Origin of the sequence: Streptomyces sp. NPDC047000, from assembly GCF_040644295.1 — a bacterium.
Taxonomy (GTDB): Bacteria; Actinomycetota; Actinomycetes; order Streptomycetales; family Streptomycetaceae; genus Streptomyces.
The window spans coordinates 1-47,223 of the sequence record NZ_JBEYWE010000045.1; the positions used below are offsets into that span (position 1 = coordinate 1).

The following is a 47,223-nucleotide window of genomic DNA, read 5'->3' on the forward strand; positions in this document are numbered from 1 at the left end:
CGCTGATGCAGACGCTGGTCATCCCGATCGTCCCCGAACTGCCCCGGTACCTGGACGCGTCGGCGGCCACCCGGCCTGGTGACACCCTCCCTGGTGTCACCGGCTGGGGGTCATCTCCCGGATGTCAACGGGAGTCGCTCTTGCCGGTCCCGTCCTCCAGGGCGGCCCGGCCGGCCTCGAGGCGCGCCGCCGGGATACGGAACGGCGAGCAGGAGACGTAGTCGAGGCCCGCCTTGTGGAAGAAGTGGATGGACTCGGGGTCGCCGCCGTGCTCGCCGCAGACGCCGGTGTGGAAGCCGGGCTTGACGGTGCGCGCGGCCTTGACGGCCATCTCGACCAGCTGGCCCACACCCTCCTGGTCGAGGGACTCGAACGGCGAGACCGAGAAGATCCCGTGGTCCATGTAGAGCGGGAAGAAGGATCCCTCGGCGTCGTCGCGGGACAGGCCCCACGTGGTCTGGGTGAGGTCGTTGGTGCCGAAGGAGAAGAAGTCCGCGGCCTGGACGATCTTGCCCGCGGTGAGCGCGGCGCGCGGCAGCTCGATCATGGTGCCGATCGGGCAGTCGAGCGTCCGGCCGGTCTCCTCGGTGACCTCGGCGAGGACACGTTCGGCCTCGGCGCGGGCCAGCTTCAGCTCCTCGACCGTCCCGACCAGCGGGATCATGATCTCGGCGCGCGGGGTGCCGCCGTCGGCCAGCCGCTGGGCGACGGCCTCGGCGATGGCGCGGCACTGCATGGCCATCAGGCCGGGCACGGCCAGGCCGAGCCGCACACCGCGCAGCCCGAGCATCGGGTTCATCTCGTGCATGCGCTCGACCGCGGTGAGCAGTTCGCGGTCGCGCGGGTCCGGGTTCTCGGTGCGGGCCAGGCGGACGGACAGTTCCACCAGGTCGGGCAGGAACTCGTGCAGCGGCGGGTCGATGAGACGGATCGTCACCGGGAGGCCGTCCATCGCGGTCAGGATGCCGACGAAGTCCTCGCGCTGCATCGGCAGCAGGGCGTCCAGCGCCTCCTTGCGCGCCTCGTCGTCGCGGGCCAGGATCATGGCCTCGACGAGTTCCCGGCGCTCGCCGAGGAACATGTGCTCGGTGCGGCACAGACCGATGCCCTGGGCGCCGAGCGCACGGGCGCGTACGGCGTCCTCGGGGGTGTCGGCGTTGGCCCGCACCTCCAGGCGGCGCACCTGGTCGGCCTCGGTGAGCGCTTCGAGCACGGCGTCGGTGAGCCGGCCGGACGACGTGCCGGACTCCAGGGCCTCGCCGACGATGGACGCGGTCAGCGGGAGCGAGCCGAGGTGGACGGTGCCGGCGGTGCCGTCGACGGAGACGACGTCGCCCTCGGAGACGACCACGCCCTCGGCGGTGGTGAACTTCCTGCCCTCGATGTCCACGGTAAGCGCCTCGGCGCCGCAGACGCAGACCTTGCCCATGCCGCGCGCGACGACGGCGGCGTGGCTGGTCTTGCCGCCGCGGCTGGTCAGCACGGCCTCGGCGGCGATCATGCCGGGCAGGTCGTCGGGGGTGGTCTCGCGGCGCACCAGGATGACGTGCTTGCCCTCGCCGGCCTGCTTGACGGCCTCGGCGGAGGAGAAGACGACGGCGCCCACGGCCGCGCCGGGCGAGGCGGCCACGCCGTGCGCCAGCGGTACGTCGGAGTTGGTGTCGAAGCGGGGGAACATCAGGCGGGTCAGCGCGGTGCCGTCGACCCGGTTGAGGGCCTCGGCCGCGTTGATCATGCCCTCGTCGCGCAGGTCGCGCGCCACGCAGAAGGCCGCCTCTGCGGTGCGCTTGCCGATCCGGGTCTGCAGGATCCACAGCTTGCCGCGCTCGACGGTGAACTCCACGTCGCACATGTCGCGGTAGTGGTCCTCGAGCTTGTGCAGCGTGCTCATCAGCTCGTCGTACGCCTGCTTGTCGAGCTTCTCCAGCTCGATCAGCGGCAGCGCGTCGCGGACGCCCGCGACGACGTCCTCGCCCTGCGCGTCGGGCAGGTAGTCGCCGTACACGCCCTTGTCGCCGGTGGCGGGGTTGCGGGTGAAGGCGACACCGGTGCCGGAGTCGTCGCCCTTGTTGCCGAAGACCATCACCTGGACGTTGACGGCGGTGCCGAGGTCCTCGGAGATGTGCTCGCGCATGCGGTAGATGTGGGCGCGCTCGCCGTTCCAGGAGTTGAAGACCGCCATGATGGCGCGGTGCATCTGCACCTTCGGGTCCTGCGGGAACTCCTCGCCGGTCTCCCGGAGGACGATCTGCTTGAACTCCTCGGTGAGGGCGACGAAGTCCTCGGTGTCGAGGTCGTGGTCGGTGGCCACGCCCTTCTGCTCCTTGTGGGCGGCGATGGCCTCCTCGAAGTGGTCGCCGTCGACCCCCATCACGGTACGGCCGAACATCTGCACGAGACGGCGGTAGGAGTCCCAGGCGAACCGCTCGTTCCCGGACGCCTTGGCGATCCCGGTGACGGAGTGGTCGTTGAGGCCGATGTCGAGAATGGTCTCCATCATGCCCGGCATGGAGAACTTGGCGCCGGAGCGGACGGACACCAGCAGGGGGTCGCCGGCCTCGCCCAGGTGACGGCCCATGACGTCCTCGAGACGGGTCAGCGCGGCGGCGACCTCGCCCTCAAGCTCGGGCGGCTCCTGGCCGGTCCTCAGGTAGGTCCGGCACGCCTCGGTGGTCACGGTGAAGCCGGGAGGCACGGGCAGTCCCATGCGCGTCATCTCGGCGAGACCGGCCCCCTTGCCGCCCAGCAGGTCGGCCATGTCCCGGCTGCCCTCGGCGAATCCGTACACGTACTTGATCGGTGCGCTCATCAGGGCTCGGACCTCTCATTCGTGGGACACGACGGCCACGGGGCAGCCGGCGTGATGGATTACGGAATGCGCGACGGGTCCGGTGCGCGGACCCGTGGGTCGTGCGGTGCTGCGGCGGCCGACGACGACGAGACCCGCCCCCGTGGCCGCCCGGATCAGTGCGGACTGGGCGCTCCCCTCGGTCACGGCCGTGACGGCCTCGACCTCGGGGTACTTGTCCCGCCACGGCTGGAGGACGGCCGTCAGGAAGCCCTCCCATTCGTCGCCCCGCCGCGGTCCCTCGACGAGCCCGATGTCACCGGGGCCGAGGGAGATCGGGGCGGGCGGCTGCCAGGCGTGCACCACCTTCAGGCGGGCCCGCCGGACGCGGGCGGCCTCGAAGGCGAACTCGGTCACCTCGTCGCACGGACGGGTCAGATCGACGCCGAGGACGACGTCGCGGTAGCCCGTGCGGGTGGAGGGGGTTCCGTCGTCGGCGGGCAGATGCTCGTCGGCGGCATCCTCGCCGGCCCGGACGAGGACGACGGGCAGTCCGGCCCGCGCCACGACGCCCAGGGCGACGGATCCGACCAGGAAGCCCGTGAAGCCGCTGAGGCCGCGCGAGCCGAGGACCAGCAGATCGGCACCCCGGGACACCTGGAGCAGGGCGGCCGTCGCGGGCCCCTCGACCTGCTCGTCGTGGACGGTGAGGCCGGGGCAGAGCCGGCCGACGCGGTCCTCCGCGTCACGCAGCACACGCCGGGCGAGATGCCGGGCGGCGGCGGAGGCGGGTTCGGTGTCCTGGTGGGGGTGCCAGTTCCAGGCGTGCACGAGGCGCAGCGGACGTTCGCGGCGTACGGCTTCGCGGGCGGCCCACTCGGCAGCGGCAAGGCTCTCGGCCGAACCGTCCACCGCGGCGATCACGGGCGGAAGCATGTGCGTACCTCCTGGCGCTCGGACTGCTCCGGCTGCACGTGCCTGCTCCAGCATCTTTGCTGGTCCTTTGCCAGCGTCGTGCCGGGCTCGGTATCCAGATAGGGGCCGCCAGGGGTTCCGCCCGGGTCCGTTCGGCCCCCTTCGGCGACCCCGTACGGACGATCAAGGTGGGACCGTTCGTCACCCTCCGGTGCCGGCGTCCGTGCCGCGGGTGACGGGTGGCCGCCCGCGGTACGGACGGTCCGGTGCCGTCCGGGCGTCACCCGGCCGGGCCGCCGGCGGGCACCACGGCACCGGCCGCCCCTGCGGACGGCAGGAGGGATTTTCGATACTCCGCCCGCATTGTCCCGCACCCCGGCGGGCGGTGCATCCGGAGCCCGGCTGACCGCGCCGCGGCCGAACTGTCCTGGGCTCGGGCGACGTTGGCGGTCCCCGGCGGACGGGGTGCGGGTGCGGTCGGCGCGGTGGGCGCGCAGCCGCCCCGATCACGCCGAACCGCTGGTCGGCGGGCGGTTCCGGGAGGGCGGCGGCGCCGGGAGGAGGGGCGTCCGCGGCACCGCGGCGCGCGCCGGTCCGGCGGTGCCGACGCCGGTCGCGCCCGCGCCCCGGGCGGTCCGGACGGCCCGGGCGGATCGGCACGGTGATCGCCGCCGCGACCGCCGAGGCACCGTCCGGCAGCACGCCCGGGACCGTCCCCCGGGCCGCCCGACGGCTCCCCGGACCCCCTCCCGAAACGTATGCGGCTGCAAAGCGACGAGGGCCCTCGCAAGCGGCCGACCGGCCCCCTCACGGCCCCGATGGGACCCCCGGCCGCCCCGCCGGACACGGATGCCGCCCCTACCCGACGCGCCGCGACCAGGCACCTCCCGCGCACCCGCCCGGCACGGAGAACGCCAAGCGCACCGGCTCGGGGCGAAGGGCATCCGGCGTGGCCGGAGGAGGCGTCCGGTGCGCCTGGCACGGCCGCCCCGTCGCTCGGGCGCGCGGAGCGGGTGGGGGCGGCCGTACCGTGAGAAGGGTCGCGAGACGACGTGGTGCGCGGTGCCGTGCGCGGGGTGCCGGAAGGCATGCCGCGGGCGCGCCGCGAGGAGTGTCGGCCCCGCTCATGGGTCCTTCGGCCCCTGTGGGGCCACGGCGCGGAAAGGCCACGGTAAGAGGCATGAGGACGAGTTCGACGTGCACACGGATCGCGGTGGTCGGTGTCGGGAACGAGTTCCGGCGCGACGACGGGGTGGGCTGGGCCGTGGCGGCCCGGCTGCGGGAGCGGACGCTGCCGCCCGACACGGTGGTCGCCACCTGCGACGGTGACCCGGGACGGCTGATCGGTCTCTGGGAGGACGCCGCCCTCGCCATCGTCGTCGACGCGGCCCACGCCCACCCGGGCACCCCCGGCCGGGTGCACCGCCTCGAACTCGACTCCGGACATCTCGCCCCGCCGTCGGCCACCAGCACGCACGGGCTGGGTCTGGGCGAGGCCGTGGAGCTCGCCGGAGTCCTCGGAATGCTGCCGGAACGGCTCGTGGTGTACGCGGTGGAGGGCGCCGACGACGACTTCGGCACCGGCCTCACCCCGGCCGTCCAGGCGGCGGTGGAACCACTGGCGGGAGCCGTCGAGGAGGAGATCGTGCGGTACCGGGACACGGTGTCCAGGGGGCCCGCATGAGCGTGCGCCGCTTCCGGGTCGACGGCATCGTCCAGGGTGTGGGCTTCAGGCCGTTCGTGTACCGCACGGCCGCCGAGCTGGGTCTCGACGGCTGGGTGGCGAACGTCAACGGGCATGTGGAGGGTGAGGTCGCCGGACCCGCCCGGGTGATCGAGGAGTTCGCGGGCCGGCTGCGCGCCAACGCGCCCGCGCTCGCCCGGGTGCGCGGGGTGCGGCTGACCGACGGGCTGCCGCGCCAGATGTGCGGGCCCGGTTTCCAGGTCCGGCACAGCGCGCCGGGGCCGGGCGGCACGGCGGTGCGCGAGGTGCCGCCCGACGCGGCGATCTGCGACGCCTGTCTGCGCGAGCTGCGCGACCCGGGCGACCGCCGCTACCGCTACCCGTTCGTCAACTGCACGGACTGCGGTCCCCGCGCCACGATCATCGAGGACCTCCCCTACGACCGGGTCCGCACCACCATGCGCGGCTTCGCGATGTGCTCCGACTGCGAGGACGAGTACACGAACCCCGGCGACCGGCGCTTCCACGCCGAGCCGGTCGCCTGCCCGGTGTGCGGGCCGCGGCTGTCCTGGGACGGGCTGCTCGGCGAGGCCGCGCTCGGCGCCGCCGTCGAGACGGTCGACGCGGGCGGCGTCGTCGCCGTGAAGGGCATCGGCGGCTACCAGCTGGTGTGCGACGCGACCGACCAGGGCGCGGTGGCCGAGCTGCGGCGCCGCAAGGGGCGTCCGGCCAAGCCGTTCGCCGTGATGGTCCCCGACGTGCCGTCCGCGGGACGGCTCGCCCGGATCGGCGCCACCGAACTCGCCGCCCTGACCGCGCCGGAGCGCCCCGTGGTGCTGCTGGCCCGTTACCCCTGGCACGGCACCCCGCCGCTGGCCCCCGGTGTCCACCCCGGACTGAGCCGCGTCGGCCTGTTCCTGCCCACCACCGGGCTGCACCACCTCCTCCTCGACTCGCTGGCCCGCCCGCTCGTGGTCACCAGCGGCAACCTGAGCGACGAGCCCATCGCCTGCGACGACACCGAGGCCCGCGAGTCGCTCGGCGCGGTCGCGGACGGCTTCCTCACCCACGACCGGCCCATCCGCTCCCGCTACGACGACTCGGTGGTGACGTTCGCCGGCCGCACCCGCATCACCGTCCGCCGGGCGCGCGGCCTCGCCCCGGCACCGCTGCCGCTGGTCTCCCGCGAACCGGTCGCCGGGGCCGGCGCGCAGCTGAAGCACACCTTCACCCTGGCCGGCGGCGGCCACGCGCACCTCGGCCCGCACACCGGGGACCTGGCCGACCTCGCGGCCTACGAGGCGTTCCAGACGTCGTACGACCGGCTCTCCCGGCTGACCGGCATCGTGCCGAGCGTGATCGCGCACGACCTGCACCCCGGGTATCTGTCCACGCAGTGGGCCCAGGCGCAGCAGGTGCGCCGCATCCCGGTGCAGCACCACCACGCCCACGTGGCGGCGTGCGCGGCCGAGCACGGGGTGCGCGGCACGTTCATCGGCGTCGCCTACGACGGGCTCGGCCTCGGTGACGACGGCACGCTGTGGGGCGGCGAGATCCTCGTCGGCGACCTGGCCGGCTACCGCCGGGTGGGCCGCTTCGCGACGGCCCCGCTGCCGGGCGGCGACGCGGCGGTACGGCATCCGCACCGGGCCGCGCTGGGGCATCTGCTGGCCGGCGAGGCGCTGGGCGCCGCCCCCGCCGACCCGCGCCTCGTACAGCGGTTCACGGACCGGCTCGACCGGCCCGAGACGGCCGCCGTACGGGCCATGCTCGAACGGGGGGTCAACTCCCCGCGCGCCTCCAGCGCCGGCCGGCTCTTCGACACGGTGGCCGCGCTGCTCGGCCTGGTCGGCGGACGGGTGAGCTACGAGGGCGAGGCGGCCGTCCTGCTGGAGGCCGCGGCGGGCGACACGCACGCCGTACCGCTCGCGCACCGGCTGCTGCCGGTGGACGGCATGTGGGTCTACGACTCCGCGCCCACCCTCGCCGACCTGCTGGCCCGCAAGGCCGACGGGGAGCCGGTGCCCCGGCTGGCCGCGGCCTTCCATCTCACGCTGGGCATCGTCACCGCGGGACTGGTCGCCCGCGCCGTCGCCGACGGGGCGCCGCGCACGGTGTGCCTGGGCGGCGGCTGCTTCGTCAACCGGCGGCTGCTGACCGAGGTCAAGCGGCGGCTGCACGCCGAGGGGCTGCGGGTGCTGGTCGGCGGGCAGGTGCCCGTCGGGGACGGCGGTGTCAGCTACGGCCAGGCGGTCGTCGCGGCCGCGCGGCTCGCCCGGGAGGGGTGAGGGGACATGTGCCTGGGCATTCCGGGGCGGGTCGTGGAGCTCCACGAGGACGCGGGGCTGTCCATGGCCACGGTCGACTTCGGCGGGGTGCGCCGGGAGGCGTGCCTGTCCTGTGTGCCGGAGGCGGTGGTGGGGTCCTACGTGATCGTGCACGTGGGGTTCGCGATCACCCTGGTGGACGAACGGGAGGCGGAGCGCACGCTGGCGGTTCTGCGGGAGATGTCCGACGCGGTCGCCGGGGAGCTGGGCGAGCCGTTGCCGTAGCCCGGCGGTTTGCCTGGCGGCGGCGGGGGCGGGTGCGGGTGCCCTGGTGGGCGGGTGCAGGTTGTCTGTGGCTGGTCGCGCAGTTCCCCGCGCCCCTGGGGAGTTGCAGTTCTGCATGCCGCAGCTCTGCCGCCGGCCGGTCGCGCCCACGCGGCGGAGCCGCACACCGGCACAGCCCCGCGCCCCTGGGGAGTTGCAGTCCCGCACACCGCAGCTCTGCCGCCGGCCGGTCGCGCCCACGCGGCGGAGCCGCACACCGGCACAGCCCCGCGCCCCTGAGGAGTTGCAGTCCCGCACACCGCAGCCCTGCCGCCGGCCGGTCGCGCCCACGCGGCGGAGCCGCACACCGGCACAGCCCCGCGCCCCTGGGCGTGCTCGCATGGGTGTGCTCGTGGGGCGGGGTTCGTCGGGCTGGGGGAGACTGCACGTATCCCGCTCACGGGACCGCAGTCCGCCCCCCAAGGGGCGCGGGGCTGTGCTCGTGTGCGGCTCCGCCGCGTGGGCGCGACCAGCCACAACGCACCCGCACCCGCACAGGGCCGCCTCACCCGCCGGCAGGCGCCCCGCACCCGCTCGCGAAGCCGCCCCACCCGCCGGCAGGCGCCCGGCGAGGGATCCGGTCGGCTCGGGTGGGAGGGACCGTCGGCCCCTGCCCGGGGGACCTGTGGCGGTTCGACGCTGTAAGGGGAGCGAGCCGGAAGCGCCCACCGACGAGGAGGTCCGAGATGGCCGCCACCGCACACCCGGCCGTACTCGATCGCGACGGGCTGGAGGCCCTGGTCGTCGCTCTGCTGGCGCAGGGCAGGACGGTCGTCGGACCCACGGTGCGGGACAGTGCCGTCGTGCTCGCCGAACTGACCTCCGCCGCGCAACTGCCGTACGGCTGGGGCGTCGAGACGGACGCCGGACGGTACCGGCTGGTGCGGCGGGCGGACGGGGCGGCGTTCGCGCACAGTGCCGGGCCGCAGTCCTGGAAGAACTTCCTCCGTCCGGCGCGGGAACGGCTGTGGAGCGCCGACCGGACGCCGGACGGCGGGGTGGTGTTCACCGAGGAGGACGCCGAGCCGCCGTCGTACGCCTTCCTGGGGGTACGGCCCTGCGATCTGCGGGCGATCGCCGTGCAGGACCGGGTGCTGACCGGCGGACGGTTCGAGGACTCCCGGTACGGCCGTCGCCGGCGGGACGTGCTGCTGATCGCCGCCGAGTGCACCGAGCCGGGCGGGACCTGCTTCTGCGTGTCGGCGGGCGGCGGCCCGGAGGCCGACGGCGGCTACGATCTGGCGCTCACCGAGGTGGTCGACGACGCCGGTCACCGGTTCCTGGTACGGGTGGGGAGCGAGGCCGGGGCGCGGCTGCTGGAGCAGGTGCCGCACCGGGCGGCGGACGAAGGGACCGAGGGCGCCGCGCGGGACGCGGTGGACGCCGCCCGGGAGCGGATGGGACGGACGCTGCCCGAGGTCGATCTGCGGGAGCTGCTCACCGGCAGTCCCGGCGCCGCCCGCTGGGACGAGGTCGCCGCGCGTTGTCTGACCTGCGGAAACTGCACCATGGTGTGTCCGACCTGCTTCTGTGTCACCACGGAGGAGGTCACCGATCTGACCGGTGACCACACCGAGCGCCGGCAGCGCTGGGACTCCTGCTTCGACCTCGACTTCTCGTATCTGCACGGCGGGCCGGTCCGTACCTCCGGCCGCAGCCGTTACCGGCAGTGGCTCACCCACAAACTCGCCACCTGGTACGACCAGTTCGGCAGCTCCGGCTGTGTCGGCTGCGGGCGCTGCATCACCTGGTGCCCGGTCGGCATCGACATCACGGAGGAGGTCGCCGCGCTGCACGCCGAGCGGGAGGCGAAAGCCGGGACGGGGACGGCCGGGACAAGGACGGTCGGGACGGGGACGGTCAGGACGGGGACGGAGGTCCGGTGATGAAGCCCTCGACCACGCTGCGCCTGTCGCAGGCCCTGCCCCCGGAGGACCGGGACAGGCTGCTGCGCATCGCGCGTGAGGCCGATTTCCGCGAGGACACCCGGATCTTCGAGGAGGGTGCCGAGGCGGACCGTTTCTGGATCGTCCGCGAGGGCCGGGTCGCCCTCGACATGCACATCCCCGGCCACCGGCCGCCGGTGATCGAGACGCTCGGCGAGGGCGACCTGGTCGGCTGGTCGTGGCTGTTCGAACCGTATGTGTGGCAGCTCGGCGCCCGGGCGCTCACCCCGGTGCGGGCCTACGAGTTCGACGCCGTCGCCGTCCGGCGGATGTGCGACGGCGACCCCGTGTTCGGCCGGGCCGTCGACCGCTGGGTCGGCCGGGTGCTGTCCCACCGGCTGAACGCGGCCCGCGCCCGGCTCGTCGACCTGTACGGCACCTACGAGACGAGGGAAGAGCCATGACCGCCGTGCCGGTGCCCCACCGTGTGGTCCTGCGGCAGCCGGAGACCCCGGACACGGTGACGCTGCGCCTGGAGCCGGTCGGCGCGGCGCTGCCCGGGTTCGCGCCGGGACAGTTCGCGATGGTCCACTGCTTCGGGCGCGGCGAGATCCCCGTGTCGGTGAGTTCCGTGCAGTCCACGGGCGGGCTCGCGCACACCGTCCGCGCGGTGGGCGCCGTCTCCGCCGGGCTGTGCGCGGCCCGGACCGGCGACGTCATCGGGCTGCGCGGGCCGTACGGCACCGCCTGGGAGCTCGAACGGGCGCGCGGCGCGGACCTGGTCGTGGTGGCGGGCGGCATCGGGCTCGCCCCGCTGCGGCCGCTGGTGCTCGCCGTGCTGGCCGGGCGGGAGGCGTACGGCCGGGTGAACCTGCTGGTCGGCGCGCGCACCCCGGCCGATCTGATCGCCCGCGAGGAGGTGACGGGCTGGGACACGTCGTACACCGGGGTGATGGTCGACCGGCCCGACCGGCACTGGCGCGGTGACGTCGGCGTGGTCACCCAGCTGATGGGGCGGGCCCATTTCGACCCCGACCGCACCTGGGCGTTCGTCTGCGGGCCCGAGCCGATGATCCGCGCCGCCGCCCGTGAGCTCGCGCACCGCGGCATCCCGCGGGAGCGGATCCGGGTCTCGCTGGAGCGGAACATGCGCTGCGCCACCGGGCACTGCGGGCACTGCCAGCTCGGCCCGCTGCTGGTGTGCCGGGACGGCCCGGTCGTGGACTGGTCCGACGCCGAACCCCTTTTGTCGGTGAGGGAGTTGTGATGACACCCACACTCGCCGTGTTCAAGCTGGCGTCCTGCGACGGCTGTCAGCTCACCTTGCTGGACTGCGAGGACGAACTCCTCGCCCTCGCCGGGCAGGTGGACGTCGCACACTTCCTGGAGGCGTCCAGCGACGTGCGGCCCGGACCCTACGACCTCGCCCTCGTCGAGGGCTCGGTCACCACCCCGGCGGACGCCGAACGCGTCCATGTGATCCGCGCGGCCGCCCGGCATCTGGTGACGATCGGCGCCTGCGCCACCGCCGGCGGCATCCAGGCGCTGCGCAACCTCACGGACGTCGACGAGTTCCGCCGCACCGTCTACGCGCGCCCCGAGTACATCGAGACGCTGAGCACCTCCACCCCCGTGTCCGCCCATGTGGACGTCGACTTCGAGCTGCGCGGCTGCCCGATCGACAAGGGTCAGCTGCTGGAGGTGATCACCGCGTTCCTCGCCGGGCGCAGACCGGACGTGCCGAACCACAGCGTGTGCTTCGAGTGCAAGCGGCGCGGCACGGTGTGCGTGACCGTCGCGGAGGGCACCCCGTGCCTGGGGCCCGCGACCCATGCCGGGTGCGGGGCGCTGTGCCCGGCCTACCGGCGCGGCTGCTACGGCTGCTTCGGCCCCTCCGGGTCGGTGAACCTGCCCGCGCTGATCCCGCTGCTGCGCCACGACGGACTGGGCGACGACGACGTGGAGCGCTTCCTGCACACCTTCAACACCGCCGCTTTCGACAGGGAACCCAGGAGCTGAGGAGCTGATGACGTGACACACCGCGGATCCCGTGTCCTGCACGTCGGTTCGCTCTCCCGGGTCGAGGGCGAGGGCGCGCTGAGCCTGTACGTCGACGACGCCACCGTCACCCGGGCCGAACTGCGGATCTACGAACCGCCGCGGTTCTTCGAGGCGTTCCTGCGCGGCCGGTCGTACACCGAGCCGCCGGACATCACCGCCCGGGTGTGCGGGATCTGCCCGGTGGCGTACCAGATGAGCGCGTGCGCGGCCGTCGAGGACGCCTGCGGGGTGGAAGTCCCGCCGGAGACAAGGGCGTTGCGTCGGCTGCTGTACTGCGGCGAGTGGATCGAGAGCCACGCCCTGCACATCTACCTGCTGCATGCGCCGGACTTCCTCGGCGGCGCGAGCGCGATCGAGCTGGCCCGCACCCACCGGGCCGAGGTGGAGCGGGGGCTGAGGCTGAAGAAGGCCGGGAACGCCCTGATGGAACTGCTCGGCGGGCGCGCCGTGCATCCGGTCAACGTCCGGCTCGGCGGCTTCCACCGGGTGCCCTCCCGTGACGAACTCCGGCCGGTGGAGGAGCTGTTGCGGCGGGCGCAGGACGACGCCCTGGAGACCGTGCGCTGGGTGGCGGGCTTCGGCTTCCCCGACGCGTACACCGGCGCCGACCTGCTGGCGCTGGCCGAGACGGACACGTACGCCATCGAGGGCGGCACCCCCACGGTGGTGCGCGCGGACGGCGGTCGCGAGACTTTCCCGCTGCGGGACTTCACCGATCGTGTCGCCGAGAGCCATGTCGAGCACTCCACCGCCCTGCACTCGCGCCTCGACGGCCGACTGCATCTCACGGGGCCGCTCGCCCGGTTCGCGGTGAGCGGCCGGCTGCTCCCGCCCGAGGCCCGCGACGCCGCCGTCGCGGCCGGGCTCGGCGATCCGTACGCGGGTGCCGTGTGCCGCAACCCGTACCGGTCGGTCCTGGTGCGGGCGGTGGAGGTGGTGTACGCCGTCGGGGAGGCGCTGCGGCTCATCGCCGCCTACGAGCCGCCCGGCCGCCCGTGCGCCGAGGTGCCGCCGCGTGCCGGGACCGGCCACGGCGCGACCGAGGCGCCGCGCGGGCTGCTCTACCACCGCTACGGCATCGACGCGGACGGCATCGTGACGAGCGCGGTGCTCGTGCCGCCGACCGCCCAGAACCAGGGCGCCATCGAGGACGACCTGCTGCGCCTCGCCCGGCGGGCGGTGGCCGCGCCGGGCCTGGGCGACGACGAGCTGACGGCGCTGTGCGAGCGGGCGATCCGCAACCACGACCCGTGCATCTCGTGCTCCACGCACTTCCTGGACCTCACGATCGTCCGCACCCCGTCAGCGGCCTCGCCGAAGGCCGCCCAGAAGCCCCCCGGAGGCTGTGATGCCTGAATCGCCGTACACCGTGAGCGATGTCATGACCCACACCGTCATCGCCGTCGGGCGGGACGCGCCCTTCAAGGAGATCGTCGAGCTGATCGACCAGTGGAAGGTCAGCGCGCTGCCCGTGCTGGCCGGTGAGGGCCGGGTGATCGGCGTGGTCTCCGAGGCCGACCTGCTGGCCAAGGAGGAGTTCCGGGACACCGACGAGGGCGATCTCAAGGCCCGGGCGAAGGCGGGCGGACTGACCGCGGGCGAGCTGATGACGACACCGGCTGTGACCGTGCACGCGGACGCCGCGCTCGCCGAGGCGGCCCGTGTCATGGCCCGCCGGCACGTCAAGCGGCTGCCGGTGGTGGACTCCGTGGGGCTGTTGCAGGGCGTGGTCAGCCGCAGCGACCTGCTGAAGGTGTTCCTGCGCACGGACGACGAGATCGCCGGGGAGGTCCGGGACGGCGTCCTCGCCCAGCTGCCGGCCGGCGCCGACGGGCTCACCGTCTCCGTGGCGGACGGCGTGGTGACCCTGGGCGGCGCGCTGCCCGACCGGGCGCTGGTGCCGGTGGTGGCCCGCGCGGTGCGCGCCGTGGAGGGGGTCGTGGACATCAGGCTCGATCTGTCCCACCGGTGAGCCCCGTGGGCCGCGGGACGTGACGCCGTGAAGTACCTGGACGAGTACCGCGATCCCGTGCTCGCCCGGCGGCTGCTAGACGAGCTCGGGCGCACCGCGTCCCGGCCCTGGCGGATCATGGAGGTGTGCGGGGGCCAGACCCACACCCTGGTCCGCCAGGGCATCGACGAACTGCTGCCCGCCGGGATGCGGATGATCCACGGGCCGGGCTGCCCGGTCTGTGTGACACCGCTGGAGACCCTGGACCGGGCCATGGCCATCGCCGCGCGGCCCGGTGTGATCCTCACCAGTTTCGGCGACATGCTGCGGGTGCCCGGCACGGACACCGACCTGCTGTCGCTGCGGGCGCGCGGCGCGGACGTACGGGTGGTGTACGCCCCGATGGACGCCGTACGGCTGGCCGCCGCGCACCCCGGCCGCGAGGTGGTGTTCCTCGCCGTCGGCTTCGAGACCACGGCACCCGCCGCCGCCACCGCCGTGCTGCACGCCGCCCGGCTCGGCCTCACCAACTTCTCGATGCTGGTCAGCCATGTGCTGGTGCCGCCGGCGATGACCGCGCTGCTCGACGACCCGGACTGCGAGGTGCAGGCGTTCCTGGCGGCGGGCCATGTGTGCGCGGTGACGGGCTGGCGGGAGTACGAGCCGATCGCCGAGCGCTACCGGGTGCCGGTCGTGGTGACCGGGTTCGAGCCGCTCGACCTGCTGGAGGGCATCCTGATGGCCGTACGGCAGCTGGAGTCGGGTCGTCACACCGTGGAGAACCAGTACGCGCGGGCGGTACGGCGGTCGGGGAACACCGCCGCGCAGGACACCGTCCGCCGGGTCTTCCGGGTCGGCGACCGGGCCTGGCGGGGCCTGGGCCCGCTCCCGGCCAGCGGGCTGGAACTCGCCGGGGAGTACGCCGCCTTCGACGCGGCCCGGCGCTTCGACGTGGACGGTCTCAGCCCGGCCGAGGACCCCGCGTGCATCGCGGGCGCGATCCTCACCGGGGCGAGGCTGCCCACGGACTGCCCGGCCTACGGCACCCGCTGCACGCCCCGGCGTCCGCTCGGTGCGCCGATGGTGTCGGCGGAGGGCACCTGCGCCGCCTTCCACGCGGCCGGACGTGCCGCCACCACCACCGCAGGAGGTGTCCCGTGAACCCCGAGTGTCCCGCGCCGCGTCACGAGGACGAGGTGGTCCTGCTCGGTCACGGCGCCGGCGGGCGGCTGACGGCGGAGCTGCTGGAACGGGTCGTGCTCCCGGCGGTGGGCGGCGCGGGCGGGCCGCTGGAGGACGCGGCGCTACTGCCGGACCGCCCCGACCTGGTGATGAGCACCGACAGTTTCGTGGTGAGCCCGCTGTTCTTCCCCGGCGGGGACATCGGGTCCCTCGCCGTGCACGGCACCGTCAACGACCTCGCCATGCGGGGCGCGCGGCCGCTCGCGCTGTCGGTGTCCCTGATCGTCGAGGAGGGCCTGCCCCTGACGGAACTGCGCGCCGTGGCGGACTCCCTGGGGAAGGCGGCGCAGGACGCCGGGGTGCCGGTGATCACCGGGGACACCAAGGTGGTCGGCCGGGGCGCGGCGGACCGGCTGTTCGTCAACACGACGGGCGTCGGGGTACGGCATCCGGGTCTCGCGCCGTCCGCCGCCGCGGCGCGGCCCGGTGACGCCGTGCTGCTGTCCGGTCCGGTCGGGCTGCACGGCACGACGGTGCTGTCCACCCGCGAGGGCCTCGGCTTCGAGAGCGTCATCGCCTCCGACAGCCGCCCGCTGCACCGGCTGGTCGCCACGCTCGCCCCGCTGGGCGGCGCCGTGCACGCGCTGCGCGACCCGACCCGGGGCGGGCTGGCCGCCGCGCTGAACGAGATCGCCCGCGACTCGTCGGTCGCCGTCGAGATCGAGGAGCGCGCGGTGCCGGTGCCGGAGGCGGTCGGCGCGGCGTGCGACCTGCTCGGCCTGGACCCTCTGACGGTCGCCAACGAGGGGTGCCTGGTCGCCTTCGTCGACGCGGCGGCCGCCCCGGCCGCTCTTGCGGCACTGCGCTCCCGGCCGGAGGGAGGCGCGGCGGTACGGATCGGGGAGGTGCTTGCCGAGGGGGCGCCGGGGCGGGTGACCGCGCGCACGCTGGTCGGTGCCCGGCGGATCGTGGAGATGCCGCTGGGCGAGCTGCTGCCCCGTATCTGCTGACCGCGGCCGGCCCTCCCGGCCGCGGGACGAGGGAACCGCGCGACCCGTCGGCGCCGGGTCGCGCGGCCGCGGGTGAACCGGACCGCCGGTCAGTCCGCCGGTCAGTCCGCGGTGCGGCCCGCGCCGGCCGGGACACGGTTCGGGAGCATCAGGTCGGACATCGGGCGGCGCGGGGTGGCGCAGAACTGGTTGGCGCGGCCGAGCCGCAGGACGACCTGCGGGAAACGGCCGGCGGTGATCCGCGTCCGCACCTCGGCGCGGGACTCGGGCAGTTCGAGGGGCTGGGTGTGGAAGGCGGCCCTGATCTGGTGGCCGGAGGCGTACAGCAGGACCCGCTGGAGGGCCTGTCCGGCGCGCAGCCAGTCGGTGCGGCCGTCGTACGGCGTGGACAGGACGGCGACGGTGCCCGTCCCCTCGTTGCGCTTGCGGCCCGGGACGATGTAGCGGTGGGCGAGGCCGAGATAGTCGCGGCCGGGCAGCAGGGTGCGGTCGGGATGGTGGCGGCAGGCCTCGTGCGGGATCCCGAACGGTCCGATGGCCTTGGACACCTCGGCGGACCGCCAGGGGTCGTTGCGGTGCACGTCCTCCGCCGTGCGCACCAGCTGGGCGAGCAGTTCCAGCTGCTCGGCGCTGTCGATGACCTGGAGCACGCCGCCCTCCGCGGTGGCCTGCTCGCGCAGTTCCTCGACGAGGTCCTCCGGCAGGGCCTCGTGCTCGAACGGCCCCCGGTGGGTGTGCCGGTGGGCCATCGCGCGGGCCATCATGTCCTCCTCGCGCGTCGGCGCCGCGTGCGCGCCGAAGCCCAGGCGGGCCAGATGGTCGAAGTCGCCCGGCTCCGGCAGGACGTCGACGACCGGCCGGAATCCGAGATGGCGCATGGCGATCCGCGCGTTGAACAGGGCCGCCCCGCAGGCGATCACCATCTCCCGGCCGCTCGGGTCGGCGAGCGTGAGCCTGCGGCCGGCGTCGGCGTGCACCTCGAAACCGCGGTCACGGCCCTCCTCCGCGAAGTACCACGGCTGGGTGTTGTGCGGGGAGGGCGCCAGAGATGCAGCGCGGGCCAGGTGCAGGGCCGCGCGCCCCACGCTCTCCTTCGACACGGTCATGATTCTCCGCCCTTCGTGAACCGTCGTTCCCAGCCTCCCCGGCCCCAGGTCCCGGCGACATGGGCCTTCAGTCCCGGGCTCGGGCCTGGGCGTCCCATCCGGCGTATGCTTGGGACGGTTCGGACTCTTATGTGCCTCCTGTACCGAACAGGCCGGGGTTGTCCGGCCGTTCGGCCTCTTGACGGGGCCGGCCGGCCCTGGGGCTCCGGCCCCTCACGCGCTTCGCTGGAAGTGCCGGAGGAGGATGCCATGTCCTCGGAACACCTCGAACCGTCATCTCTGCCGCACGGTCGCAGCACCCGCTCGGCCGCCGTGCTCGCCACCGCTCTCACCCTCCCTCTCGTCGCCCTCGCCGCCTGCGGAACCGGCGGCACGGGCGCCTCGTCGGACGCACCCGCCGCTCCCCGTACAACCGGCACGCCCGGCACGCCCGCGGCCGGTCCGGACGGTCCGGACGGTCCGGCCGGCTCCGGCGGGACCTCTACGGCCCCGTCCGCGTCCGTCGCCCCCGCCCCGCCCGCGGCCACGCCCGCGGTGCCGTCACCGGCCGTCAGAACCCGTACGGCGGCCGTGTACCTCCTGCACGGCGAGCATGTCTCCGCCGCCCCGCGCACGGTGACCGCGCCCGCCACCGCGACCGGGGCGGTCCGTGCCCTGCTGGCCGGGCCGAACCGCTACGAGCGCGCCCACGGCCGCAGCACCGCGATCCCGTCCGGCACCGTGCTGCGCTCCCTGACGCTGCGCCGGAACGTCGCCACCGTCGATCTGTCCGGCCGTTACGACGACGGCGGCGGCAGCCTGTCCATGCGGGCGCGGCTGGCGCAGGTCGTGTTCACGGCGACCCGGTTCCCCGATGTGCACCGGGTGGCCTTCGAGATCGACGGCAAGCCGGTGAAGGCGTTCGGCGGCGAGGGCATCGTCCTGGACAGGCCGGTCGGACGGGCCGACTTCGAGGACCTGTCCCCCGCCGTCCTCGTCGAGTCGCCGATGACCGGCCAGTCGGTGCACAGCCCGGTGCGGGTGTGGGGTTCCGCCAACACCTTCGAGGCGGTGTTCCGGCTGCGGATCACCGACGCCGCCGGGCGCACCGCCGCCGACGTCGGGGTGACCGCGACCTCCGGGACGGGCACGCGCGGCACGTTCGACGTGACCGTCCCGTACCGGGCCGTCCGCGACGGTGCCGGGCTGCTGACGGCGTACTACCTGTCGCCGAAGGACGGCAGGCCCGTCACCGTCGACACCGTGCCGCTGACCGTCCGCCGCTGAGACGCCGCCGGCCGGTGCCGTGCCGCCGGCCGGCGGGACCGCACGGCGCCCCGGCGCGCGCGACCGCGCCGGGGTGCCGGCCCGGGTGCCGTGGGAGGGGCGCGGGATCAGAGGGTCTTCCCCTCTCCCGCGCCGCCCTCTCCTGCGCCGCCCCCGCCCTCGAGCTGGCCGGCGACCTGTTCCGCCCATGCCTCGATCTCGGTGAAGTCGCGGAAGTCGCCGCCCTTTCCGTTGCGGACGATCATCTTGGCGATACGTCCCTTGGCGCCCTCCTCCAGACGGCCGCCGAAGGTGACGTGGCCCCGCGCGTCGACGTTGTCCATCGCGCGCCGCACCGCCGGCACCGGCGGGATGTCCTTCTCCGACGCCGAGGGGTCCAGCGGGCCGCTGCTGAAGAACCAGACCGGGCGCTCGGCCAGGGCACGGCGGTTGCGCCGCACGAACCGGCGGGCGTCCCGGTGCCAGCGGCCCCCGTACAGTCCGCCGCCGACGAGGACCGCGTCGTACGCCGTGATGTCCTTGACGGTGCCGGCCGGCGCCGTCTCGGCCGGGATGCCGTCCTTGGTGAGGACCCCGGCCACCGCCTCGGCGATCTCCGCGGTCGAGCCGTTCGTCGTGCCGTAGGTCACCAGGACCTTGCCAGTCATGGGTCAGCCTCCTTGTGTGTCGCGGACCGGGGTGTCGCGGACCGGTGTGTCACAGCCCGCGCAGCCAGCCGTCGGTGACGCCGTGCATCGTCTGTTCCCCGGGCTGGACGTGCGCGTCGTCGAGCCGGTAGGTGAGCTTGTCGACGACCGCCACCACGCCGTCGGTCTGCCGGGCCATGGAGACGGCGATCTCCGTCTCGCTCTTGCGCTCCAGGTGGCCGGTCAGCGTGACGACGCCCTCGGTCACGGCGACGTCGACGGCGCGCGGCGGCAGCCACAGCGTGCGGGCGAGCACCTCCTCGACGATCTCGGTGCGGATGTCGTCGTCGGGCCGCAGGAACACGGTGAGCAGGTCGCGGCGGGTGACGATGCCGACGAGCCGGTCCTCCTCGTCGAGGACGGGGAGCCGTTCGACATGCCGCTGGGCCATGGTGCGGGCCGCCTCGACGATGGTCTCGGAGGCGTGCACGGTGACGGCGGGCCGGGTCATCAGCTGTCCCGCGGTACGGGCCCCGGCCTTGGCGGCCCGGCGGCGGGCGGCGGGAGTCAGTCCGGTGGGGCGGAACCGCTTCTTCGCGCCGTACGGGTCGGGGGTGTCCGCCTGCCGCATCATCAGGTCGGTCTCGGAGACGACGCCGATGACCTTCTCGTCGTCGTCGACGACCGGCAGTCCGCTGATGCGGTGCTCACCGAGCAGTCGTGCCACTTCCTTGAACGGAGTGCCGTACGCGGCGCGGACCACCCGCGTGCTCATCACGGAGCCGACCTTGTCGTGCCTCATGGCTGTGCCTCCTCAGCGAAGCCTGCGCAGGTAGGGGTCCTGCGGCCGGCGCGGCAGCAGGCGTACGCGTGCGTCGAGCACGGACACACCGCCCGGTGTCGCGAGTACGGGGTTGAAGTCGGCCTCCGCGACCTGCGGGAGATCGCTCGCCATGCGGGACAGCCGCAGCAGGAGCCGTTCGAGGCCCTGGACGTCGACGGGGCGTCCGCCGTCCGCGCCGAACAGCAGCGGGGCGCAGCGCGGGGCGGTGACGAGGTCGTGCACGTCCTGGTCGGTGAGCGGGGCGAGCCGGGCGGCGTGGTCGGCGAGCACCTCGGTGGCGGTGCCGCCGAGCCCGAACAGCACCAGGGGTCCGAAGACCTGGTCCTGGACGACCCCGGCGAACAGTTCGGTGCCGCGGTCGGCGAGGGGCTGGACGACCACGCCGGTGAGCAGTCCGGCGAACCGGGTCTCCAAGTCGCGGTAGGCGGCGCGGACCTGGAAGTCGCCGCGCAGGTCGAGGTGCAGGGCGTGTTCGGCGGTCTTGTGCAGCAGCCCCGGCCAGTGCCCCTTGAGGACGACGCGGCCGTCGGCGCCCTGCAGCCGCTGGGCGGCGAGGACGGCGGCGTCCTCGGTGTCGGCCCAGGCCCAGGGGAGCTGGGGGACGGCGTAGCAGTCGAGGAGTTCGGCGCACACGCGCGGCTCGAGCCAGCCGCCCTCCGGGCAGTGGTCGAGGTACTCCTCGACGACGGTGCGGGCGCGTTCGGTGTCGACGTCGTCGAGCCGCGGGAGTGTCCCGGCGGGGCGGGCCAGCCAGGCGGCGCGGCGGGCGGCGTGGGCGAGCGCGCGGGCGGCGGCCTGGGAGTCGGCGTAGGAGGGGATGCTGCCGCCGCCGTCGGCGGGCAGCAGGTCGACGGTCCGTTCCTGGGCGAGCCGTACGGCGACGACGGGCCGGCCGCGGCGGCCGGGGGCGCGGGTGAGGGCGCGGACCAGGTCGTCGCCGGTGGCGGCGGCGAGGGCGGTGGGGACGAGGACGACGAGCACCGCGTCGGTGCCGTCGTCCTCCAGGAGGCGGTCCACGCACTCCTTGAGCTGTTCCTCGGTGACCGCGGCGCCGGCGTCGACGGGGTTGGTGGCGGTGGCGTTGTCCGGGAGGACGGCGCGCAGCGCGTCGGCGAGCGGGGCGGCGGGCACCGGCAGGACGAGGCCGGCCTCGGCGCAGGCGTCGGCGGCCAGGACTCCGGCGCCGCCCGCGTTGGTGACGACGGTGACGCGGGGTCCGGTGGGCAGCGGCTGGGAGTGCAGCAGGGCGGCGGCCTCGATGAGTTCGGACACGGAGCGGGTGGCGGTGATACCGGCCTGGGTGAACAGGGCGGCGCGGGTCATGGTGCGGGTGGCGGCGGCCGCGGTGTGGGAGGCGGCGGCGCGGCGTCCGGCGTCGGTGCGTCCCGCGTCGACGGTGAGGACGGGGATGCGGCGGGTGACACGGCGGGCGGTGCGGGAGAAGGCGCGCGGGTTGCCGAAGGACTCCAGGTGCAGCAGGGCGAGGCCGGTGCGGCAGTCGCTCTCCCACCACTGGAGCAGGTCGTTGCCGCTGACGTCGAACTTGTCGCCGAGGGAGACGAAGGTGGACACGCCGATGCCGAGCCGGGACAGCCCGTCGAGGAGGGCGATGCCGACGCCGCCGGACTGCACGGCGATGCCCGCGCTGCCGGGGCGGGGGTGGTCGGCGGCGAAGGTGGCGTCGAGGCGGATCTCCGGGTCGGTGTTGGAGACGCCGAGGCAGTTGGGGCCGACGAGCCGCATGCCGTGGTCGCGGCAGGCGGCCAGGAGTGCCTTGTTCTGCCCGGCGTCGAGCCCGGCGGTGACGACGAGGAGGGCCTTGACGCCCGCCGTGCCGCATTCCTCGGCGACGGCCGGGACGGCGGCGGCGGGTACGGCGATCACGGCCAGGTCGGGTGTGACGGGCAGCGCGGTGACGGACGGGTGGCAGGGCACGCCGAGGAGGGAGGTGGCCGCGGGGTTCACGGCGAAGACGCGCCGGGTGTAGCCGCCGGTGTGCAGATGGTGCAGGATCGCGCGGCCCACGGAGCCGGGCCGGCGTCCGGCGCCCACCACGGCGACGGCGTCGGGCCTGAGCAGCGGGCGCAGGCTGGCGACGTCGGCGGCGCGGCCGCGTTCCTCGACGGCGGTGAGGTAGCCGTCGCTCTCGTCGAGGCTGATGGTGCAGCGCACCTCGGACCCCTCGAAGCGGCGGGCCATGCGCAGTCCGAGGTCGGAGAAGAGGCGCAGCACGTCGTGGTTCTCGCTGAGCGCGTCGGCGGTGAAGGTGCGTACGCCCTCGGCGCGGGCGGCGGAGATCAGGTGCTCGACGAGCAGGGTGCCCACGCCGCGGTGGTGGAGGGTGTCGGCGACGGCGATGGAGATCTCCGCCTCGTCGCCGCTGCCGCCGGTGTCGTACTCGGCGAGCCCGGCGACCCGGCCCTCGCGTTCGGCGAGCAGGGCCCGGTAACCGGGGCGGCGGGCGCAGGCCCGGTCGGCGGCGAGCCGGCCGGAGCGGCGGCTGGCGGAGAAGAACCGCAGCCGGAGGTTCTCCGGGGACATCTCCTCGTAGAGGCCCTGGAGCTGGTCGTGGTCGCCGGGCTGTGCGGTACGGATGCACACGATGGTGCCGTCCGCGAGCAGCGCGTGGACGGGCGGCCGGCTGAGCGCGTCTGACGTCATCGCGGATCTCCTCCACGTGTCGGGACACTTCGAGCGTCCGCCCGTTCCGGGCCGCGCCCCAGGGGCTGTAAGGGCCTCATATGGGCCGTCCGGCCCTCACCTGTGCGCGCGGGCGTGCCGTTCCGCTTCCCCCGGGCGGGAGGGCGGGCGGCCGGGGGGTGCGCGGCGGTGCGCCGGTCAGTACGGTGGCGTCCGGGTGTCAGGCCCTGGGAAGGGACGGCTCCGTGGCCGGGTGGGATCGCCCGGCGGCGCGGGTCCACGGCTGTGGAGGCGGCATTGGCCGACAAGAAGGCGGCGGAGCTGCCGCGCAAGGTGTACGAGCGGGAACTGCTGCGGCTGCAGACCGAGCTGGTGAAGCTCCAGGAGTGGGTGAAGGCGGAGGGCGCCCGGCTGGTGGTGGTCTTCGAGGGCCGGGACGCCGCGGGCAAGGGCGGCACCATCAAGCGGGTCTCGGAGTACCTCAACCCCCGGGTGGCGCGGATCGCGGCCCTGCCGAAGCCGACGGAGCGCGAGCGCACGCAGTGGTACTTCCAGCGGTACGTGGAGCATCTGCCGGCGGCCGGGGAGATCGTGCTGTTCGACCGCAGCTGGTACAACCGGGCCGGGGTCGAGCATGTGATGGGCTTCTGCACCAAGGACGAGCACCAGCGGTTCCTGCGGCAGTGCCCGATCTTCGAGCGGATGCTGGTGGAGGACGGGATCCTGCTGCGCAAGTACTGGTTCTCGGTGAGCGACCGGGAGCAGCAGGAGCGGTTCAGGCGGCGGCTGGACGACCCGGTGCGGCGCTGGAAGCTGTCGCCGATGGACCTGGAGTCGATCACCCGCTGGGAGGCGTACTCGCGGGCCAAGGACGAGATGCTGGTGCACACCGACATCTCCGACGCGCCGTGGTACGTCGTGGAGAGCGACGACAAGCGGCGGGCCCGGCTGAACATGATGGCGCACCTCCTGGGCTCGGTGCCGTACCACGAGGTGGAGCCGCACGTCCTGGAACTGCCGCCGAGGCCCCCGTCGACCGGCTACCTCCGCCCTCCGCGCGATCTCCAGAACTACGTCCCGGACCACGCGGCGGGCCTCTAGCCCCCGGCGGCTCCGGCCGGGCCGGAGCCGCCGGGGGCGGGGACGGGCAGGGGCGGCGGGGGCGGAGACCCCTCGCCGGCACCCTCCCGTACGCTCCCCGGCCGGCCGGGGAGCACCCCGTCAGGGGTTCAGACGCGGTGCGGTACCACGGCCACCGGGCAGGCCGAGTGGTGCAGTACCGCGTGGGCGACCCGGCCGAGCTGGAGTCCGACCGCGGCGTCACGCCGTTCGGCACCCACGATCAGCAGATCCGCACCGTGCGAGAGGCCGACCAGGACCCGGCGGGCGTGGCCCTCGACGGTGCGCCGCACCACCCGGACGTCGTCCGGGGCGCCGGCGAGCGCCGCCTCCAGCGCCCCGGCGGCCTGCTCCTCGTGCAGCCGGGCGGGCTCTCCGGACATCAGCGGGTGGTCGGTCGTCTCGTGCGCGGGGTGGCGCCAGACCCGTACGGCCTCCAGGGGCACCTTGCGGCGGCGGGCCTCCTCGTAGGCGAAACGCACCGCCGGGGACTCCTTGCCCTCGTCGCCCACCGCAAGCACGATCCTGCCGTGGGTACCCGGGACGGCCTGGTTGTCGTGACTGCCGCGCAGCACGATCACCGGGCAGGCGGCGTGCGCGGCCACGGTCAGGCTGACCGAGCCGAGCAGCAGTTCGGCGAGACCGCTGCGGCCCCGGGAGCCGACGACCACGAGGGCGGCGTCCCGGGCCTCGCGCACCAGCCCGTACTCGGGTTCCTCGGGCAGCACCTCGGTGCCGATCCCCAGTGCCGGTTGCCTGCCCCGGGCGCGCCGCGCGGCGCTCGCGACGATGTCGTCCGCGCGGATCTCCTCCGGGGCCTTCTCGAGCTCGCCGGCGAAGGCCTTGCCCTCGTAGCGCTCCCACAGGTCGGCGTAGACCAGCCGCAGCGGCAGTCCGCGCAGCACGGCCTCGTCGGCGGCCCAGTCGACGGCGCGCAGGCTCGGCTCCGAGCCGTCGACACCCACGACCAGCGGCGCGGTCATCCCGCTCACCGCCCGGCGCCGAGGTCGAAGACGATCCGCGCGGTCACCTGGCCGCGCAGCACCTCGGCGATGGACTCGTTGACGGTCTCCAGCGGGCGGGTCTCGTGGACGACCCGGGTGCGGCCCGCGGCGTGCAGCCGGAACACCTCGGCGAGGTCCTGCCGGGTGCCGACGATGGAGCCGATCACGGAGGTGCCGTTGAGGACGGTCTCGAAGATCGGGACGTTGATGGTGCCGTGCGCGGGCATGGCCACCATGACGAGCTTGCCGCCGCGCCGCAGCCCGGCGTTGGCCGCGGCGAACGCGGGCTCGTTGACGGCGAGGGCGATCGCCGCGTGGGCTCCGCCGTGCTGCTTGAGCACCCCGGCGACGTCCTCCTTGCGGGCGTCGATGAGGATGTCCGCGCCGAGCTCGCCCGCCAGGGCCAGCTTGTCGTCGGTGACGTCGATCGCGGCGACCGTGGCACCGGCGATCTTGGCGTACTGGAGGGCGAGGTGACCGAGGCCGCCGACCCCGGAGATCGCCACGAGCTGCGTCGGCCGCACCTGGGCGACCTTGAGGGCCTTGTACGTGGTGACGCCGGCGCAGGTCAGCGGGGCGGCGTCGAAGGGGCTGACGCCCTCGGGCACCGGCTGGGCGAAGTCGGCCCAGGCCAGCATCTTCTCGGCGTAGCCGCCGTCGCAGCCGTAACCGGTGTTGATCTGGCTCTCGCACAGCGTCTCCCAGCCGGAGAGGCAGTGCTCGCACCGTCCGCAGGCCCAGCCGAGCCACGGCACCGCGACCCGGTCCCCGACCGCGAGGTGGGTGACTCCCTCACCGAGTTCCTCGACGAGGCCGACGCCCTCGTGGCCGGGCACGAACGGCGGGACCGGCCTGACCGGCCAGTCGCCGTGCGCGGCGTGGATGTCGGTGTGGCACAGGCCGGAGGCCTCGACACGCACACGGACCTGGCCGGGGCCGGGCCGGGGGTCGGTGCGCTCCTCGATCACCAGGGGCTCGCCGAAGGCTCGTACGACCGCTGCCTTCATGGTTCACACTCCTCGGGGTGGTGCTGCGCGGGTGGACGGGTGGGGGGAAGGGGCCGGGGTCCCGGGCGGCGCCGGGGCCGCGGGGGTCTCCCGCGGCCGCTGCCGGATGCTCGTGCCGCCGGTCCGGCCCGTGTTCCCCGGTCGGACGGCCGCTCAGGGGCCGGAGTCAGGGGCCGGAGGTCAGTCGTGGGCGACCACGGCGACCGGGGCCGCGGCGTGGTGCAGGACGGCGTGCGTGACGGAGCCGATGTGGATGCCGAAGGGGCTGTGCCGCACCCGGCGTCCGACGACGACCAGGGACGCCTCACGGGACGCCTCGATCAGCCGGCTGGACGCGCCGCCGGTGCCGGAGTCCTCGGTGATCTCGACGCTCGGGTACTTCTGCCGCCAGGGCCGCAGCGCGTCGGCCAGCTTGGCGGCCTGTTCGCGGGCGACGTCCCGGTCGAACTCCGGGTCCACGGCGAGACCGTAGGCGTAGTACGGCGGCAGGTCCCAGCCGTGCACCACGCGCACCGAGGTGCCGCGCCGGGCGGCCTCCTCGAAGGCGAACTCCAGGACCGTGCCGTCGACGCTGCGGGTGTCGAGCCCGACGACGACCGGCCGGAAGGCGCTCTCGGTGGACGGTCCGCCCGCCGCGTCGGCCTCGTGCTCGTCGGCGGCCTGCTCACCGGCGCGGACGACGACCACGGGGGTCCGGGTGTGGGCGATCACGGACCGGCCGACCGAGCCGACCAGGAAGCCGGTGAGTCCGCCGATGCCGCGGGAGCCCAGGACGAGCAGTTCCGCGTCCTTCGCCGCCGCGGTCAGCGCCTCGGCGGCCTGCCCGGTGCGCTGCTCCGCGATCACCTCGATGCCGGGGTGGCGCATCTCAAGACTCTGGGCGGTCTCCCGCGGGATGCGTTCGCTCCAGTGCTGCTGGGTCTCCCCGCCGAGGAGCGGGGCCTCGGCCATCGGCTCCGGAACCGGCTCCCAGACATGGACGACCTTCAACGGCAGGCCGCGCACCTTCGCCTCGCGGGCCGCCCATTCGGCCGCGGCACGGCTTTCCGGGGAACCGTCGAGACCTGCGACAACGCTGCGCACCATGTTTCTGCCTCCTGATCGGTGATCTGGCTCCAGATTCACGGAGAAGTGTCCGGCACAGCATGGGCCGCCTTTCCCCCGCAGGGGCCGTTCGGCCCAACGGCCCCGGACCACCGGCACGGCGGTTCCGGGGCGAGGACCAGCCACGATTCCCGCCGGCGGCCCCCTCACCCTTCAGCCTTGTCCTCCGTCCGCCGCCGCGCGCAGGCCGAAGGTCCGCAGGAAGGGGCCCTTGGGTCCCTGGCGCGACCCCCCGGTGAGCGGCCATGCCGGATCCGGACGGGTTCACGGACGGGCTCCGGACGGGGCGGAAGTGCGGGCCCCGGGCGATCCTTGAGACGTACGGCGGAAGGAACCGGCATGGCGCACGGCTCGGGCGGCCCCGGCTCGGGAGGACGCGGCGCGCTGTCCGGCCGCCCCGGTGTGTGGCGGCGGCTGGTCCCGGGACTGGCCCAGCTGATCGGCTACCACCGTGCCTGGCTCGCCGGTGACGTGCTGGCCGGGCTCACGGTCGCCGCGTACCTGGTGCCGCAGGTGATGGCGTACGCGGGTGTGGCCGGGCTGCCGCCGGTCACCGGGCTGTGGGCGATCCTGCCCGCGCTCGGCCTGTACGCGCTGCTCGGCTCCTCGCGGCTGCTGTCGGTCGGCCCCGAGTCGACGACCGCGCTGATGACGGCGACCGTGGTGGCCCCGCTGGCCGGCGGGGACCCGGGCCGCTACGCGGGCCTGGCCGCGGCGCTCGCGGTGACGGTGGGGCTGCTGTGCGTGGCGGCGTGGGCGCTGCGGCTCGGCTTCGTCGCCGATCTGCTGTCCCGGCCGGTGCTGATCGGCTATCTGGCCGGGGTCGCGCTGATCATGATGGTGGATCAGCTGAGCAAGCTCACCGGGGTGCCGGTCAGCGGCTCGAGGTTCCTCCCCCAGCTGTGGTCGTTCCTGGAGCACCTGGGCGAGGGACACGGCGGGACCATGCTGTTCTCCGCGCTCACCCTGGTGTTCCTGTTCGCGGCGGCCCGCTGGTTCCCCAGGCTGCCCGCGCCGCTGCTGGCGGTGGTGCTGGGCACGCTGGCCGTGGCCGCGTTCGGCCTCGACGACCGGTACGGCCTGAAGGTCGTCGGCGGCCTCCCGGCCGGGCTGCCCCCGGTGGCCGTGCCGGACCTGGGCGAGCTGCCGCGCCTGGTGCTGCCCGCCCTGGGCGTCGTCCTCGTCGGCTACACGGACTGCGTCCTCACCGCGCGGGCCTTCACCGGCGGTGCGGGGCAGGACCCCGAGCACGACCCCAACCAGGAGTTCCTGGCGCTCGGCGCGGCCAATCTGGGCGCCGGTTTCCTGCGCGGCTTCCCGGTGAGCAGCAGCGCCAGCCGCACCGCGCTGGCCGCCTCGAGCGGGGCCCGCAGCCAGGCGTACTCCCTGGTGGCGGGCGTGGTGGTGCTGGCCGTGCTGCTCTTCCTGAGCCCGCTGCTGCACCGCACCCCGTCCGCGGTGCTGGGCGCGCTCGTGGTGTACGCGGCGGTCCGCATGATCGACCTGGCCGGCTTCCGGCGGCTGGCGGCCTTCCGACGCCGTGAACTGCTGCTGGCGCTGTGCTGCCTGGCGGGTGTGCTGGCGCTGGACATCCTCTACGGCGTGCTCGTCGCCGTCGGCCTGTCGGTGGCCGAGCTGCTGACCCGGGTGGCCCGCCCGCACGACGCGGTGGAGGGCCTGGTGCCCGGGGTGGCCGGCATGCACGACGTGGACGACTACCCGACCGCCCGCACCGTCCCCGGCCTGCTGGTCTACCGCTACGACTCACCGCTGTTCTTCGCCAACGCCGAGGACTTCCACCGGCGCGCCCTGGCCGCGGTGGACGAACAGGCCGGGAAGGTGCGGTGGTTCGTCCTCAACACCGAGGCCAATGTGGAGGTGGACATCACCGCCCTGGACGCGGTCGACGCCCTGCGCCGCGAACTGGCCGACCGGGGCATCGTGTTCGCCCTGGCGCGGGTCAAGCAGGACCTCCTGGACGACCTGGAGGCGTACGGCCTGGCCGACTCGGTGGGCCACGGCCTGATCTTCCCGACCCTGCCGACGGCGCTGGCCGCGTACCGGGCGTGGTGCGGCAGACGGTAGGACCGGCGTCCGGCCCGGCCCCGGTCCGACGGCCGCCCCGTGGCCCAGCCGCGCCGACGGTCGCGGTGTGCGGAGACGTGCGGAGGAGCGAGGAGGGGAGGCCCTCCCGGCGGTACCGGCCGTGACCGGCGGCGCCCGCGCCGGGGCACGGTCCCCGCGGGTGCGGCGCGGACCGCGGGGCTGACCGGCACGGCCGGCGCCGGGACACGGACAGGCACCGGCGGCTCGCGGACCGGGCCGCCGTGTGCCGCGCGGGCGGCCATGGCCGGATGCGGGGCCGCCGGCGCCGGGCGGGGCTTCAGACCGGGTACAGGTCCGGACGGACGAGCGTGCCGGAGCGGCCGTGGACGATGGCGTACGCCGCGTCGAGGGCACCGATGGCCGCCAGGCCGCCGGTGCGCTCGACGAAGCGGGCGGCGGCCTCCGCCTTGGGGCCCATGGTGTCCTCGGCGCAGCCCGCGCGCCGCAGTTCCCCGGGGGTGGCGTCGAGGACGGGACGCTGCCGCGGGGTGCCGTAGTCGGTGTAGACGTTGGGCACGTCGGTGAGGATGAGCAGGAAGTCGGCCTCGAGGTCCTCGGCCAGCAGGGCCGCGGTGAGGTCCTTGTCGACGGCGGCGTCCACGCCGCGCAGGGCGCCGGCGCGGTCGGCGACCACGGGCACTCCCCCGCCCCCGGCGCACACCACGACGGTTCCGGAGTCCAGCAGTGCCCGCACGGTGCCGGTCTCCAGCACCCGCTCCGGGCCCGGCGCGGGGATGACCCGCCGCCAGCCGTGGGCGTCGCGGGAGACGTGCCAGCCGTAGCGGGCGGCGAGCGTCATGGCGAGGCGCTGCGGGTAGACCGGGCCGACGAACAGTCCCGGCCGGTCGAAGGCGGGGTCGTCCGCCCGGACCACGGTGTGCGTGACCAGCGCGGCCACCCGGCGCCCGGGCAGCGCGTCGTGCAGGGCGCAGGTCAGCAGGGAGCCGATCATGCCCTGGGTCTGCGCGCCCAGCAGGTCCAGCGGGTAAGGGGCGCTGAGTCCGGGGTCGTTGGCGCTCTCCACGGCCAGCAGGCCGACCTGCGGGGCGTTGCCGTAGGTCATCACGATGTCGTGCTCGTGGGCGAGCGCGGCGATCGCGGTCGCCACCCGCACGATGTTCGCCCGCTGGACCTCGGCGTCGGGGTGTTCACCCCGGTGCAGGAGGGCGTTGCCGCCGAGAGCGATGACGATACGCATGGATCGGTCCTTCGCGAACGGATGCGTGCACCGGCCGGACGCCTCCATGGAACCGCCCGCCGACCGGCCCCCGGAGATGCTGAACGTCACCCCGGATCCGCCGGTGGGCCCCCACCCGGGGCCGGGTGGCCCATGGAACGCCGGGACCGTCACGACCACGCTGGGGGTGGTAGGTCCGTCCCGCCGCTTCCTGGAGTAACGCCATGAACGCTCCCGTCACGAGCAAGCCGCAGGCCCTGCCCGCCGATGTCCGGCAACGACTGATGGCCATCGCCGACGAGGTGTCCTTCGCCCAGGGCACGCGCCTGTTCGAGGAGGACGGCCCCGCCGACCGCTTCTGGCTCATCCGTACCGGCACGGTCGACCTCGACATCCGTGTGCCGGGCCGCCGGGCCGCCCTGATCGAGTCGCTCGGCCACAACGAACTGGTCGGCTGGTCCTGGCTGTACGGGCGCACCTGGCACCTGGGAGCCGAGGCCGCGACCCCGGTGCGCGCCTACGAGTTCGACGCCGAGACCGTGCGCACCCTGTGCGCGGAGGACCCGGTGTTCGGGCAGAGCATCGCCCTGTGGATCGGCGCCGTGGTGGCGCACCGGCTGCACGCCGCCCGTACCCGGCTGCTCGACCTCTACGGCCCCTACGGCAGCGGCGGGATGCGGTGACCACCGGTCCGGCCGGCGGCGATCAGGACCAGGGAGGCACCGTGTACAGCTCCCCGCACATCGTGGGCGACGTGATGACGCGCGTCGTGGCCACCGTGGAACGCGGCGCCGAGTTCAAGGACATCGTGCGGGCCCTGCACGAGCACAGGGTGAGCGCGCTGCCCGTGGTGGACCGGTCGGGCCGTGTCGTCGGCGTCGTCTCCGAGGCGGATCTGCTGCCCAAGGAGGAGTTCCGCGACAGCGACCCCGACCGGGACACCCAGCTGCGGCGTCTCACAGACCTCGCCAAGGCCGGTTCCGTCACCGCCGGCGAGCTGATGACGTCGCCCGCGCTGACCGTCCGGGAGGACACCACACTCGCCCAAGCCGCCCGCGCCATGGCCCGCGCCAAGGTGAAACGGCTGCCCGTGGTCGACGGCGAGGACCGTCTCGTGGGCATCGTGAGCCGGGTCGACCTGCTGAAGGTGTTCCTGCGCCCCGACGAGGAGATCGCCGAGGAGGTCCGCCGCGAGGTGGTGGCCTATCTGTTCCCGGAGCCCGCGTCGGCGGTGCGGGTGGCGGTCGAGGACGGCATCGTGAAACTGTCCGGCCGGGTCCGGGACGCCTCACTGGTGTCGGTGGCCGAACGGCTGGTACGGGCCGTGGAGGGCGTCGTCGACGTACGGTTCGCGCTGGACGTACCCGACGCGGCACGGTGACCTCGGCAGCGCGGCGACGGGACCGGTGACGGCCTCGGCCGTACGCCTCACCGGCCCGGGACCGTCCGCCGTCGTCCGCCCGGGTGACGGGCGGTGCCGCGGAGGTGACGGATCCCGGTACGAAGCCGGGGAAGTGATGACGGCCTGTCCCTGACGGCGGCCCGTCCATGACGGCACGTCGCGGTCGGCCCGCCCGTCCCGTCCCGTTTCGGCGGTCCGGGAACGGACCGCCCCGGGGAGGAACCGCCGCCCGGGTGGTCAGCCCGGGGTGCTCCCCCACTCGCGGTCGGCACGTGCCCACTCCGCGTCCCACCGCTCGGTGGCCCGCCGTTGCACCCTCAGCCGCGCGACGCGGCCGCAGGAAAGGGCCACCAGGCCGGTCGCGCCCGCCACCCACACCCCGCCGAGCACGCCGCGGGCGGTCGCCTCCGCGTGATCGACGGGCGCGGCCACGAGACGGCCCTCCCGGTCGGCCCAGACCCGCACCGTGTCGCCGGGCACGGTGCCGGTTCTCACCTCGGTCGTGGCGGTGCGGACGGTGCCCGTGGCGTCGGTCCAGCGGACCTCGGCGGGGACGTGGCCGAGGCTGAGGCCCCGCAGGACGGGACGGGTCCCGGTCATCACGGCGGCGACCGGCGTACGGCCCGCCGCGTCGTGTTCGATCGTCGCGTCGACGACGTATCCGGCGGCGGCGCCGAGCGCGGCCCCGCCCACGACGGTCAGTGTCCAGGCGGCCAGCACGATCCGCGCCTCGCGGACGTCGCTCGGCCTGCGCAGCGGGTTGGAGCGCCAGCGCCACCCCACGACCGTTCCGTTCCCGTGCTTCCGCATGGGTCACACCCTCTCGCGGGCACAATGGAGGACGAACACCGCTTCGGAGGCTCCCACGGTGCCGCCGGTGGCCGCGAGGGGCCGCTGGTCCGTCCCGGCAGGGCCGGTCGGGGTGCTCACCGGGTAGCGTTTGGGCCGATCGGCCCTGGCTACCATGGTCCGGTCGGGCCATGATCATCACTGCTGGCGGCCCACGGTCCGCCACAATCCGGGGAACAGGGGTCGAAATGACCGAGGCACGCACTTTCACGGCGCAGGACCCGATCCGCGTCTTCCTGCTCGACGACCACGAGGTCGTCCGGCGCGGACTGGCCGACCTGCTGGACTCCGAACCGGACATCTCGGTGGTCGGCGACGCCGGGAACGTCGAGCACGCGCTGGTGCGGGCGCCCGCCGTGCGGCCGCACGTGGCCGTCCTCGACGTGCGCCTCCCGGACGGCGACGGCATCTCCGTCTGCCGCGAACTGCGCAACCGCATGCCGGACCTGGCGGTGCTGATGCTCACGTCGTTCGACGACGAGGACGCCCTCCTCGACGCCATCATGGCGGGGGCCTCCGGCTATGTGCTCAAGCAGATCCGGGGCTCCGACCTCGTCTCGGCGGTCCGCACCGTCGCCTCGGGCCAGTCGATGCTCGACCCGGCGACCACCGCCCGGCTGATGCGCACGCTGCGCACCGAGCCGACGCAGAGCCCGGAGCTGCCGCCCGAGCTGGCCGGCCTGTCGCCGCGCGAGCGGGAGATCCTGACGCTGATCGGCGAGGGTCTCACCAACCGGGAGATCGGCAAGAAGCTGTATCTGTCGGAGAAGACGGTCAAGAACCACATCTCCCGGCTGCTGTCCAAGCTGGGCGTGCAGCGGCGGGTGCAGGCGGCCGTGATCGCCTCGCATCTCGAACAGAACGAGGGGGGCGACCGTACCGCGCGCTGAGCCGGGTCCGTCCGGGGCCTTGTGGCGGGAGACGGGGCCTTCCGGCCCCTCCCGCGGCCCCGGCGGCGCCGACGACCGTGGACAGCACCATATCCAGCTACCCGGAGGCCCCTGAGTACGGCGCTGGGGCGGGGAGGAGAACCTCATGTCCACGGCGGTCCTCGACGTCCCTACCCTCGAGAAGCTGATCGCGGCGGCCGTCGCGGCTCCCTCGGTGCACAACACACAACCCTGGCGGTTCCGGCTCGATCCGGGGTCGGTGACACTGGAGATCCGGGCGGCGGCGGACCGGGGCCTGCGTTTCAGCGACCCCTCGGGACGCGCGTTGCACGTGTCAGTGGGCTGTGCGCTGTTCAACCTCCGCGTCGCGGTGGCCCACTTCGGCTGGGAGCCGGTGACCAGGCTGCTGCCCCGGCCCGAGCAGCCCGACCTGCTGGCCACCGTACGCCTGACCGGCGCGGCCGGTGCCACCGGGGCCGGGCCGGGAGCCGATCCCGGTGTCGAGGAGCTGTACGAGGCGCTGTGGACGCGGCACAGCAGCCGGCTGCCGTTCGCCGACCGGCAGCTGCCCGCCGGGGTGCTCGACGAACTCTCCGAGGCCGCCCGGGAGGAGGGCGGGGTGTTCACCTTCTCCGAGCCCGCCGGCGCCGAGCGGCTGCTGCGGCTGACCGGTGAGGCGGAGCAGCGCAACCGGGCCGACGCGGACCGCGCCGCGGAGAGCAGGCGCTGGATCGTACGGCTGCCCGACGCCGCGTCGATCGGGGTGCCGCCCGCCGCGATCGGGCCGCAGGACTACCGGGACCACATCCCGATGCGGGACTTCGGTGCCCACCGCCACCCGTCGGTGCTGGCCGCCCGCGCCTTCGAGACCCGGCCGTCGATCGCCGTGCTGGCGACCCCGCACGACCGCCGCACCGACTGGCTGCGGGCGGGCCAGGCCCTGGAGCGGGTGCTGCTGGTGGCCACCGCGCACGGCATCCGCGCGTCGCTGCTGCACCAGGCCCTGGAATGGCCCGACCTGCGGGAACAGGTCACCGGCGACCCCGACGACCGCCGCACCCACGCCCAGATGGTGATCCGCCTGGGCTACGGCCCCGAGGGCACCCCCTCCCCCCGCCGCACGGCGGCGCAGGTCCTCGAACAGCAACGCCTGACCGCCGCGCGCTGAGCGTCCGCGGGCTTCCTCCGGCCCTGAGCCGGTCACCCGCCCGCTCCTCCGGGGCCCGCCCCGGGCGGCTCGGCTCCCCCGGCCGGTGACGGCCGGCCGCACGCGGTCGCGCGGGCCGGCTGCCGTGGGATACGGTACGGGGCCGTGGAATCGTGCCGCTCGGCGGAGCCGGCGACGTGGCACGCGCCGGGCCCGGGACGCCGGACAGGCCGCCACGGCCACGGTGGTCCGGCCGCCCCGGCACCTGCGCACCGGTTCCCCGGAAAACCGCGCCCGGCACCACGCTCCGTGCCGCCGTGCCGGGCCCGGGAGCGGCTCCGCGCCTCCTTTCGCGCGGCCCGGGACCCCTGGGTCCGCACTCCGCCCGACGGGCCGCCACCGGGTCACCGGCGAGCTCCCGGATCATCCGGCCTTCTGGGCGTCTCCGCAGACCAGACCTATGATCACCACGATCGGTCACCGGTCACCGGCCGCCGGACGGACGACGGGACGGACGACCGGCCGCCGGACGGACGGTCGGACGGGCCATCGGACGGCCGTCGGACGGGCCGTCAGGCGGCCGGTCCGGGACGGCCGGGAGGACGGACGAGGAGGCGCGGCGTATGGACCGGCACATCCGTACCGTGGAGGACGTCCTCCGCCTGCTGGACGGGCTGTTCGCCCCCGGGGCCGACCGGTGGAGCGCGGACGCCGGTGACTGGTGGGACGGCTTCTACGCGGACCGCGACAGGTCCGTGCCGTTCTTCGCGGCGAAGCCGGACGAGAACCTGGTCGCCTACGGCGAGGCGGGGCTGCTGCGGCCCGGCCGCGCCCTGGACCTCGGCTGCGGACCCGGCCGCAACGCCCTCCACCTGGCCTCGCTCGGCTTCACGGTGGACGCCGTGGACCTCTCCCCCACGGCGATCGCCTGGGCCGGGGAACGGGCCCGCGAGGCCGGTGCCGACGTCCGTCTGCTGTGCGGCGACGCGTTCGCCCTGGCCCGCACCGGGGAACTGGCCGGGCCGTACGACCTCGTCTACGACTCCGGCTGCTTCCACCATCTGCCACCGCACCGGCGCGTCAGCCATCTGGCTCTCCTGGACGAACTCCTCGCCCCGGGCGGCCTGTTCGGCCTGGCGTGTTTCGCCGCGAGGGCGATGGGATCCGAGGCGGGTGACGCGGAGTTCTACCGGCGGGGCGGCCTGGGCGGCGGCCTCGCCTACACGGCAAAGTCTCTGCGGGAGATCTTCGCCGGGCTGACGGAACTCGAGATACGCCGCATGCGGGACGAGCCGGATCACTCGCCCCGCTTCGGCGAACCCTTCCTCTGGACGGCCCTGTTCCGGCGCGGACCGGGACCGCGCTGAGCCGGGAGCCCCGGCCCGGCGTCACACGGCCGCGCCCCAGTCCCGGGGCACGAGCACGGTGTCGGCGCCCGGGACCGGAGCGGGGCGCGGGGTCGCCGCGGGGGTCCGGGTGAAACGGGGGGCCGGGGACGGCTGGAGACGGCCCGCGACCTCCACGAAGGCCGCACGGTCTTGCAGGGCGGGGTGCTCGGCGGCCTCTTCCCGGTCGAGGACGGGAACCACGCATGCCTCGTTCTCGGTGAACACCTTCACCCAGTGGTCCCTGGGGCGGCCGAGGAACGCCCTCGCGAACCGCTCCCGCAGCCGGGGCCAGGCGGACTCGTCACCGCGGTCGGGCAGGTCGTCGCCGAGACCGAGCTGCGTCACCAGCACCTCGTAGAAACGGGGCTCGATCGCGCCCACGGCCACATGGCGGCCGTCCTGGCACGCGTAGACGGTGTAGTAGGGGGCGTCGGTCACGGTGACGTTGCCGGGGTTCTCCCGCCACTGGCGGACCATCACGTCGAGCAGGGCCGCGCCGTCGGCCATGGCCGCGTCGACCACCTGCCCGCGCCCGCTGCGGGACCGCTCGTGGAGCGCGGCCAGCACGCCCACCACCTGGAGCAGTCCGCCGCCCGCAAAGGTGGACAGATACGTCGACGGGGGCGCCGGGACGCCGGCGGCCCCCGCGTCGGCGTCGAGCAGCCCGGACAGCGCGAGAAAGCTGATGTCGTGTCCCGGGCGCCGCGCCCAGTCCCCCTTCCGCCCCCATCCGGACAACCGGGCGTAGACAAGGCCCGGATGGGACTCGGTGAAGGAGTCCGGCCCCAGGCCCAGTCGCTCGCACGTGCCCGGGCGCAGCCCTTCGAGCAGCACGTCGGCGCGGTCCACGAGGGCACGCACGCGGCGCGCGTCGCCCGGGTCCTTCAGGTCGGCCGTGACCGAGCGCCTCGAACGGCTCAGGGGATCAGCGGGTCCGGACCCGCCCTCCCCGGGGCGGTCGACGCGGACGACGTCGGCCCCCAGGTCCGCAAGGACCGTCGCGGCGAACGCGCAGGGGGCGCCGCTCGCCAGTTCCACCACGCGCACTCCTTCGAGTGGTCCCATGAAAACCATCTCCTCATCATCCGCTGCCCAGAATTGCTGACTGATTTCCTTACGCACGGATTCCGGCTCTCCGTTCGGAATTCCGTATGGTTCGGCCTCCGCTTTCCGCCTATCTTCCGAGTGTTTTCCTCCGCCTTCCGCGAACAGAAGGGAATGGAATCGTGGCAGTTCTCTACACGGCCGAGGTCACATCGTCCGGAGACGGCCGCAAAGGCCGGGTCGTCTCCTCCGACGGCGTACTGGAACTGGCTCTCGACGCGCCGAAGGAGGTCGGCGGCACCGGGGAACGGAGCAACCCGGAACAGCTGTTCGCCGCCGGTTTCGCGGCCTGCTTCCACAGCGCGCTCCGGCTGTCGGCGCGCGAGGCGCGGGTGACGCTCACCGAGGAGCCCACCGTGACGGCGCGGGTGCATCTGGAGCGCGACGACGACGGTTACGGCATCAGCGCCGACCTGGTGGTACGGCTGCCCGGCGTCCTCGCCGCGACGGCCCGGGAGCTGGTCGGCCGGGCTCATTCCCGCTGCCCCTACGCGCGGGCCGTGCGCGGCAACGTCCGGGTCGGGATCGAACTGGTCCCCTGAGGCCCGCCGCGCGGTACGCGCCGCGGGATGTGCCGCCGGCCCGCTCCCGGGCCGGCGGCACATCCCGGCACGGGCCCGGTCAGACCGCCGGGGGGACCGCTCCGGCCGCCGCCCTGGCCGCCTGCGGCAGGGCGGCGACGATCCGGTCCACAGCGCGGTCGTCGTGCGCGGCGGACACGAACCACGCCTCGAACGGGGACGGCGGCAGGTAGACGCCCTGGCGCAGCATGGCGTGGAAGAAGGCCCGGTAGCGGAACGCCTCGCTCGCCCTCACGTCGTCGTAGTCCCGGACCGCGCGCGAGGAGAAGAACACCGAGAACATGGTCCCGGAGTACTGCAGGACGTGGGCGACACCCTCGGCCGAGAGCGCGTCGGAGACCGCGGAGCCGATGGTCGCGGACACGGCCTCCAGCCGCTCGTAGACCTCGTCGGTGCAGTGGCGCAGGGTGGCGAGACCCGCGGCGGTGGCCACCGGGTTTCCCGCGAGCGTGCCCGCCTGGTAGACGGGGCCCACCGGGGCGAGACGGTCCATGACGTCGGAGCGGCCGCCGAAGGCGGCGGCGGGAAAGCCACCGCCCATGACCTTGCCGAACGTGAACAGGTCCGCGGCCACGCGGTCCCGGCCGTACCAGCCGTCGCGTCCGGCGCGGAATCCGGTCATGACCTCGTCGGAGACGAACAGGGCACCGTGGCGCCGGCACAGCTCCAGCAGTCCCGCGTTGAAGCCGGGCAGCGGGGGCACGGCGCCCATGTTGCCCGGGGCGGCCTCGGTGATGACGCAGGCGATCTCGGCGCCCTGTTCGGCGAAGACGCGTGCCACGGCGTCGAGGTCGTTGTACGGCAGGACGACGGTGTCGGCGGCCTGGGCGCCGGTGACGCCGGGGGTGTCGGGCAGCGCGAAGGTGGCGAGGCCGGAGCCCGCCGCGGCCAGCAGTGCGTCGACGTGGCCGTGGTAGCAGCCGGCGAACTTCACGACCTTCGAGCGGCCGGTGAACCCGCGGGCCAGGCGGATGGCCGACATGGTCGCCTCGGTCCCGGAGGTCACGAGGCGGACCTTCTCCACGGGAGCGACCCGGGCGACGATCTCCTCGGCGAGGAGGATCTCCCCCTCCGTCGCCGTCCCGAACGAGGTCCCGGCGTCGAGGGCGGTCCGCACGGCCTCCAGGACGGCGGGGTGCCGGTGCCCGAGGATCATCGGGCCCCAGGAGCAGATGAGGTCGACGTATTCCCTGTCGTCGGTGTCGACGAGGTAGGGGCCGTGCGCCGAGGCCATGAACACGGGGGTGCCGCCCACGGAGCCGAAGGCGCGCACCGGGGAGTTGACACCACCGGGAATGACCGCCGCGGCCCGTGCGAACAACGGGGCGGAGGCCGCTCGCGCGGCGCCGTCGAGAGTGGCGGAAGCGGTGGGTGAGGACATCGGTGGTGGGGCCTTTCGCTGCTGGGTGCCGGACGGAACGGGTACGGGACGGGGTGCGCGGGAGCGGCGGGAGCCGGCGGCGGGGAAGCCGTAGGCTCCCGCCCGCCGGGGACGGCGCGACGGCCGTCCCCGGGAGGTGGGCGGAGGAGCGCTCCGCCCGGGAGCGGTTCAGCCGGCCGGCCTGTCCCCGGCGGAGAACGCGGCGTCCAGGACGATCGCGCCGTCCGGCCGCAGCCGCACCGGGTTGAGGTCCAGTTCGAACTCGCCCGGCCAGTCGCGGACCGCGTCGGACAGCCGGTACAGCAGGCCGGCCAGCGCGTCGGCGCCGACCGCCTCGGTGCCGCGGGCCCCGTGCAGCAGGGCGGCACCGCGCAGTTCGGCGATCATGCGTTCGGCGTCGCCGTCGGCGAGGGGCAGGACACGGTGGGCGACGTCGTCGAGGAGCTCGGTGAAGAGCCCGCCGAGCCCGACGGTCAGGACGGTGCCGAGCGGGCTGCTGCGGACGCCGACCAGGGCTTCGGCACCGTCCGCGGCGAGCTCCTCGACGAGCACGTCACCGCCGAGCGCGGCCAGGTCCTGGAAGGCGTCCCGGGCCTCCTGAGGCGTGACGCCGACCCGGACGCCGCCCGCCTCCGACTTGTGCAGCAGGCCGGGCAGCACGGCCTTGAACACCGCTCTGCCGCCGAGCGCGGCGGTGAGCGCGGCGGCCTCCTCGGCGTCGCGGACGACACGCCCGTCCGGCACCGCGATGCCCGCGCCGGCCAGCAGTTGTTTGAGCTGGGGCTCGGTGGCCCGGGGCGCGGGCAGCGGCAGGGCCGCGCCGACGGCGCGGGTGATCCGCGGGCGGGGCCTGCTGACCTGCCAGAGCGCACCCGCGGCCTTCAGGGCCCGCGCCGGGGTGGGGTAGTCGGGGAGCTGGGCGTCCCGGAGCATGGCGGTGGCGTCCGGGGCGAGGAAGTCCGCGCCGGTGCGGGCCACCAGGACCGGTTTGCCGCCCTTGCGGGCCGCCTTGGACAGAGCGGTGACCGCCTTCTCGACGTCGGGTCCGGCCATCACGCAGAAGCAGGCGACGATGATGTCGACGCCGTCGTCCGCGAGGAGCACGTCGAGCGACCGGTCGAACAGGGTGGGGTCGCTGAGCACGGTGGCGGTGATGTCGACGGGGTTCTGCACGGCGCCGAACGGCGGCACGATCTCGGTGAGGGCCTCGATGCTCTCCTCGGACAGCCGGCTCAGCTCCAGCCCGCAGTCCCCGACGGCGTCCGCGGCGAGGATCCCGGAGCCGCCCGAGGTGGTGACCACGGCGACACGCGGTCCCTTCGGCCGCAGCGGGAACTCGAACGCGGCGGCCGCGTCGAGCAGTTCGTCGATGTCGTCGACGCGGGCGATGCCCAGCTGCCGCAGTGCCGCGTCGAGGACGCGGTCGTCGGTGGCCAGCGCCCCCGTGTGGGAGGCGGCGGCCCGGCCGCCGGCCTCGGTACGGCCGGACTTCAGCAGGGCGACCGGTGTGCCCGAGGCGCTCAGGGCCCGGAGGGTGTCCGGGTCGGGCACGTCCTCGAGGTAGCCGAGCAGGCCTCGGCACCCGGGCTCGCCGGCCAGCTCGCGCAGTACCTCCAGGGCGGTGACGTCGGCGTCGTTGCCGGTGCTCACCACCCAGCCGGGGCGCAGTCCCCGCTGCAGGGCGAGGCTTGCCGCGCCGAAGCCCAGGGCGCCGCTCTGGCTGACGAAGCCCAGGGTGCCGGGTTCGAAGGGGACGTTCTCGGCCCCGAACAGGGGGCTGAAGGTGGCCAGGACGCGGTTGTTGAAGCTGACGGCACCGATGCAGTTGGGCCCGATCAGGCGCAGCCCGCCCGCCCGGGCCCGGGCGACCGTCTCCGCCTGCAGGGCGGCTCCCTCGGGGCCGGTCTCCGCGAAGCCGGAGGAGGCGATGACGGCGAGCGGCACCCCGGCGGCTATGCAGTCGTCGACGGCGCCGGGCACCCGGTCGGCGCCCACCATGATCAGGGCCAGGTCGACGGGGCCGGGCGCCTCCTTGAGGGAGGCGTGGGCCGGGACGCCGAGGATCTCGCCGCCCTTCGGATTGACCGGCAGGATGCGGCCCTTGTAGCCGTGGCGCAGCAGGAAGTCCATCGGCTTGCGGCCCAGTGCGCCGGGGCGTTCGGTGGCACCGACGACGGCGATGGAGTCCGCGTTCCACAGTGCTGAGATCGCGCTCATGCCATGACCTCCTGGGCGGGAGCGGGAGTGGGAGCGGGAGCGTGCTGGGGGTGGGGCGCGAACAGCGCGTGCAGGACGTCGACGTAGACCTCGCCGTCGGGGCGCCCGGCCAGTTCGCGGGCGCGGACGGTGGGCTGGTGGAGCACCTTGTCGACGATGCGCCGGACGGTACGGGTCACCTCCTGCAGGGTGTCGCCGTCGATGGCGTCGAGGCGTTTGCCGAGGCGGCCGATCTCCGCGTCGGCGGCCTCGGCGGCGCTGGCGCGCAGTGCGGCGAGGACGGGGGTCGCCCGGGCCGCGCGACGGGCGGCCTTCAGGTTCTCGATCTCCGCGTCGACGATGCGGTGCGCGGACTCGACGCTCGCCACGGACAGTTCGTCGTCGCCGCCCTCCTCCGCGATGCGCTGGAGGTCGACGAGGGTGGCGCCGGGCACGAGTCCCGCCTCCGGCTCGATGTTGCGGGGCAGCGACAGGTCGAGCAGGTACAGTTCACGCCCGCCGCGGACGGCCATGGAGGCCGCCACCTCGCGGGCCGTCAGCAGGGGTTCGGTGGCGGCGGTGCAGCTGACCACGACGTCGACCTCGGCCAGCAGCCGGGGGACCTCCTCCAGCGGGAAGCCGTGTCCGCCGGCGGTCTCCGCGAGCCGGTGCGCCTTCTCCGGGGTGCGGTTGGCCATGTGCACCGTGCTCAGCCCGGAGCGGCGCAGCGCGGCGAGGACCACTCCGCCGAACGAGCCCGCCCCGATGACCAGGGCGGTCTTTCCGTCGAGGGAGCCCACCAGCCGTTCGAAGAAGGCCAGTCCGGCGGTGGCGAGGGAGCGTCCGGCCTCGTTGAGCCCGGTCTCGTTGCGGGCTCGCTTGCCGGCCCGCAACGCCGCCTGGACGGCCTGGTGGAGGGTCTTGCTGGCGGACCCGACGCGCCGGGCACGTTCGAGGGCCTCCTTGACCTGGCCGAGGATCTGGTCCTCGCCCAGGACCACGGAGTCGAGGCCGGACGCGACCTGGAACAGGTGGCGCAGCGCGTCGTCGGCCCGGCGTACGTACTGGTAGGGCGTCAGGTCCTGGGCGGCGACGCCGGTGTGTTCGGCGATCAGGGTGCCGAGCTCCGCCACCGGATCGGTGTCCGGGTCGGCCTCGGCGTACACCTCCAGCCGGTTGCAGGTGGACAGGATCAGGGCGGAGGACAGGCCCTCGGCGGCGGCGACGCGCTGCGCGAGGTCGTCGAGAGGTCTGGGACTCTCGTAGAGCTGTTCGAGCAGGTCGAGGGGGGCGGTGGCGTGGCTGATGCCCACGGTGAGGAACCGGTGGTCGTCCGGTGTTGTTCGTCGCACAGTCCTTGCACCTCGATGGATGACGTGAGGGGAACCGATGGGGCCGGGCGTGCGGCGGGAGGCGGGCACGCCCGGGGTGGGACCGGTGGACGGGGAGTGCGGGCCCGGCGTGTACGGGGCGCCGGTCGCGGTGGGCGGTCAGCCCAGGCGGGGGGCGAACTCCGTGGCCCAGTAGGTGATGATCTGGGAGGCGCCGGCCCGGTGGATCGAGGTGAGGCTCTCCGCGATCGTCTCGTCGCGGTCCAGCCAGCCGCGGGCGGCGGCGGCCTCGATCATGGAGTATTCGCCGGACACCTGGTAGGCGGAGACGGGCACGTCGACGCGCTCGGCGATCAGCCGGACGATGTCCAGGTAGGCGAGGGCCGGCTTGACCATCACCATGTCGGCGCCCTCGGCGAGGTCGAGGGCGACCTCGCGCAGGGACTCACGGATGTTGCCCGGGTCCTGCTGGTAGGTGCGGCGGTTGCCCTGCAGGGAGGACTCGACGGCGTCGCGGAACGGGCCGTAGAAATGGGAGGCGTACTTGGCGGAGTAGCCGAGGACGGCGACGTTGTGGTGGCCTGCCGTGTCGAGGGCCGACCTGATGTGCCGTACCTGGCCGTCCATCATGCCGCTGGGAGCCACGACGTGGGCGCCAGCGTCGGCCTGCACGACGGCGGCCCGCGCGTACAGCTCCACGCTGGCGTCGTTGTCGACGTCCCCGTCGGGTCCCAGGACCCCGGTGTGGCCGTGGGTGGTGTATTCGTCGAGGTTGATGTCGCCGATGACGACGGTGGCGTCGCCGACCTCGGCGGCCACGTCGCGCAGCCCGACCTGGAGGATGCCGTCGGGGTCGACCGCACCGGTGCCGCGCGGGTCCTTCTGTTCCGGGATGCCGAACAGCATCAGCCCGCCCACACCGGCGGTGACGGCCTCCACGGCGGCCTTGCGCAGGGTATCCCGGGAGTGCTGGTACACGCCGGGCATGGAGGGGATCTCCCGGGGCTCGGTCAGGCCCTCGCGCAGGAACAGGGGCTGGATCAGGTTGTTCGCGTGGACCTGGGTCTCGGTGGTGAGACGGCGCAGCTGCGCGGTGCGGCGCAGCCGGCGCGGCCGGTGCAGGGGGGAGTCGGCGGGGGTGCTGAAGGGGGCGGGGCCGAGGTTCGACTGGATGGTCATGCGGGGTCACGCTCCTTGGAGGATCGAGCCGAGGAAGACCTTCTCGAGGTGCTGGGAGATCTCGGCGGGCGGCCGGTGGAACCAGTAGCCGGCGTCGGACCGGGCGAAGATGCGGAGGTCTCGCAGGGTCACGGTGAACTCGGCGAACTTCACGGCGAGACCGGCCGGGTCGATCACGGGCATGCCGTGCAGTTCGCGGACGCCGAGGTGCCAGAAGATCTCGTTGGGGATGCCCTCGGCGGGGACGATGATCTCCGCGCCGGCCTTGCGGGCGCGGGCGGCGCCTTCGGAGTAGACGGTCAGGAACCGGTCGTAGTCGCCGTCGAGGGCCTGGTGGACGCCGTCCCAGCCGCCGGGCACCACCTCGTACGCGGCGAGGGAGGACTCCAGGCCGTAGTGGTGGATGTTGGCCCGGATGGGTTCCTCGAGCGGTGGCATGAAGCCGAGCAGGCCGAAGCGGTGCCCGGTCAGGGAGGACAGGAAGAAGGCCGTCTCGCCGTAGCCGATCGTCGGTACGGCGGCGAGGTGCCGGGCGTCGCGGAGGCCGGGGTCCTGGCCCGCCGCGGTGATCCAGGCGTCGTAGCCCTCCCGTTCGGCGCGCAGGGCGGCGTGCGCGAAGTGCTCGCTGAAAAGGACCTGGGCGGCATGGTGGCCGACCAGTCCGAACGGCGTGTTGTCGGGGTAGGTCTCGGCCGGCAGCGTCTTGATGTCGACGACAGTGCCGGGGGCGGCGACCGCGTCCAGATGCTCGCGGTACCACTGGTCCAGCAGTGGCAGCCGTCCTTCCACGGTGTGCTTGTGGAACCAGATGCGCATGGCGTTTCCGTCCTCTCGGTGGGAAGGGGGAAGAGAGGTGCGAGGCGGTCGGTCAGTGCGTGAGCTGGGGCCGGGGCGCGCAGTCCAGGAGCGACGCCTCGACGAGGTAGTCCGCCGTGCGGCGCGGGTCGTCCGCGACACGGCCGATGTCGTCCATCGCGTGGCGCAGACGGACCGGGTCGTCGAGGCCGGCGGTGCGGGCCTCGCTGCGCGGGATCACCTTGCCGGTGAGCGCCCGGCGGCGCTCGGCGGCCACCGAGCTCAGCAGCCGTTCGCCGGCGTCGCCCCGGTGGACCCGGGTCAGGGCCCGTCCCCAGGCGACGGCGTCGTGCAGACCGCAGTTCATGTTCATGCCGCCGGCGGTGGAGGTGAGGTGGGCGGCGTCCCCGGCGAAGAGGACACGGCCCTGGCGGAACTCCGGCAGCGCGAAGGCGGCCAGCCGGTAGGTGTGCGCGTCGGCGATCTCGATCCGCTCGGCTCGGGCCGGCAGCGCTCGTTCGAGGAGGGCGCGCACCTCGGTCCGCTCCACGGCCCGGCGGCGCGGCACGTCCGCGAGGACGCGGAAGACCAGCCGCCAGTGGTCGGGCATGCCCAGGAGGCTGAAGGACTGCCGGGGGTCCCGGACGTACGTCAGGGGCGCGAGGCCGGGCAGCAGTTCGTCGAGAGGTGTCCGGGTGACGACCCGCAGGGCGTACCAGGGGTACTCCGTGGGACGGGAGGGCAGCCCGAGGGCGGCGCGGGCCCGGCTGCGGCTGCCGTCCGCGGCCACCACGTACCCGGCGTCCAGGGGGGTGCGCAGTCCGGTCGGCCCTTCGGTCCACACGCGCACCGAATCGCCCCGGGCCCGCAGGTCGAAGACGGTGCTGGAGAAACACACCTCGGCGTGCGGGTACGCCTCGAGCGCCGCGAGGAGCAGCGGGGTGAGCCGGGACTGCTCGGCGTGGAGCCGGTAGGGGTGGGCGGTGCGTCCCACGAGGGCGTCGTAGCGGATGCGGTGCAGCACGCGCTGGTCGAGGTCGCGCCACTGGATCTCGTGAACCTCCCGCCCGAGGCCGCGCAGCCGGGCGGCGACGCCCAGTTCGTCGAGCAGGTCCAGCGTGGCCGGATGGAAGGTGGAGGCGCGGGAGGCCGTCGACAGCTGCGCGGCGGACTCGAGGACGGTGACCGGCACACCCCCCCGGGCCAGGACCAGGGCGGTGGTGAGCCCGACCGGGCCGGCTCCCACCACGACGACGGGGCGGTGGGGGACGCTCATGCCGTTCCGCCCGCGAGGGCGTCCAGTCGGCGCAGCAGGCCGGTCTCCTCCGCAGGGTCGGCCCGCAGTCCGGTCTGTTTCAGGGCCCAGCGTGCCGAGCAGATGTTCGAGGTGAGCAGGACACGGTCGTTGCCCTGGCCGATCTGCCGCAGCGCGTCGAAGGTGAACATGCCGGTGCCGGTGAACAGCAGGGCCTCGTCGGGACCGATGCCGGCGGCACCGACCTGGCGCAGCAGGTCGTCGGTGCTGACGTCGTAGGGGGAGAAGCGGTCCCCGGCCCGGACCGGCACGACCCGGGACACGGTCAGACCCGCCCGCTCCCAGAAGGTCCGCGACAGGTCGGTCAGCCAGGGTTCGTAGGGCGAGACGAGGACGAGCTCGGTGACACCGAGGTCGGCACAGGTGTCCACGGTGGCGAGGGTGGAGGAGGCGACCGGTCGGCCGCCCGCGTCGGCGAGCTTCTCGCACAGGGCCCGGTCGCCGCTGGGACCGAGCAGGTAGTGGGAGCCGCTGCACGCCACGACGACCGCGTCGAGGGCCAGGCCGCCGAATCCGGCGACGACGTCGTCGAGGCGCTCGTTGTAGAGGTCCAGCCGCTCGCGCAGACTCCGGCCGGGCAGGACCGGGAAGCGGGCGGTGTGCACGTTCATGGCCGGCCGGACGAGGGCGGCGGTCTCCGGCTCTGCGGCGGCGTTGCCGGACGGGACGACGACTCCCAGACGTTCCGCGGATTGCAAGGACATCAGTTCCCCTTTTCCGAGGTGATTCCTGCTGCCGTGTAATTCCTGTCGGCCGGCCCTGACTTTTCCTGCCGCATTTCTCAGGCGGCTTCCGGAACGGGACCGGGCGACGCAAGGCACGCTAGGCGGGAATCCGATGCCGGGCACTACGGAATCACGCAGTGAGGGATTCCTCCTGCGGAATTCCGTACCGGAGCACGGTCGTACCGAGAGCGGTGGCGAGCTGGGCACGACGGCTGATCGAGAGTTTCCGGTACATGCGCGTCAGATGCTGTTCCACCGCCCGGCACGAAACGTTCAGCCGTCCGGCGATCTGCTGGTTCGTCATACCGGTGAGCACCATCCCGGCGATACGTGACTCGTGCGGGGTGAGCAGGTCGGCGGTGTCGGCGGTGGCGGGCGGGAAATCGCCGCATGCGCGGCCGGTGAGTGCCTCGTGTCCGTAGGCCACCTGCCAGGAACGGATCCGGGTGCGGGCGACGAGTCCCTGCCGGACCAGCGGATCGGCGCGCAGGGCGCGGTGCAGTGACACCTCGTCGGACACGGCGAGCAGGAGGATGTCCCCGTTCCCCTTCCCGGCGGGGCCGCCGCCGAGCAGGACGCCGCGGGCGGACAGGGACCGCAGATGGGCGAGATGACCGGGCCACGCCTGTTGCAGACGGGGCCCGGCGGACCGGAAGGCACGTTCGACGACATAGGGCATGTGCGGTCACCTCGGCGAGTGGACGGACCACCGTGCGCCGGCCCGGGCGGGCGGGACGGAGGCACCGGCGGCGGACGGCGGAGCGGGCGGAAAAGGCGGTGGCGAGAGGGCGGGACGGAGGCAGGTGACGACCAGGTCCGGCTGCGGTCGGAACGGCCGTCGCGGCGCTCGGAACGGCCGTCGCGGCGCGGGGA

40 protein-coding genes are annotated in these 47,223 nt (G+C 74.3%); 20 read left to right on the plus strand and 20 right to left on the minus strand.

Features of this window, described 5'->3' with window-relative positions:
- Positions 1-124: 124 nt before the first annotated feature.
- Positions 125-2,809: a pyruvate, phosphate dikinase gene (gene ppdK, locus ABZ862_RS36650; RefSeq protein WP_360968365.1), complete on the minus strand. Its 2,685-nt coding sequence runs from the start codon at positions 2,807-2,809 to the stop codon at positions 125-127.
- A gap of 15 nt (positions 2,810-2,824) precedes the next feature.
- The gene (locus ABZ862_RS36655; RefSeq protein WP_360968368.1) at positions 2,825-3,724 is read right to left on the minus strand and encodes a universal stress protein; all 900 of its coding nucleotides are present in this window, start codon (positions 3,722-3,724) and stop codon (positions 2,825-2,827) included.
- 1,159 nt (positions 3,725-4,883) lie between these two features.
- Here ABZ862_RS36655 and ABZ862_RS36660 point away from each other — a divergent pair.
- The 11 genes from ABZ862_RS36660 to hypE all read left to right on the plus strand — a co-directional run bounded on the left by ABZ862_RS36660 (position 4,884) and on the right by hypE (position 16,068).
- Positions 4,884-5,387: a hydrogenase maturation protease gene (locus tag ABZ862_RS36660; RefSeq protein WP_360968370.1), complete on the plus strand. Its 504-nt coding sequence runs from the start codon at positions 4,884-4,886 to the stop codon at positions 5,385-5,387.
- Positions 5,384-7,675 carry a carbamoyltransferase HypF gene (gene hypF / locus ABZ862_RS36665; RefSeq protein WP_360968373.1) on the plus strand — a complete coding sequence of 764 codons (2,292 nt, stop codon included), beginning with the start codon at positions 5,384-5,386 and terminating at the stop codon, positions 7,673-7,675. Before ABZ862_RS36660 ends, hypF begins: the two co-directional genes overlap by 4 nt.
- Before the next feature lie 6 nt (positions 7,676-7,681).
- A complete protein-coding gene (locus tag ABZ862_RS36670) occupies positions 7,682-7,939 on the plus strand; it encodes a HypC/HybG/HupF family hydrogenase formation chaperone (protein WP_360968376.1) in 258 nt (85 codons plus the stop codon).
- Between the two features lie 725 nt (positions 7,940-8,664).
- Positions 8,665-9,864, plus strand: a complete 1,200-nt coding sequence (locus tag ABZ862_RS36675) for a 4Fe-4S dicluster domain-containing protein (protein WP_360968379.1) — start codon at positions 8,665-8,667, stop codon at positions 9,862-9,864.
- On the plus strand, positions 9,864-10,328 hold the full coding sequence (locus ABZ862_RS36680; RefSeq protein WP_360968382.1) for a cyclic nucleotide-binding domain-containing protein: 465 nt from the start codon (positions 9,864-9,866) through the stop codon (positions 10,326-10,328). Before ABZ862_RS36675 ends, ABZ862_RS36680 begins: the two co-directional genes overlap by 1 nt.
- Entirely contained in the window at positions 10,325-11,131 is an 807-nt protein-coding gene (locus ABZ862_RS36685) for an FAD/NAD(P)-binding protein (RefSeq protein ID WP_360968384.1), read from the plus strand. The genes ABZ862_RS36680 and ABZ862_RS36685 overlap by 4 nt, the downstream gene beginning before the upstream one ends.
- Positions 11,131-11,883 carry an oxidoreductase gene (locus ABZ862_RS36690; RefSeq protein WP_360968387.1) on the plus strand — a complete coding sequence of 251 codons (753 nt, stop codon included), beginning with the start codon at positions 11,131-11,133 and terminating at the stop codon, positions 11,881-11,883. Before ABZ862_RS36685 ends, ABZ862_RS36690 begins: the two co-directional genes overlap by 1 nt.
- Positions 11,884-11,895: 12 nt before the next feature.
- Positions 11,896-13,281, plus strand: a complete 1,386-nt coding sequence (locus ABZ862_RS36695) for a Ni/Fe hydrogenase subunit alpha (RefSeq protein ID WP_360968390.1) — start codon at positions 11,896-11,898, stop codon at positions 13,279-13,281.
- A complete protein-coding gene (locus ABZ862_RS36700) occupies positions 13,274-13,897 on the plus strand; it encodes a CBS domain-containing protein (protein WP_360968393.1) in 624 nt (207 codons plus the stop codon). Before ABZ862_RS36695 ends, ABZ862_RS36700 begins: the two co-directional genes overlap by 8 nt.
- A gap of 27 nt (positions 13,898-13,924) precedes the next feature.
- Positions 13,925-15,037, plus strand: a complete 1,113-nt coding sequence (hypD, locus tag ABZ862_RS36705) for a hydrogenase formation protein HypD (protein ID WP_360968396.1) — start codon at positions 13,925-13,927, stop codon at positions 15,035-15,037.
- Positions 15,034-16,068 carry a hydrogenase expression/formation protein HypE gene (gene hypE, locus ABZ862_RS36710; protein ID WP_360968399.1) on the plus strand — a complete coding sequence of 345 codons (1,035 nt, stop codon included), beginning with the start codon at positions 15,034-15,036 and terminating at the stop codon, positions 16,066-16,068. Before hypD ends, hypE begins: the two co-directional genes overlap by 4 nt.
- Before the next feature lie 101 nt (positions 16,069-16,169).
- Here hypE and ABZ862_RS36715 read toward each other — a convergent pair whose 3' ends face one another.
- The gene (locus ABZ862_RS36715; protein ID WP_360968402.1) at positions 16,170-17,174 is read right to left on the minus strand and encodes a hypothetical protein; all 1,005 of its coding nucleotides are present in this window, start codon (positions 17,172-17,174) and stop codon (positions 16,170-16,172) included.
- 249 nt (positions 17,175-17,423) lie between these two features.
- Here ABZ862_RS36715 and ABZ862_RS36720 point away from each other — a divergent pair, with 249 nt between their 5' ends.
- Entirely contained in the window at positions 17,424-18,440 is a 1,017-nt protein-coding gene (locus tag ABZ862_RS36720; protein WP_360968405.1) for a Gmad2 immunoglobulin-like domain-containing protein, read from the plus strand.
- A gap of 107 nt (positions 18,441-18,547) precedes the next feature.
- Here the strand turns inward: ABZ862_RS36720 and ABZ862_RS36725 are convergent, their stop codons facing one another.
- The 3 genes from ABZ862_RS36725 to ABZ862_RS36735 are packed head-to-tail and all read right to left on the minus strand — an operon-like array spanning position 18,548 to position 22,571.
- On the minus strand, positions 18,548-19,087 hold the full coding sequence (locus ABZ862_RS36725; protein ID WP_360968407.1) for a flavodoxin domain-containing protein: 540 nt from the start codon (positions 19,085-19,087) through the stop codon (positions 18,548-18,550).
- Positions 19,088-19,136: 49 nt separating this feature from the next.
- The gene (locus ABZ862_RS36730) at positions 19,137-19,868 is read right to left on the minus strand and encodes a CBS domain-containing protein (protein ID WP_360968410.1); all 732 of its coding nucleotides are present in this window, start codon (positions 19,866-19,868) and stop codon (positions 19,137-19,139) included.
- 12 nt (positions 19,869-19,880) lie between these two features.
- Complete coding sequence (locus ABZ862_RS36735; RefSeq protein WP_360968413.1) at positions 19,881-22,571, minus strand: GNAT family N-acetyltransferase; 2,691 nt, start codon at positions 22,569-22,571, stop codon at positions 19,881-19,883.
- Between the two features lie 276 nt (positions 22,572-22,847).
- Between ABZ862_RS36735 and ppk2 the strand changes: the two genes are divergently transcribed.
- Positions 22,848-23,651: a polyphosphate kinase 2 gene (ppk2, locus tag ABZ862_RS36740; protein ID WP_360968415.1), complete on the plus strand. Its 804-nt coding sequence runs from the start codon at positions 22,848-22,850 to the stop codon at positions 23,649-23,651.
- Between the two features lie 128 nt (positions 23,652-23,779).
- Here ppk2 and ABZ862_RS36745 read toward each other — a convergent pair whose 3' ends face one another.
- From ABZ862_RS36745 to ABZ862_RS36755, 3 genes are all read right to left on the minus strand, one after another.
- Positions 23,780-24,652, minus strand: coding sequence for a universal stress protein (locus ABZ862_RS36745; RefSeq protein ID WP_360968418.1), 873 nt, complete (start codon positions 24,650-24,652; stop codon positions 23,780-23,782).
- 5 nt (positions 24,653-24,657) lie between these two features.
- A complete protein-coding gene (adhP, locus tag ABZ862_RS36750; protein ID WP_360968421.1) occupies positions 24,658-25,680 on the minus strand; it encodes an alcohol dehydrogenase AdhP in 1,023 nt (340 codons plus the stop codon).
- Positions 25,681-25,860: 180 nt separating this feature from the next.
- Positions 25,861-26,766, minus strand: a complete 906-nt coding sequence (locus ABZ862_RS36755) for a universal stress protein (RefSeq protein ID WP_360968424.1) — start codon at positions 26,764-26,766, stop codon at positions 25,861-25,863.
- 357 nt (positions 26,767-27,123) lie between these two features.
- Between ABZ862_RS36755 and ABZ862_RS36760 the strand changes: the two genes are divergently transcribed.
- Positions 27,124-28,869, plus strand: a complete 1,746-nt coding sequence (locus ABZ862_RS36760; protein ID WP_360968427.1) for a SulP family inorganic anion transporter — start codon at positions 27,124-27,126, stop codon at positions 28,867-28,869.
- Between the two features lie 298 nt (positions 28,870-29,167).
- Here ABZ862_RS36760 and ABZ862_RS36765 read toward each other — a convergent pair whose 3' ends face one another.
- Positions 29,168-30,088, minus strand: a complete 921-nt coding sequence (locus ABZ862_RS36765) for a carbamate kinase (protein WP_360968430.1) — start codon at positions 30,086-30,088, stop codon at positions 29,168-29,170.
- 203 nt (positions 30,089-30,291) lie between these two features.
- Between ABZ862_RS36765 and ABZ862_RS36770 the strand changes: the two genes are divergently transcribed.
- A complete protein-coding gene (locus ABZ862_RS36770; RefSeq protein ID WP_360968433.1) occupies positions 30,292-30,750 on the plus strand; it encodes a cyclic nucleotide-binding domain-containing protein in 459 nt (152 codons plus the stop codon).
- 41 nt (positions 30,751-30,791) lie between these two features.
- Entirely contained in the window at positions 30,792-31,448 is a 657-nt protein-coding gene (locus ABZ862_RS36775) for a CBS domain-containing protein (RefSeq protein ID WP_360968435.1), read from the plus strand.
- A gap of 258 nt (positions 31,449-31,706) precedes the next feature.
- Here ABZ862_RS36775 and ABZ862_RS36780 read toward each other — a convergent pair whose 3' ends face one another.
- Entirely contained in the window at positions 31,707-32,279 is a 573-nt protein-coding gene (locus ABZ862_RS36780; protein WP_360968437.1) for a hypothetical protein, read from the minus strand.
- Positions 32,280-32,506: 227 nt separating this feature from the next.
- On the opposite strand from ABZ862_RS36780, the gene ABZ862_RS36785 reads away from it, so the two are divergent.
- The 3 genes from ABZ862_RS36785 to ABZ862_RS36795 all read left to right on the plus strand — a co-directional run bounded on the left by ABZ862_RS36785 (position 32,507) and on the right by ABZ862_RS36795 (position 35,722).
- Complete coding sequence (locus tag ABZ862_RS36785) at positions 32,507-33,208, plus strand: response regulator transcription factor (protein WP_360968440.1); 702 nt, start codon at positions 32,507-32,509, stop codon at positions 33,206-33,208.
- Between the two features lie 145 nt (positions 33,209-33,353).
- Positions 33,354-34,376, plus strand: a complete 1,023-nt coding sequence (locus ABZ862_RS36790; RefSeq protein ID WP_360968442.1) for a nitroreductase family protein — start codon at positions 33,354-33,356, stop codon at positions 34,374-34,376.
- A 602-nt stretch (positions 34,377-34,978) separates the two neighbouring features.
- Complete coding sequence (locus tag ABZ862_RS36795; RefSeq protein ID WP_360968445.1) at positions 34,979-35,722, plus strand: class I SAM-dependent methyltransferase; 744 nt, start codon at positions 34,979-34,981, stop codon at positions 35,720-35,722.
- A 21-nt stretch (positions 35,723-35,743) separates the two neighbouring features.
- On the opposite strand, the gene ABZ862_RS36800 is transcribed toward ABZ862_RS36795, so the two are convergent.
- The gene (locus ABZ862_RS36800; protein ID WP_360968447.1) at positions 35,744-36,808 is read right to left on the minus strand and encodes a CaiB/BaiF CoA-transferase family protein; all 1,065 of its coding nucleotides are present in this window, start codon (positions 36,806-36,808) and stop codon (positions 35,744-35,746) included.
- A 161-nt stretch (positions 36,809-36,969) separates the two neighbouring features.
- Between ABZ862_RS36800 and ABZ862_RS36805 the strand changes: the two genes are divergently transcribed.
- Positions 36,970-37,389 (plus strand): organic hydroperoxide resistance protein, encoded by a 420-nt coding sequence (locus tag ABZ862_RS36805; protein WP_360968450.1) that lies wholly within the window; start codon positions 36,970-36,972, stop codon positions 37,387-37,389.
- Positions 37,390-37,468: 79 nt separating this feature from the next.
- Here the strand turns inward: ABZ862_RS36805 and hemL are convergent, their stop codons facing one another.
- From hemL to ABZ862_RS36845, 8 genes are all read right to left on the minus strand, one after another.
- On the minus strand, positions 37,469-38,809 hold the full coding sequence (gene hemL, locus ABZ862_RS36810) for a glutamate-1-semialdehyde 2,1-aminomutase (protein ID WP_360968453.1): 1,341 nt from the start codon (positions 38,807-38,809) through the stop codon (positions 37,469-37,471).
- Between the two features lie 168 nt (positions 38,810-38,977).
- Positions 38,978-41,026, minus strand: a complete 2,049-nt coding sequence (locus ABZ862_RS36815; RefSeq protein ID WP_360968456.1) for an acetate--CoA ligase family protein — start codon at positions 41,024-41,026, stop codon at positions 38,978-38,980.
- Positions 41,023-42,357 carry a glutamyl-tRNA reductase gene (gene hemA / locus ABZ862_RS36820; protein ID WP_360968459.1) on the minus strand — a complete coding sequence of 445 codons (1,335 nt, stop codon included), beginning with the start codon at positions 42,355-42,357 and terminating at the stop codon, positions 41,023-41,025. Before hemA ends, ABZ862_RS36815 begins: the two co-directional genes overlap by 4 nt.
- Before the next feature lie 138 nt (positions 42,358-42,495).
- Positions 42,496-43,515: a porphobilinogen synthase gene (gene hemB / locus ABZ862_RS36825; protein WP_360968462.1), complete on the minus strand. Its 1,020-nt coding sequence runs from the start codon at positions 43,513-43,515 to the stop codon at positions 42,496-42,498.
- 6 nt (positions 43,516-43,521) lie between these two features.
- Positions 43,522-44,331, minus strand: a complete 810-nt coding sequence (locus ABZ862_RS36830; protein ID WP_360968465.1) for an aspartate/glutamate racemase family protein — start codon at positions 44,329-44,331, stop codon at positions 43,522-43,524.
- Between the two features lie 52 nt (positions 44,332-44,383).
- Positions 44,384-45,586, minus strand: coding sequence for an FAD-dependent oxidoreductase (locus ABZ862_RS36835; protein ID WP_360968467.1), 1,203 nt, complete (start codon positions 45,584-45,586; stop codon positions 44,384-44,386).
- Positions 45,583-46,329, minus strand: a complete 747-nt coding sequence (locus tag ABZ862_RS36840) for an arylmalonate decarboxylase (protein WP_360968469.1) — start codon at positions 46,327-46,329, stop codon at positions 45,583-45,585. The genes ABZ862_RS36835 and ABZ862_RS36840 overlap by 4 nt, the downstream gene beginning before the upstream one ends.
- Before the next feature lie 151 nt (positions 46,330-46,480).
- The gene (locus ABZ862_RS36845; RefSeq protein WP_360968472.1) at positions 46,481-47,029 is read right to left on the minus strand and encodes a LuxR C-terminal-related transcriptional regulator; all 549 of its coding nucleotides are present in this window, start codon (positions 47,027-47,029) and stop codon (positions 46,481-46,483) included.
- Positions 47,030-47,223 lie beyond the last annotated feature (194 nt).

Bases quoted from the DNA above. Each gene is read 5' to 3' on its own strand.
- ppdK (WP_360968365.1), bottom strand. From the start codon at position 2,809: ATGAGCGCACCGATCAAGTACGTGTACGGATTCGCCGAGGGCAGCCGG.
- ABZ862_RS36655 (WP_360968368.1), bottom strand. From the start codon at position 3,724: ATGCTTCCGCCCGTGATCGCCGCGGTGGACGGTTCGGCCGAGAGCCTT.
- ABZ862_RS36660 (WP_360968370.1), top strand. From the start codon at position 4,884: ATGAGGACGAGTTCGACGTGCACACGGATCGCGGTGGTCGGTGTCGGG.
- hypF (WP_360968373.1), top strand. From the start codon at position 5,384: ATGAGCGTGCGCCGCTTCCGGGTCGACGGCATCGTCCAGGGTGTGGGC.
- ABZ862_RS36670 (WP_360968376.1), top strand. From the start codon at position 7,682: ATGTGCCTGGGCATTCCGGGGCGGGTCGTGGAGCTCCACGAGGACGCG.
- ABZ862_RS36675 (WP_360968379.1), top strand. From the start codon at position 8,665: ATGGCCGCCACCGCACACCCGGCCGTACTCGATCGCGACGGGCTGGAG.
- ABZ862_RS36680 (WP_360968382.1), top strand. From the start codon at position 9,864: ATGAAGCCCTCGACCACGCTGCGCCTGTCGCAGGCCCTGCCCCCGGAG.
- ABZ862_RS36685 (WP_360968384.1), top strand. From the start codon at position 10,325: ATGACCGCCGTGCCGGTGCCCCACCGTGTGGTCCTGCGGCAGCCGGAG.
- ABZ862_RS36690 (WP_360968387.1), top strand. From the start codon at position 11,131: ATGACACCCACACTCGCCGTGTTCAAGCTGGCGTCCTGCGACGGCTGT.
- ABZ862_RS36700 (WP_360968393.1), top strand. From the start codon at position 13,274: ATGCCTGAATCGCCGTACACCGTGAGCGATGTCATGACCCACACCGTC.
- ABZ862_RS36715 (WP_360968402.1), bottom strand. From the start codon at position 17,174: ATGACCGTGTCGAAGGAGAGCGTGGGGCGCGCGGCCCTGCACCTGGCC.
- ABZ862_RS36720 (WP_360968405.1), top strand. From the start codon at position 17,424: ATGTCCTCGGAACACCTCGAACCGTCATCTCTGCCGCACGGTCGCAGC.
- ABZ862_RS36725 (WP_360968407.1), bottom strand. From the start codon at position 19,087: ATGACTGGCAAGGTCCTGGTGACCTACGGCACGACGAACGGCTCGACC.
- ABZ862_RS36730 (WP_360968410.1), bottom strand. From the start codon at position 19,868: ATGAGGCACGACAAGGTCGGCTCCGTGATGAGCACGCGGGTGGTCCGC.
- ABZ862_RS36735 (WP_360968413.1), bottom strand. From the start codon at position 22,571: ATGACGTCAGACGCGCTCAGCCGGCCGCCCGTCCACGCGCTGCTCGCG.
- ABZ862_RS36745 (WP_360968418.1), bottom strand. From the start codon at position 24,652: ATGACCGCGCCGCTGGTCGTGGGTGTCGACGGCTCGGAGCCGAGCCTG.
- adhP (WP_360968421.1), bottom strand. From the start codon at position 25,680: ATGAAGGCAGCGGTCGTACGAGCCTTCGGCGAGCCCCTGGTGATCGAG.
- ABZ862_RS36755 (WP_360968424.1), bottom strand. From the start codon at position 26,766: ATGGTGCGCAGCGTTGTCGCAGGTCTCGACGGTTCCCCGGAAAGCCGT.
- ABZ862_RS36760 (WP_360968427.1), top strand. From the start codon at position 27,124: ATGGCGCACGGCTCGGGCGGCCCCGGCTCGGGAGGACGCGGCGCGCTG.
- ABZ862_RS36765 (WP_360968430.1), bottom strand. From the start codon at position 30,088: ATGCGTATCGTCATCGCTCTCGGCGGCAACGCCCTCCTGCACCGGGGT.
- ABZ862_RS36770 (WP_360968433.1), top strand. From the start codon at position 30,292: ATGAACGCTCCCGTCACGAGCAAGCCGCAGGCCCTGCCCGCCGATGTC.
- ABZ862_RS36780 (WP_360968437.1), bottom strand. From the start codon at position 32,279: ATGCGGAAGCACGGGAACGGAACGGTCGTGGGGTGGCGCTGGCGCTCC.
- ABZ862_RS36785 (WP_360968440.1), top strand. From the start codon at position 32,507: ATGACCGAGGCACGCACTTTCACGGCGCAGGACCCGATCCGCGTCTTC.
- ABZ862_RS36790 (WP_360968442.1), top strand. From the start codon at position 33,354: ATGTCCACGGCGGTCCTCGACGTCCCTACCCTCGAGAAGCTGATCGCG.
- ABZ862_RS36795 (WP_360968445.1), top strand. From the start codon at position 34,979: ATGGACCGGCACATCCGTACCGTGGAGGACGTCCTCCGCCTGCTGGAC.
- ABZ862_RS36800 (WP_360968447.1), bottom strand. From the start codon at position 36,808: ATGGGACCACTCGAAGGAGTGCGCGTGGTGGAACTGGCGAGCGGCGCC.
- hemL (WP_360968453.1), bottom strand. From the start codon at position 38,809: ATGTCCTCACCCACCGCTTCCGCCACTCTCGACGGCGCCGCGCGAGCG.
- ABZ862_RS36815 (WP_360968456.1), bottom strand. From the start codon at position 41,026: ATGAGCGCGATCTCAGCACTGTGGAACGCGGACTCCATCGCCGTCGTC.
- hemB (WP_360968462.1), bottom strand. From the start codon at position 43,515: ATGACCATCCAGTCGAACCTCGGCCCCGCCCCCTTCAGCACCCCCGCC.
- ABZ862_RS36830 (WP_360968465.1), bottom strand. From the start codon at position 44,331: ATGCGCATCTGGTTCCACAAGCACACCGTGGAAGGACGGCTGCCACTG.
- ABZ862_RS36835 (WP_360968467.1), bottom strand. From the start codon at position 45,586: ATGAGCGTCCCCCACCGCCCCGTCGTCGTGGTGGGAGCCGGCCCGGTC.
- ABZ862_RS36840 (WP_360968469.1), bottom strand. From the start codon at position 46,329: ATGTCCTTGCAATCCGCGGAACGTCTGGGAGTCGTCGTCCCGTCCGGC.
- ABZ862_RS36845 (WP_360968472.1), bottom strand. From the start codon at position 47,029: ATGCCCTATGTCGTCGAACGTGCCTTCCGGTCCGCCGGGCCCCGTCTG.